This is a genomic window from Pandoraea capi (genome assembly GCF_902459735.1).
GTDB classification, from domain to species: Bacteria; Pseudomonadota; Gammaproteobacteria; order Burkholderiales; family Burkholderiaceae; genus Pandoraea; species Pandoraea capi.
Map to the genome: position 1 here is coordinate 57672 of NZ_CABPRV010000009.1, position 57047 is coordinate 114718.

General features: G+C 63.8%; 52 protein-coding genes and 2 tRNA genes (2 of these 54 cut by a window edge). 29 read left to right on the top strand and 25 right to left on the bottom strand.

Annotation, left to right across the window (positions count from 1 at the left end):
* A protein-coding gene (locus PCA20602_RS17825) for a penicillin acylase family protein (protein ID WP_217432461.1) crosses the window boundary here: on the top strand, positions 1-624 show its 3' end. 1785 nt of this gene lie to the left of the window's left edge; only the last 624 of its 2409 coding nucleotides appear in the window; its start codon lies off the left edge, out of view; the stop codon is at positions 622-624.
* 152 nt (positions 625-776) lie between these two features.
* Here PCA20602_RS17825 and PCA20602_RS17830 read toward each other — a convergent pair whose 3' ends face one another.
* Together PCA20602_RS17830 and PCA20602_RS17835 are read right to left on the bottom strand one after the other, a co-directional pair.
* Positions 777-2273, bottom strand: coding sequence for an MDR family MFS transporter (locus PCA20602_RS17830; protein WP_150722381.1), 1497 nt, complete (start codon positions 2271-2273; stop codon positions 777-779).
* A 423-nt stretch (positions 2274-2696) separates the two neighbouring features.
* Positions 2697-2954, bottom strand: coding sequence for a GlsB/YeaQ/YmgE family stress response membrane protein (locus PCA20602_RS17835; protein WP_150722382.1), 258 nt, complete (start codon positions 2952-2954; stop codon positions 2697-2699).
* 307 nt (positions 2955-3261) lie between these two features.
* Here PCA20602_RS17835 and hemA point away from each other — a divergent pair, with 307 nt between their 5' ends.
* The 5 genes from hemA (at position 3262) to PCA20602_RS17860 (ending at position 7608) form a co-directional block, all read left to right on the top strand.
* Complete coding sequence (gene hemA, locus PCA20602_RS17840) at positions 3262-4548, top strand: glutamyl-tRNA reductase (protein WP_069343472.1); 1287 nt, start codon at positions 3262-3264, stop codon at positions 4546-4548.
* On the top strand, positions 4549-5631 hold the full coding sequence (prfA, locus tag PCA20602_RS17845; protein WP_150722383.1) for a peptide chain release factor 1: 1083 nt from the start codon (positions 4549-4551) through the stop codon (positions 5629-5631).
* Positions 5631-6524: a peptide chain release factor N(5)-glutamine methyltransferase gene (gene prmC / locus PCA20602_RS17850; protein ID WP_150722384.1), complete on the top strand. Its 894-nt coding sequence runs from the start codon at positions 5631-5633 to the stop codon at positions 6522-6524. Before prfA ends, prmC begins: the two co-directional genes overlap by 1 nt.
* Before the next feature lie 122 nt (positions 6525-6646).
* Positions 6647-6961 (top strand): Grx4 family monothiol glutaredoxin, encoded by a 315-nt coding sequence (grxD, locus tag PCA20602_RS17855; RefSeq protein ID WP_150722385.1) that lies wholly within the window; start codon positions 6647-6649, stop codon positions 6959-6961.
* A 35-nt stretch (positions 6962-6996) separates the two neighbouring features.
* Positions 6997-7608, top strand: a complete 612-nt coding sequence (locus PCA20602_RS17860) for a UbiX family flavin prenyltransferase (protein WP_150722386.1) — start codon at positions 6997-6999, stop codon at positions 7606-7608.
* A gap of 172 nt (positions 7609-7780) precedes the next feature.
* On the opposite strand, the gene PCA20602_RS17865 is transcribed toward PCA20602_RS17860, so the two are convergent.
* A complete protein-coding gene (locus PCA20602_RS17865) occupies positions 7781-8296 on the bottom strand; it encodes a VOC family protein (RefSeq protein WP_174981288.1) in 516 nt (171 codons plus the stop codon).
* A 211-nt stretch (positions 8297-8507) separates the two neighbouring features.
* Between PCA20602_RS17865 and PCA20602_RS17870 the strand changes: the two genes are divergently transcribed.
* From PCA20602_RS17870 to PCA20602_RS17900, 7 genes are all read left to right on the top strand, one after another.
* Positions 8508-8810 (top strand): hypothetical protein, encoded by a 303-nt coding sequence (locus PCA20602_RS17870; RefSeq protein ID WP_069344054.1) that lies wholly within the window; start codon positions 8508-8510, stop codon positions 8808-8810.
* Between the two features lie 318 nt (positions 8811-9128).
* Positions 9129-9446, top strand: a complete 318-nt coding sequence (locus PCA20602_RS17875; RefSeq protein WP_150722388.1) for a hypothetical protein — start codon at positions 9129-9131, stop codon at positions 9444-9446.
* Positions 9447-10185: 739 nt separating this feature from the next.
* Positions 10186-10497 carry a hypothetical protein gene (locus PCA20602_RS17880; RefSeq protein WP_150722389.1) on the top strand — a complete coding sequence of 104 codons (312 nt, stop codon included), beginning with the start codon at positions 10186-10188 and terminating at the stop codon, positions 10495-10497.
* A gap of 102 nt (positions 10498-10599) precedes the next feature.
* A complete protein-coding gene (locus PCA20602_RS17885; protein WP_150722390.1) occupies positions 10600-12297 on the top strand; it encodes a methyl-accepting chemotaxis protein in 1698 nt (565 codons plus the stop codon).
* Positions 12298-12333: 36 nt separating this feature from the next.
* On the top strand, positions 12334-13176 hold the full coding sequence (locus PCA20602_RS17890; protein ID WP_069344050.1) for a CheR family methyltransferase: 843 nt from the start codon (positions 12334-12336) through the stop codon (positions 13174-13176).
* Positions 13160-13687, top strand: a complete 528-nt coding sequence (locus tag PCA20602_RS17895; RefSeq protein WP_069344049.1) for a chemotaxis protein CheD — start codon at positions 13160-13162, stop codon at positions 13685-13687. Before PCA20602_RS17890 ends, PCA20602_RS17895 begins: the two co-directional genes overlap by 17 nt.
* Complete coding sequence (locus PCA20602_RS17900; RefSeq protein WP_150722391.1) at positions 13684-15510, top strand: chemotaxis protein CheW; 1827 nt, start codon at positions 13684-13686, stop codon at positions 15508-15510. The genes PCA20602_RS17895 and PCA20602_RS17900 overlap by 4 nt, the downstream gene beginning before the upstream one ends.
* 105 nt (positions 15511-15615) lie before the next feature.
* Here the strand turns inward: PCA20602_RS17900 and PCA20602_RS17905 are convergent, their stop codons facing one another.
* The 4 genes from PCA20602_RS17905 to PCA20602_RS17920 form a co-directional block, all read right to left on the bottom strand.
* Positions 15616-16797 carry a DUF3734 domain-containing protein gene (locus PCA20602_RS17905; RefSeq protein ID WP_150722392.1) on the bottom strand — a complete coding sequence of 394 codons (1182 nt, stop codon included), beginning with the start codon at positions 16795-16797 and terminating at the stop codon, positions 15616-15618.
* Positions 16798-16975: 178 nt separating this feature from the next.
* Positions 16976-17773, bottom strand: a complete 798-nt coding sequence (locus tag PCA20602_RS17910; protein ID WP_150722393.1) for a 3-hydroxybutyrate dehydrogenase — start codon at positions 17771-17773, stop codon at positions 16976-16978.
* Between the two features lie 166 nt (positions 17774-17939).
* Complete coding sequence (gene ettA, locus PCA20602_RS17915) at positions 17940-19607, bottom strand: energy-dependent translational throttle protein EttA (protein ID WP_069344045.1); 1668 nt, start codon at positions 19605-19607, stop codon at positions 17940-17942.
* Between the two features lie 66 nt (positions 19608-19673).
* Positions 19674-20048, bottom strand: coding sequence for a 2Fe-2S iron-sulfur cluster-binding protein (locus PCA20602_RS17920; RefSeq protein WP_343032107.1), 375 nt, complete (start codon positions 20046-20048; stop codon positions 19674-19676).
* A gap of 183 nt (positions 20049-20231) precedes the next feature.
* Between PCA20602_RS17920 and PCA20602_RS17925 the strand changes: the two genes are divergently transcribed.
* The 4 genes from PCA20602_RS17925 (at position 20232) to PCA20602_RS17940 (ending at position 22738) form a co-directional block, all read left to right on the top strand.
* The gene (locus tag PCA20602_RS17925) at positions 20232-20549 is read left to right on the top strand and encodes a nucleotide pyrophosphohydrolase (protein WP_246182231.1); all 318 of its coding nucleotides are present in this window, start codon (positions 20232-20234) and stop codon (positions 20547-20549) included.
* Positions 20550-20843: 294 nt separating this feature from the next.
* Complete coding sequence (locus PCA20602_RS17930) at positions 20844-21965, top strand: metallophosphoesterase (RefSeq protein WP_150722509.1); 1122 nt, start codon at positions 20844-20846, stop codon at positions 21963-21965.
* Positions 21966-21969: 4 nt separating this feature from the next.
* Positions 21970-22266, top strand: coding sequence for an acylphosphatase (locus PCA20602_RS17935; protein ID WP_150722395.1), 297 nt, complete (start codon positions 21970-21972; stop codon positions 22264-22266).
* 25 nt (positions 22267-22291) lie between these two features.
* On the top strand, positions 22292-22738 hold the full coding sequence (locus PCA20602_RS17940; RefSeq protein ID WP_150722396.1) for a GNAT family N-acetyltransferase: 447 nt from the start codon (positions 22292-22294) through the stop codon (positions 22736-22738).
* 28 nt (positions 22739-22766) lie between these two features.
* Here PCA20602_RS17940 and infA read toward each other — a convergent pair whose 3' ends face one another.
* Positions 22767-22988 (bottom strand): translation initiation factor IF-1, encoded by a 222-nt coding sequence (gene infA / locus PCA20602_RS17945; protein ID WP_039393473.1) that lies wholly within the window; start codon positions 22986-22988, stop codon positions 22767-22769.
* Between the two features lie 584 nt (positions 22989-23572).
* Between infA and PCA20602_RS17950 the strand changes: the two genes are divergently transcribed.
* Entirely contained in the window at positions 23573-24049 is a 477-nt protein-coding gene (locus PCA20602_RS17950; RefSeq protein ID WP_069344042.1) for a CBS domain-containing protein, read from the top strand.
* Between the two features lie 173 nt (positions 24050-24222).
* Here the strand turns inward: PCA20602_RS17950 and PCA20602_RS17955 are convergent, their stop codons facing one another.
* The gene (locus tag PCA20602_RS17955) at positions 24223-25701 is read right to left on the bottom strand and encodes an MFS transporter (RefSeq protein ID WP_150722397.1); all 1479 of its coding nucleotides are present in this window, start codon (positions 25699-25701) and stop codon (positions 24223-24225) included.
* Between the two features lie 485 nt (positions 25702-26186).
* Between PCA20602_RS17955 and PCA20602_RS17960 the strand changes: the two genes are divergently transcribed.
* Both PCA20602_RS17960 and PCA20602_RS17965 read left to right on the top strand, forming a co-directional pair.
* Positions 26187-26687 carry a glycine zipper 2TM domain-containing protein gene (locus PCA20602_RS17960; protein WP_069344041.1) on the top strand — a complete coding sequence of 167 codons (501 nt, stop codon included), beginning with the start codon at positions 26187-26189 and terminating at the stop codon, positions 26685-26687.
* Positions 26688-27022: 335 nt separating this feature from the next.
* Positions 27023-28438: an undecaprenyl-phosphate glucose phosphotransferase gene (locus PCA20602_RS17965; protein WP_246182220.1), complete on the top strand. Its 1416-nt coding sequence runs from the start codon at positions 27023-27025 to the stop codon at positions 28436-28438.
* A gap of 95 nt (positions 28439-28533) precedes the next feature.
* Here PCA20602_RS17965 and PCA20602_RS17970 read toward each other — a convergent pair whose 3' ends face one another.
* Complete coding sequence (locus PCA20602_RS17970) at positions 28534-29349, bottom strand: WecB/TagA/CpsF family glycosyltransferase (RefSeq protein ID WP_150722398.1); 816 nt, start codon at positions 29347-29349, stop codon at positions 28534-28536.
* Between the two features lie 183 nt (positions 29350-29532).
* Here PCA20602_RS17970 and PCA20602_RS17975 point away from each other — a divergent pair, with 183 nt between their 5' ends.
* Positions 29533-31260, top strand: coding sequence for an FAD-dependent oxidoreductase (locus PCA20602_RS17975; RefSeq protein WP_150722399.1), 1728 nt, complete (start codon positions 29533-29535; stop codon positions 31258-31260).
* A gap of 13 nt (positions 31261-31273) precedes the next feature.
* Positions 31274-32203, top strand: coding sequence for an NAD-dependent epimerase/dehydratase family protein (locus PCA20602_RS17980; protein ID WP_150722400.1), 930 nt, complete (start codon positions 31274-31276; stop codon positions 32201-32203).
* Positions 32204-32309: 106 nt separating this feature from the next.
* Here the strand turns inward: PCA20602_RS17980 and PCA20602_RS17985 are convergent, their stop codons facing one another.
* The 4 genes from PCA20602_RS17985 to PCA20602_RS18000 form a co-directional block, all read right to left on the bottom strand.
* Positions 32310-33671: a lipopolysaccharide biosynthesis protein gene (locus PCA20602_RS17985; RefSeq protein WP_246182221.1), complete on the bottom strand. Its 1362-nt coding sequence runs from the start codon at positions 33669-33671 to the stop codon at positions 32310-32312.
* A 1-nt stretch (position 33672) separates the two neighbouring features.
* Complete coding sequence (locus PCA20602_RS17990) at positions 33673-35277, bottom strand: glycoside hydrolase family 44 protein (RefSeq protein ID WP_246182222.1); 1605 nt, start codon at positions 35275-35277, stop codon at positions 33673-33675.
* 73 nt (positions 35278-35350) lie between these two features.
* Complete coding sequence (locus PCA20602_RS17995) at positions 35351-36667, bottom strand: hypothetical protein (protein ID WP_150722401.1); 1317 nt, start codon at positions 36665-36667, stop codon at positions 35351-35353.
* Positions 36668-36834: 167 nt separating this feature from the next.
* Positions 36835-37563, bottom strand: coding sequence for a polysaccharide biosynthesis/export family protein (locus tag PCA20602_RS18000; RefSeq protein ID WP_150722402.1), 729 nt, complete (start codon positions 37561-37563; stop codon positions 36835-36837).
* A 256-nt stretch (positions 37564-37819) separates the two neighbouring features.
* On the opposite strand from PCA20602_RS18000, the gene PCA20602_RS18005 reads away from it, so the two are divergent.
* Genes PCA20602_RS18005 through PCA20602_RS18015 form a run of 3 tightly spaced genes read left to right on the top strand, consistent with a single transcriptional unit; the run spans position 37820 to position 42151 of the window.
* Positions 37820-39967: a GumC family protein gene (locus tag PCA20602_RS18005; RefSeq protein ID WP_174981291.1), complete on the top strand. Its 2148-nt coding sequence runs from the start codon at positions 37820-37822 to the stop codon at positions 39965-39967.
* Positions 39968-39985: 18 nt separating this feature from the next.
* Complete coding sequence (locus tag PCA20602_RS18010; RefSeq protein WP_150722404.1) at positions 39986-40975, top strand: DUF6492 family protein; 990 nt, start codon at positions 39986-39988, stop codon at positions 40973-40975.
* A gap of 36 nt (positions 40976-41011) precedes the next feature.
* Entirely contained in the window at positions 41012-42151 is a 1140-nt protein-coding gene (locus PCA20602_RS18015; RefSeq protein ID WP_150722405.1) for an acyltransferase family protein, read from the top strand.
* Between the two features lie 75 nt (positions 42152-42226).
* Here PCA20602_RS18015 and PCA20602_RS18020 read toward each other — a convergent pair whose 3' ends face one another.
* The 3 genes from PCA20602_RS18020 to PCA20602_RS18030 all read right to left on the bottom strand — a co-directional run bounded on the left by PCA20602_RS18020 (position 42227) and on the right by PCA20602_RS18030 (position 42778).
* On the bottom strand, positions 42227-42451 hold the full coding sequence (locus PCA20602_RS18020; protein WP_039393487.1) for a hypothetical protein: 225 nt from the start codon (positions 42449-42451) through the stop codon (positions 42227-42229).
* Positions 42452-42609: 158 nt separating this feature from the next.
* Positions 42610-42685: transfer RNA gene (locus tag PCA20602_RS18025), tRNA-Glu, on the bottom strand.
* A gap of 17 nt (positions 42686-42702) precedes the next feature.
* Positions 42703-42778: transfer RNA gene (locus PCA20602_RS18030), tRNA-Ala, on the bottom strand.
* 161 nt (positions 42779-42939) lie between these two features.
* Between PCA20602_RS18030 and PCA20602_RS18035 the strand changes: the two genes are divergently transcribed.
* Complete coding sequence (locus tag PCA20602_RS18035; RefSeq protein WP_150722406.1) at positions 42940-43404, top strand: CreA family protein; 465 nt, start codon at positions 42940-42942, stop codon at positions 43402-43404.
* 36 nt (positions 43405-43440) lie between these two features.
* On the opposite strand, the gene PCA20602_RS18040 is transcribed toward PCA20602_RS18035, so the two are convergent.
* Complete coding sequence (locus PCA20602_RS18040) at positions 43441-45399, bottom strand: sigma-54-dependent Fis family transcriptional regulator (RefSeq protein ID WP_150722407.1); 1959 nt, start codon at positions 45397-45399, stop codon at positions 43441-43443.
* A gap of 335 nt (positions 45400-45734) precedes the next feature.
* Here PCA20602_RS18040 and exaC point away from each other — a divergent pair, with 335 nt between their 5' ends.
* Both exaC and yiaY read left to right on the top strand, forming a co-directional pair.
* Entirely contained in the window at positions 45735-47255 is a 1521-nt protein-coding gene (gene exaC / locus PCA20602_RS18045; RefSeq protein ID WP_150722408.1) for an acetaldehyde dehydrogenase ExaC, read from the top strand.
* Between the two features lie 187 nt (positions 47256-47442).
* Positions 47443-48591: an L-threonine dehydrogenase gene (yiaY, locus tag PCA20602_RS18050; RefSeq protein ID WP_150722409.1), complete on the top strand. Its 1149-nt coding sequence runs from the start codon at positions 47443-47445 to the stop codon at positions 48589-48591.
* A 70-nt stretch (positions 48592-48661) separates the two neighbouring features.
* On the opposite strand, the gene PCA20602_RS18055 is transcribed toward yiaY, so the two are convergent.
* The 5 genes from PCA20602_RS18055 to PCA20602_RS18075 all read right to left on the bottom strand — a co-directional run bounded on the left by PCA20602_RS18055 (position 48662) and on the right by PCA20602_RS18075 (position 54146).
* The gene (locus PCA20602_RS18055) at positions 48662-50020 is read right to left on the bottom strand and encodes an MFS transporter (protein WP_150722410.1); all 1359 of its coding nucleotides are present in this window, start codon (positions 50018-50020) and stop codon (positions 48662-48664) included.
* Positions 50021-50155: 135 nt separating this feature from the next.
* On the bottom strand, positions 50156-50833 hold the full coding sequence (locus tag PCA20602_RS18060) for an aspartate/glutamate racemase family protein (RefSeq protein WP_150722411.1): 678 nt from the start codon (positions 50831-50833) through the stop codon (positions 50156-50158).
* Positions 50834-50885: 52 nt separating this feature from the next.
* Positions 50886-52349 carry an MFS transporter gene (locus PCA20602_RS18065; protein WP_150722412.1) on the bottom strand — a complete coding sequence of 488 codons (1464 nt, stop codon included), beginning with the start codon at positions 52347-52349 and terminating at the stop codon, positions 50886-50888.
* A 307-nt stretch (positions 52350-52656) separates the two neighbouring features.
* Complete coding sequence (locus PCA20602_RS18070; protein ID WP_150722413.1) at positions 52657-53520, bottom strand: MurR/RpiR family transcriptional regulator; 864 nt, start codon at positions 53518-53520, stop codon at positions 52657-52659.
* A gap of 14 nt (positions 53521-53534) precedes the next feature.
* Entirely contained in the window at positions 53535-54146 is a 612-nt protein-coding gene (locus PCA20602_RS18075) for a TetR/AcrR family transcriptional regulator (RefSeq protein ID WP_150722414.1), read from the bottom strand.
* 234 nt (positions 54147-54380) lie between these two features.
* On the opposite strand from PCA20602_RS18075, the gene PCA20602_RS18080 reads away from it, so the two are divergent.
* The gene (locus PCA20602_RS18080; RefSeq protein WP_150722415.1) at positions 54381-55292 is read left to right on the top strand and encodes a ketopantoate reductase family protein; all 912 of its coding nucleotides are present in this window, start codon (positions 54381-54383) and stop codon (positions 55290-55292) included.
* Between the two features lie 72 nt (positions 55293-55364).
* On the opposite strand, the gene PCA20602_RS18085 is transcribed toward PCA20602_RS18080, so the two are convergent.
* Entirely contained in the window at positions 55365-56459 is a 1095-nt protein-coding gene (locus tag PCA20602_RS18085) for a M14 family metallopeptidase (RefSeq protein ID WP_150722416.1), read from the bottom strand.
* Between the two features lie 6 nt (positions 56460-56465).
* A protein-coding gene (locus tag PCA20602_RS18090) for a M20 aminoacylase family protein (protein WP_150722417.1) crosses the window boundary here: on the bottom strand, positions 56466-57047 show its end. It continues 609 nt past the right edge of the window; 582 of the gene's 1191 nt are visible here — the last part of the coding sequence; its start codon lies beyond the right edge, outside the window — the gene reads right to left on this strand; the stop codon is at positions 56466-56468.

The following is a 57047-nucleotide window of genomic DNA, read 5'->3' on the forward strand; positions in this document are numbered from 1 at the left end:
GCCGCGCTCGAGGAAGTCTGGTTCAGCCGCCATCTTGGGCGCGCCTACAAGAATGCCGTGCTGCCCAAATCGGCGGCAGACACCTTCGGTGCCCCGGACCCGGCCCCTATGCTCGATGCGCTGGAACAGCCTGCGGCACGCTTCGGCGAGAATGCCAACGCAAAACGCGATGCCGTCCTGCTATCGAGTCTGGGCGAAGCGTGGGGCGAGATGGTCAAGTTACAGGGGGCCGACCCCGGCGCATGGCAGTGGGGCAAGCTCCAGACCAACCTGAACGCTCATCCGCTCGCCGATGCCGTCGACGCCGAGATGCGCGCCAAGCTCAATGTCGGTCCGCTCCCGAAAGGCGGCAGCCCGTTCACGCCGAACCAGTCGACCTATCGCGTGAGCGATTTCCGTCAGACGAATGGCCCGTCGTTCCGCATCGTGGTCGACGTCGGCAACTGGGACAACACCCGCGCGATGAACCTCCCGGGCGAATCGGGCAATCCCGACAGTCCGCACTATCGCGATCTGGCGCAGAAATGGCTCGACGGCGAATACTTCACGCTGCCCTACTCCCGGGCTGCGGTGGAGGCGGCCACGGAGTCTCGGCTGCATCTGGTACCGGCGGCGTCGCGTTGAGTGTGGCGGCGGTGCGCGTGTGACGCGCGCATCGCTTGCAGCCCCCCGAAACGAAAACAGCCGGTTGGAATACCCAACCGGCTGCTTCGAAGGCAACGTTGCCCGTCGGCGGCATGAAAGCGCGCGCCGCGGATACTTCACCGCCGCATCGGTCAATGCCCGCCGGGCACGAACTCCGCTTTATCGCGCTTGATCGTGCGCGAGTCCACGGCGTTGGTCGGCACCAGCAGAAGCAGCAGCACGACACCGATGGAGATTGCCAGGATCGACAGGAACGTGAGGTGCAGCGAATGTTGCAGCACCGCGCGAATCGCCTGATCGGCAATCGTCGACACGCCGCGATCTTCGAGCACGTGACGCAGTTGATCGGACGTAACCGGCGCGAGACCGCTCGAATGCGTGAGGCCGAAGTTGAGTACCGCGCCGAAGAGCGTCGCCCCGAGCGTGCTGCCGAGGTTACGCGAGAAAATGTTCGATGCCGTAGCGCTGCCGCGTTGCGACGGATCGACGATTTCCTGAATCAGCACGAGCGCACTCACGCTGCCGGTGCCCATCGAGAAGCCCATCAGCAAGGAGCCAAAGCCCGCGAGCAGCGGCGAGCTGCTCGGCCCAAGCAAGGCGAAGACGATACCGCCCACGGGCATGATCAAACTCCCGCCCACGAGAATGCGGCGCAGACCAAAACGCGTGAACGTCTTGGCGGCGAGCGTCGCGCCAATCGGCCAGCCGACCATGATCATGGTGAGCGCCATACCGGCGACGACCGGCGTCTGACGCAGCACACCCTGCGCATACATCGGCAGGAACGTCGTCAGGCCCATGAGCACCATGCCCGAGAGCAGCGTCGCCGCATTGGCAGCCGCAATGGGACGGCGGCTCCACAGCGCAAACGAGATCATCGGATCCTTGGCACGACGCTCCTGCCAGACGAACAGCACGCACGCGAATGCGCAGGCGAGCACACCACCCCAGACATGGGTATCGGTAAGCGAGTTCGCGTCGGTCAGCGCGATCATCAGCCCGGCCACCGCGATGGTGAAGTACACCGCGCCCATCACGTCGATGCTCGGACGCTGACGCGGCGCTTCTTCATGCAAGTAGGCGATGAAACCCGCAGCGGCCAGCAGGCCGATCGGAATATTGATCCAGAAGATCCACGACCACGACAGATCGCGAATGATGAGACCGCCCAGCATCGGGCCGAGCACGGCCGAAATGGCCCACACGCTCGCCAGATAGCCCTGCACCTTGCCACGCTCGCTGATCGGGTAGTGATCGGCAATGATCACCAGACTGACCGGCTGGATACATGCCGCCCCCACGCCCTGCAACAGACGGAAGACGATCATGGCCGGCATCGACCACGCAAGCCCGCCGCCGATCGAGGCAATCAGGAAGACGGCAATACCGACGAGGATGACCGGCTTGCGGCCATAGATGTCGGCAAGCTTGCCGAACACCACGGTCATCGCCGTCTGGGCGAGCAGAAACGCGGAAAAGACCCAGCTGTAGAGATTCAGGCCGCCCAGTTGGGCGACGATTTGCGGCATGGCCGTCGAGATGATCGTCGCTTCGATGGCCACCATAGACGTTGCCGCCATGACGGAAGCCACGATCAATGGCCGCATGGAATTGCGTGTCGCAGACATGTGTTTTTTGAAGTGGGGGTGCTTAACAACTTAAGAGAGGGGCGCTGCGACCTGTCGGGTGCAACAGCCACACCAGATGGCGGAAGACGGGGATCGAACGTGGCGGCGGCGCCGCACGCGTCGTCAAGACGACTAGGGCCTGGCGATGGCGTCAAGCATAGCCGAATGCGGCCAAACGCGTATGACGCTCACCGTCGGCCATCACGGTCTTCAACGAAGCCTTGCCGGGCGTGACTTTCGCCGAACAAAACCCTGCGGCCCTCCAGGTTTTGGAAGGTTTTGAGGCGATGAAATCGCGGGCAATCCACCGCATCGCGTCGGCGTTGCACCGGCGCGACGTTCAATGTCCCGAAATCCGATACGGTCTTGCGGCCGATCGTCGCAGCCTCACGGGCGGCGGTGCCGATGCGCCGCCGACGCGTCCTAAGCCGTACCGCGATTGCGTTTGATGACCCCGTAGATCGCCAGCAGCACGATCGCGCCGATGATCGAGGCGACCCAGCCGGCCGACTCGCCTTCGGTGTAGAGGTGGAGGAACTGACCGACATATCTGGCGAGCAGCGCGCCGGCAATGCCGAGGATGATGGTCATGATGATGCCCATGCTGTCCCGCCCAGGATGCAGGGCGCGCGCGACGAGACCGACGATCAGACCGACGACGATGGTGCCGATGATGCCCATGACGTACCTCCAAGGACGGGAACCCGAACGCAGTATAGCCCCGATTTCCGGCAGTCCACACCCACTCCCCAGCCCTTGTCGCGCCGGGCCTGTGCCGCCGCCATCTCCCTGAGATGCCAGGGAGAATGTGCGTCCGCCGCGCCGGGCACTGCGTCTCGCTATCCCCGGTATAAGGGATGACTATTTGTCAAAAGCGGACGGCTGCGCGATGATGGGGCAAGCTGTCCCAACGCACGGGTACGCGGCGCCGATGAAACCGGCATCGCGTCGACGCGCTATAATCAGGGGCTATCAGATCCCCCACATCATGCAACTGCTCGCTCTCGGCCTGAACCACCACACGGCGCCCGTCTCGCTGCGCGAACGGGTGGCGTTTCCGTTCGAGCGCATCGAGCCGGCGCTGGCGGGCCTGAAGAGTCTGTGGACCGGCAACGGCAAGTTGAGCGCCCCCGAGGCCGCCATTCTGTCGACGTGCAATCGCACCGAAATCTACTGCGTGACCGACGATGCCGCCGCCCGTGAGCGCGCAGTGCACTGGCTCTCGCAGTTCCACAACATTCCGGCCAGCGATCTCGCCCCCCATCTGTATGCCCTGCCGCAGTCCGACGCCGTGCGTCACGCCTTCCGCGTGGCGAGCGGTCTGGACTCGATGGTGCTCGGCGAAACGCAGATCCTCGGACAGTTGAAGGATGCCGTGCGCACCGCCGCCGAGGCCGGCGCCCTGGGCACCTATCTGAATCAGCTTTTCCAGCGCACGTTCGCGGTCGCCAAGGAAGTGCGCGGCCAGACCGAGATCGGTGCGCATTCGGTATCGATGGCCGCCGCGGCGGTACGTCTGGCACAACGCATTTTCGAAAGCATCAGCACGCAAAAGGTGCTGTTCATCGGCGCAGGCGAGATGATCGACCTGTGCGCCACGCACTTCGCTGCACAGAATCCGAAAGCCCTCTACATCGCCAACCGGACGGCCGAGCGCGGCGAGAAGCTTGCCGAGCGTCTGGGCGGCACGGCGATCCGCCTGTCGGAGTTGCCGCAACGTCTGCATGAGTTCGACATCGTCGTGTCGTGCACGGCGAGTACGCTGCCGCTGATCGGTCTGGGCGCCGTCGAGCGCGCCATCAAGGCGCGCAAGCACAAGCCGATGTTCATGGTCGATCTGGCCGTGCCGCGCGATATCGAACCGGAAGTCGGTCGTCTGGCCGACGTCTTCCTGTACACCGTCGACGATCTCGGTGCTGTCGTGCGCGAGGGCAATGCCCTGCGTCAGGCAGCCGTCGCACAGGCCGAGGCGATCATCGAGACGCGCGTGCAGCACTTCATGCAATGGCTCGACGCCCGCAGCGTTGTGCCGGTCATTCGCGATATCCACGGCACCGCCGAGGCCATGCGCGTGGCCGAACTCGAGCGTGCGCAGCGCATGCTCGCGCGTGGCGACGACCCTGCCGCCGTGCTCGAAGCCCTGTCCCAGTCCCTCACCAAGAAATTCCTGCACGGCCCGACCCACGCGCTGAATACGGCGCGCGGCGATTCGCGCGAGCAAATCATTCACCTCATTCCCGAACTGTTCCGCACCTCGGGATCCGCCGACAAATAGATGAAAGCGAGCATGCAAGCCAAGCTCGACCAATTGACGCAACGTCTGGTCGAGCTTGATGGCCTATTGAGCCAGGGCGACGTTACCCGCGACCTGGACAACTACCGCAAGCTCACGCGCGAACACGCCGAGCTGGCGCCGGTCGTCGCGCAATATCAACAGTATCGTCAGGCGCAGAACGATGTCACGGCAGCGCAGGAAATGGCGGCCGATCCGGAAATGCGCGAGTTCGCCGAAGACGAGGCCATGAATGCCCGCGCCCGCATGGACGACATGGAAGGCACGTTGCAGCGCATGCTGCTGCCGCGCGACCCGAACGACGATCGCAACATCTATCTGGAAATCCGTGCCGGCACCGGCGGCGACGAATCGGCGCTGTTCGCGGGCGATCTGCTGCGCATGTACACGCGCTACGCGGAGCGCCAACGCTGGCAGGTGGAGATCATGTCGGCCAGCGAGTCGGATCTGGGCGGTTACAAGGAAGTGATCGTCCGGCTGATCGGTCAGGGCGCGTATTCGCGGCTGAAGTTCGAATCGGGAGGGCATCGCGTGCAGCGCGTGCCCGCCACGGAAACGCAGGGGCGTATTCATACGTCCGCCTGTACCGTGGCCGTGATGCCCGAAGCCGACGATGTCGCCGACGTCGAAATCAACCCGGCAGACATCCGCATCGACACGTTCCGTGCGTCGGGGGCGGGCGGCCAGCACGTCAACAAGACGGACTCGGCCGTGCGCATCACGCACTTGCCCACGGGCATCGTCGTGGAATGTCAGGACGACCGCTCGCAGCATCGCAACAAGGACAAGGCGCTCAAGGTGCTCGCGGCGCGTATCAAGGACGCCCAGCTCCGTGCCCAGCAAGCCAAGGAAGCGGCCACGCGCAAGAGCCTGATCGGCTCGGGCGACCGCTCCGAGCGCATTCGCACGTACAACTTCCCGCAGGGGCGGATGACGGATCACCGCATCAACCTCACGCTCTACAAGCTCGAATACATCATGGACGGGGATCTCGACGAGATGATCAACGCGCTGGTGACCGAGCATCAGGCGGAATTGCTGGCGTCGCTGGGCGAGGCGGCCTGATGGCGTCGGGCGCGGCTGAAGCGACCGACGCAAACGTTGGCGAGAACGGTCAGACAGGCATTGCCACGGTCGCGTCGCTGCTGCGTGAGCCGGGGCTTCCGCCGGCGGAGTCGCGCATTCTGCTCTCCCACGTGCTCGGCTGGACCCGCACCCAACTGATCACCCGCGACCGCGAGCCGCTCGCCCCCGAGACGGTCGCCGTCTACCGGGCGCTGCACATGCGTCGCGTGGCAGGCGAACCCATCGCCTACCTCACCGGCACACGGGAATTCTTCGGGCTGACGCTGACGGTGAGTCCGTCAGTGCTCATCCCCCGGCCGGAAACGGAACTGCTCGTGGAACTGGCGCTCTCGCGCATCGAATCGCGCCGCGCACCGCGCGTGCTCGATCTGGGGACCGGCAGCGGCGCCATCGCGTTGGCCATTGCGCATCGCCGTCCGGATGCGCAGGTCACTGCCGTCGACCGCTCGGGCGATGCCCTCGATGTCGCCCGGGAGAACGCCCGGCAGCTCGGGCTGGAGACGCGCGTCGAGTTTCTCGAAAGCGACTGGTACGCGGCGCTGCCTGCGGATGGCGACGGGTATGCACCGTTCGACATCATCGTCTCCAATCCGCCTTATATCGTGTCGGGCGACGAACATCTCTCACAGGGCGACCTGCGCTTCGAACCGGTCGACGCCCTCACCGATCATGCCGATGGTCTGGCCGCGCTGCGCGTCATCGTCGCCGGGGCGCCGTCACGGCTGCTGCCCGATAGCTGGCTGCTGTGCGAGCACGGCTACCACCAGGCGGCGGACGTCCGCGCGCTTTGCTCGGCGGCAGGCTTCGCGGACGTGATGTCCGAGCGCGATCTCGCCGGGATCGAGCGCACCACGGGCGGCCGGCGGGTCTGAGCGTCTGAGCATCGGGCAGACGGTGTCCGAAAGGGCGGCCGAGCGGCGTCCGACGGACCCGCCCGAAAACCGCTAAAATGCCGGATACGCCGACTTTCCGGCATCCCCACGGGCTTCCGATCATGACTACCCAGCAACGTATCCAGCAAATCGTCTCCGAACATCCCGTCGTCCTTTTCATGAAGGGCAACGCGCAATTCCCGATGTGCGGCTTCTCGGGCCGTGCCGTGCAGATCCTGAAGGCATGCGAAGTGGGCGACCTGTTCACGGTCGACGTGCTGCAAGACGACGAAATTCGTCAGGGTATTAAGGAATTCGCCAACTGGCCGACCATTCCGCAGCTCTACATCAACGGCGAATTCATCGGCGGCTCGGACATCATGATGGAGATGTACCAGAGCGGCGAACTCAAGCAGGTTCTCGCCGAACTCGCCTGATTTCACGTTTCGCCGATTTCGCCGATCCGCGGTCGATGACGGTTTCGACGGGAGCCTCCCGAACGCCTGCACGTCTGGTCGTCGCCATTACGGGCGCGACCGGTGCAGTGTATGGCGTGCGCCTGCTCGAACGCCTGCGCGCAATGGGCGGCGTGGAAACGCATCTGATGGTGTCGAGCGCGGGCTGGCTGACGCTGCGCCACGAACTCGGCATGGAACGCTCGGACGTTCAGGCGCTGGCCGATCAGTACCACAGCGTGCGTGAGATCGGCGCGAACATCGCCAGCGGCTCGTTCGCCACGGCGGGCATGATCGTCGCGCCCTGCTCGATGAAGACGCTCGCGAGCGTCGCTCACGGGCTCTCGGACAACCTGATCGCGCGCGCCGCCGACGTCACCCTGAAGGAGCGCCGCCGCCTCGTGCTGATGGTGCGGGAAACGCCCTTCAACCTCGCGCATCTGCGCAATATGACCGCCGTGACCGAGATGGGCGGCATCGTCTATCCGCCACTGCCCGCGTTCTACAACCGCCCCGCATCGCTCGACGCGATGGTCGACGATACGGTCGCGCGCGTGATCGATCTTTTCGGCATTGCCCCGCCGGTGGCGTCAAGCTGGGACGGGCTCGGCAAAGACGCCGAAGTCTGACACGCCTCGGCACTGCGCAGCACATCCCGGTCAACGGCCGCGCGCACGCGATCTCACTGACGCCCGGCTTCACGGCCCCTCGTTTCGGCTTCGGCTTCGGCTTCGGCTTCGGCATTACGGCATTACGGCATTACGGCATTACGGCATTACGGCATTAGGCCGCTACCTCACCTCACGCCATCCAGCCAGCGTTGCAGTGTGTCGAGCGCCCCTGAGCCTGTCCGGCGGCCGATTCCGGTGTCTGAACGCACAACTCCAGCATGATCTCGTTCGGGTCCAGCAAGTAAAGATGCTCACCATCGCCGTGACGCTCGGCCGCAAACGGCACCTCATACGCCGTCAGACGCGATTTCCAGCGATCGAGTGACTCGAGGTCTCGCACGCGTAGCGCCACGTGGTGGATCTGTGTTGCAGGCGTGTCGGGATGAGGCTCGGGCGCGAGGCCGTCGCAATTGAAGAACGCGAGGGCTTCGCCCGGCGCGATCTGGTAACTCACCAGCAAATAGGGTTTGCCCCACAGATGGCTCATGCCGGTTTGCGCACCCGCCAGCGTGAACCCCATGACCTCGACGTAGAATCGATGCGTGAGCGTCGCGTCGTAACTCGGATACGCGACGTGATCGATCGCCACAGGAGTGACAGCAGGCACGCGTGCCGTGGATTCGACGGCAAGGCTGAGGTCTGGCACGGCCTGATTCATCACGATCCCCCGGCGTGCAAAGTGGCGACGGCAATCGGGAAACTGCGTTTCTAGTGTAGTCCTGCAACCCGCGTGGCATCAACCGAGTGTCAGCCGGAGCCGCATGGACTATAGTGAAAACGCCACACTTTGCTCGCCGGACGGCATGTTCGCGTGCATCCCCCCAGTGGTGTGACAGGTTTGCGACCGGAGTTTTGTCATGGAGACCGCTTTTTCCTCGCTTCCGCCCGTCGTCGTCTACGCCGTCGTGACGCTCGTTTTCGTCATGCTGGTGCTTGTGGTGCCTGCCGGCGCCCGCTGGCGCAACGTCGCCTGGCCGGCGGCCGTGCCCCCGCTTTCGCCGCATCGTCCCGGCGACCTGCTCGGCACACCGCGCACGCCCTACTGGCGCTCGCCGGACGACACGCAGGATCTGCGTCGCCCCTCCTACTTCGCAACCTCTGCGCGACGCGGTCGTCGCCCGGCCAGCTTTCTCGCCCCGCGCGATCACCAGCGCCGCTGAGTGCAGACTGCCGACTGACCCGCCCGGGCGTCACCCAACGCCCGGCACTCGCCCCTCGCCCATCCTCCCACGACGCTCGACATTTTCCTCGGCCAGCATCACGCCCGGCGACCACAATCGCAGGCCACCTTACGCCTTGTTACATCTGTAGTGCCGCGGTAGCACCGTGCGCCGTCGGCCGTCCGTAGAATTCGATTCAAGGCGCGCGCCTGCGTGTCGATGCCACGAGGCACGGGAACGGCAGGCAAGCACGACATCGAGCGATATCTGCCCGTTCGTGCAGGGAGCGCGAGATCGAAAAAGAGAGAAGGAGAACAGATGCAACATCGTTTGTGGATTGCGACGGCAGCCGTTGCCGGCCTCGCAGCAGCTTTCACGTCGGGCAGTGCCTTTGCCCGCACCGACGTCTCGGTCAACATCGGCATTCCCGGTCCGGCCTTCGTCGCGCCGGGTCCGGTCTACGCGCCGCCCCCGGTCTATGCGGCCCCAGCGCCGATGGTCGTCGCACCGCCGCCGCCCGTCGTCTATGGTCCGCCCCCGCGTTACTGGCGCGGCCCGCCGCCGCGTCACTGGCATCACGACCGTGGTTGGGATCGCCGTGGCTGGGATCATCGCGACGGACATCACCACCGGTAAGCGCGTTCGCCACGAAGGCGAAAAAAGCCCCGCAAGGTCGCTCGACCTGCGGGGCTTTTTTACTCGCCAGGATTTCAAGCCACATCGCACATCAGCGGCTTCATAGCGCTTCCAGCCTTTCAAGACATCGTCAGTCGTTGCCACCGGTGTCGCCGACGCTCATGCAATGCGCGCATGAAGCTTCGCAAATTTATCGAAGCTTCATGCGTCATCGCGCACTGACGAATTCACCAGTTTTTGAATTAGCTTTGATCGCATTAATACCCTGAATTGTCTTGCATTCTCATCCGGAAAAATGAAAGCCATTTCACCGAAAGAGAACGCGTCGGACATCAATAGCGATAGCAGCAACGATGTCCGTAATAGCCCCCGTAATAAGGCCGCTCCGGAACGACGACACATCCGGCAAGGGTAATGGCAAGCAACGCAGCAACGACTAACTTCATGATCTGACTCCACAGGGACGAACGCGAATCCGTTCGCTTTCTTTATATCGTCGCGGCTGTAGGAAGCCCATCACGTGTCTGTAAGCCGTGTAAGCGAAGGTTGCCAAACGGGGAATGTGTCGCACTTTGTTACGTAACGCGGTGGGCGTGTGTTCGTAACATCGCCCGATAGCGGCATTCCACGCATCTGCGAAAACCCAATAAATACGGGGCTTTCTCAAGTTTCGTGTCGCTGGCACAGCGCTTGCATAGTCATAAGCGTCGCCCTTTCAATTGCCCCGAAGAGTGCGGCTTTGACTCAAACCCTCCTCCCGTTGCAGACACGGGAGGAGGCTTTTTTTCAAATCTCTCCGATCCTTGCCGGAACCTGTTTCCGACAAGCGATCGCGCCAATTTCCTGCACCGTGAATGTGCAGGCGCATTCGTATTCCTATTTCATCTGTGCGTTTGAAATGTATCGACGCTATAACGGCGTCGACTTCCTATGCGATTCATTTATCTTTAAAGCCTTATTGGATGCGGTTTTCGAAGCGATTCCCCTTGGCATCGGCATAAACCAGATGCGGGTAGGCACCGATCTCAAGTTGCCTATTTCGCTGTCGTAATCGCGTCTATAGAGGACTGCGTTCTCAATTGGGGGGGCACGCAGATCCCTTTCGTGACGGCCGCACGACACGCGCCGGGGCAAGCGTCTCAGGGGAATAGTCATGGAAATCGCCACGCCTGAATTCCAGATGGAACAACAGGAACTACAGGCCGTCACCGCCGCACTCAACCGCGTGCAGGCCGTCATCGAGTTCGACTTGCAGGGTCGCATTCTTCACGCCAACGAGAATTTCCTGCAAACGGTCGGTTACCGGCTCGACGAAATTCAAGGCCAGCATCACCGGATGTTTTGCGAGCCGGACTACGCGGCGTCCAGCGCGTATCGCGATTTCTGGGCCAAGCTCGGCCGTGGCGAGTTCGATGCGGGCGAGTACAAGCGCCTCGGCAAAGGCGGGCGCGAAGTGTGGATCCGCGCCTCGTACAACCCGGTGTTCGACGCGAACGGTGTCGCTTACAAGGTCATCAAGTTCGCCACCGACGTCACGGCGGATCGCACGCGTCAGGCCGAGTTCGAGGGCAAGGTGCGCGCGATGGACATCGCACAGGCCGTCATCGAATTCAACCTCGACGGCACCGTGATCACGGCCAACGACAACTTTCTGAAAACGCTCGGCTACTCGCTCGACGAGATTCGCGGCAAGCACCACCGCGTGTTCTGCGAGTCGGATTACGCGGCGTCCAATGCCTACCGCGAGTTCTGGGCCAAGCTCAATCGCGGCGAATTCGACGCCGGCCGCTACAAGCGTCTTGGCAATGGCGGACGCGAAATCTGGATTCAGGCGACCTACAACCCGATCCTCGACGCGAACGGCCGGCCATACAAAGTCGTGAAGTTCGCCACGGACATCACGCAGCAAGTCGAGCTGGAAGCCAGCGTGAAGCGACGCGCCGAGGAAGATCAGCGCAAAGTGGCGTTGCTGCTCGACACCGTCAACCGTGCGGCCGCCGGTGATCTCACGGGTGAGATCGCGGTAGCGGGCACCGACCCCATCGATCAACTGGCCGACGGCATTCGCCACATGATGGACGACCTGCGTGGCGTGATCGGCAAGGTCGTCAATTCGGCAGGCGAATTCTCGGGCGCGTCGCGCGACATCGCCGACCGGGCCAATACCGTGGCGACGGGCGCTCAGGCGCTGGGCGCGACGGTGGAGGAAATGAACGCGTCCATCGAAGAACTCACGGCGTCGATCAACTCGATTGCGGACAACACCAAGGGCGCCGACCAACTCGCCAAGTCGACCCAGCAGGAAGCGGAAACCGGCTCGCGCGCCATCGCCCGCTCGATCGAAGCGATGGAGCTGATCAACAAGTCGTCGGAAGACATCGGCGAGATCGTGAAGGTGATCGGCGAGATCGCCGGGCAAACCAACCTGCTCGCGTTCAACGCAGCCATCGAAGCGGCGCGCGCCGGTGAGCACGGTCTCGGCTTCTCGGTCGTGGCCGACGAAGTCCGTAAGCTCGCCGAACGCTCGTCGCAGGCGACCAAGGAAATTTCCAAGCTCATCAACGAATCGACCAAGCGTGTCGCGCAGGGCAGCGATGTGTCGCGTCAGGCCGGAGAAGCGTTCGAGAAGATCGTGAACGGTGTATCGCGCACCACGCAGGCGATTTCCGAGATTTCGTGCGCCGCCGAGGAACAACTCGTGGCGGCACGCGAAGTGAGCCTTGCCATCCAGCACGTCGCGGAAGAGACGGAGAAGTCGGCAGGTGCCTGCGAGACGATCGCGCAGGCAACGACCGGGTTGAATCAGGAGGCCGAGGCACTCGATCGCACCGTGTCTAGATTCAAGGTGTAAGCACGCGCTTCCCAACGTCCGCCTGGAGAGCCCGATATGGAAATCGAAGCTGAAGCCGACGCCGTGACCCAGCAAGCGCTCCTGCGCGCAGTTCACCGGCACACCGGCATCTCGATGAACGAGAAGAAGTGGACGATGTTGCAGGGCCGTTTGCGCCCACGCCTGCGCACGCTGTCGCTCAGCCACTATCGCGACTACCTGGCCCTGCTCGAGAGCACGCCTGACGAGGTGCGCAATTTCGTGAATCTCGTCACGACGAACGAGACCACGTTCTTCCGCACGCCGCGCGTGTGGGACTACTTCGCCCAGCATTTCCTGCCGCGCTGGCAGGCGGCGAACCCCGGCCGCACCTTCCGGATGTGGTCGGCGGCAGCGTCCTCGGGGGAAGAGTCCTACTCGGCCGCGATGATCTGCGAGGAATTCCGCACGCGCCACGCGGGCTTCCAGTATCAGATCCACGCGACGGACATTTCGAGTCAGGTGCTGGCCGTGGCGATGGCCGGCAACTATGGCGGGCGCAGCATCGACGGTCTCAAGCAGCAGCGCCCCGCCATGCTCGCGAAGTACTTCCGTCCGAGCGCCGGCGGCTTCACCGTGGCCCCTGAGCTGCGCGCGCACATCACGTTTGCGGAACACAACCTCTACCAGCGGCTGGCGCGTCGCGAGACGTTCGACCTCGTCATGCTGCGTAACGTGCTGATCTATTTCGAGGCAGGCGATCAGGAACGCGTGCTGGAAAACGTACGAGGCACGCTTGCCCCCGAAGGCGTGCTGATCGTCGGCGAATCGGAGTCGCTCTCGCGGCTCTCGACCGGCTATCAGTTCGAGCAACCGCTCATTTATCGCAATCAGGGGGCATCGAATGGGGCAGTCGCATGACATTCAGGTGTTGATGGGCGAGGTGCGCATCGGGCGCGGCGAAGACGTGCTGCGCGCGACGCTCGGCTCATGTGTCGGTATCGGGCTGATGTGGCGCTCGCGCGGCCTCTACGGACTTGCGCATTGCCTGTTGCCCGAAGCGCCGAACCCCACGCTCGCTATCGGCGCGAAGTACGTGACGCAGGCGGTGCCGTCGTTGCTCGCGCTGATGAAAGCCGACGGGGCGCGTCGCAGCGAAATCGAGGCCGTGATCGCGGGCGGCGGCAACATGATGCCGCACCAGCCACCGGCCAAACATGGCTTGATCGGCGTCGCCAATGCCAAGATGGCACAAGCGCTGATCGCCGAGACAGGCATACCGATCGTGCACGTCGAAGTGGGCGGCGAAGTCGGCCGGCAACTGACGATCGACTGCGCGCATCACGCGTTCGTGGTGCGCACCATCGGTTCCAACGGGGGCGCTGCGGTACCGCGTCGCCCCGCGCTCAGACTCGTGGGACGCGAATCATGAATGCACGGACACCGGGCTTTCCATTTTTGCATCACGACGCCATCGCCGGCACGACGGTCCTGCCGCCGACGATATCGCCCTATCAGGGGTATCAGGGTTTGAAGGGCTACGGGGCGGGCTATGGGTCACTGCCCGGCGTGACGATGCGTGTCGGGCAAACGGCAGATGCCCCGGATGTGTCGGATGTTGCGGATGTGCCGCCATACGACGCACACCCGGCAGACGAAGTGCCCACGGCAGCGCTGACGCCACCGCTCACCATACCCGCGTCACCCAAACCCGCGCCGGCGCGCGCCGACGATGTCGAAGTCTTCGGCTCGTTTCATCTGGGCGACGTGGAGTTCGCGCTGCCGATTGCGGCGTTGCAGGAGGTGGTGAACTACCCGGCGCGCATCACGCCGGTGCCGCTCTCACCGGCGTTTCTGCTGGGCCTGTTCAATCTGCGCGGCACGCTCATCCCGATCGTCGATCTGAAACCGTTACTTGCCATTGCCGGGGACGGGATGGGCAAGGCGACGCCCGTCACAGAGAAGATCGCCATCGTCGATGTCGAGGGCGTGCGCGTGGGATTGCTATTCGACAGCACGAGCGAGATTCTGCGCGTGCGGGCATCGCAACGCACGGGCTTCGAATACGATGCGTCGCACACGGCGCCGCAGGTGGTCTCCGGCGCGATCAAGCTCGACGGTGGCGATCGGATCTTGCAGATCCTGGCCCCGGCTGCGCTCGTGCGCATCGAGAACATGCCGCAGTTGCTCGCGCGTCAGGCGCTCACCGCGCCGCAGCGCCGCCAGCAGCGTCAGCGGTTGCAATGCGTGTCGTTCACCGTCGAACAGTCGCATCTTGCGTTGCCGATGGGGGCGATTCGCGAAATCATCCGCATTCCCGACTTGCAGAATTCGGCGCTGGCGAGTGTGTTTTGCGTGGGCATGCTGAATCTGCGCGGCACTGTCGTGCCGGTCATCGACTTCGCGCACTTTCTGGGGTTGCAGGCGAGTCGCCCGGAGGCCGAGATTGCGGGCACGGCGTCCGATCCGCGCCGCATCCTGATCGTCAAACAGGAGGACGTGCATTTCGGCTTGCTGGTGGACGCGGTGGACAGCATCGTCACGTATTTCGCTGACGAATTGCTGGCGATGCCTTCGTTCAGCGCGTCGCATGCACAACTGTTCTCGGGCTGCATCGCGCGAGAGCAGGCGGACGACATCGTGTTGCTCAACGCGGATGAACTCTTCACGCATTCGCAGGTGCTCGAACTCACGCGCGGGCATCGAGAACTGTATCGCGAGACGGATCCGGCGCAACGCGCGAAGGCGGGCGACGGTGCGTGGCGGGGAGCGAAGTCGTCGCGCGGCACGCGGCACGCTTATGTGTCGTTCCGTCTGCAACACATGCTGGCGGTGCGTCTCGATCAGTTGCGCGAGATCATCCACGATTCGGCGGAGGTGATGCCTGCGCCGGGGGCACCGCCGTTCGTGCGCGGCATGCTCAATCTGCGGCGCGAGCTGGTGACGATCGTCGATCTGCGGGCGCTTTACGGCATGCCGGCACAGGACGATGCGCAAACGCGCAAGATTCTCGTCATCGAGCACGGCAAGGACAAGTTCGGGCTGCTGGTCGACGCCATCGAGAACATCGTGACACTGGACGAGGCGGACAAGTTGCCGGTGCCTGCCCTGCTGCTCGGACGCGCCACGCACGAGATGCGCAACGACATGCGCGAGGCAGTGGAGTTGCCGACGGCGGACGGCGCCGCGCGCACGGCCATGCTGCTCGACCTGCAACCGCTCAAGATGCGTCTGGAAGCCGCGCTGGCGCAGTGAGCGAGGACCGAATCAAGGAAGGACCGGTGAATCGCGAGCGCCGGTAGCAGGGCCCTGCGGCGTGTCGGGGGGCACGCCGCAGGGGTAGTATGGAAGACACCAGCGTCAGATCACTTCCTGACGATGGATGTCGTGCGTGACGAAGCCGCGCGCGTCGCTGGGCATCGCCAGCCAGTCGGGATTCGCGAGCGTGCGGCGCATGTCGTCCAGACCGCTCGCCCAATGGTCGAGCATCGTCGCCAGACCGAACTGGTAATCCTTGTAGTGCCCCTCGTATTCCTTGTTGCGGTAGATCATTTGGATGACGTTGTACCGCTTGCTGCACGCAATCTCCTCCGCCGCGTGACACCACGGATCGCGCGCACGCACGTCCGCCGGCACCCGGTCCAGCACTTCGCGCAACACACGACGATAGTGCTGCGCGCGCTGAAGGTTGTCCGTCACCAGACGCGTGCGGCTCGAAAACTGAATGTCTTTCTGACGTCCCGCAACGTCGTTCAGATTGTCCGGCAGCGGACCGCGTGCGCTCCACAAGTCGACCTGAAAGGCGAGCGTGTCGCGTCGCGGCGACGTGCCCAGCACCTCCGAGAGCGGCGTGTTCGACACGAGGCCGCCATCCCAGAAATACTGCCCGTCGATTTCCACCGCAGGAAACCCCGGCGGCAGCGCGCCCGACGCCATGAAGTGCTCCGCGCGCAACCGCTCACGCGTGTTGTCGAAGTACACGAAGTTGCCCGTATGCACGTTCACCGCACCGACCGACACGCGAATCTCGCGCGAGTTGATCCGGTCGAAGTCGGCAAACCGCTCCAGCGTGCCGCGCAATGCCGAGGTGTCGTAATAGCTCGCATGCGCCGGGTCGCCCATGGCGGTGGGCAACGGCTGCGGCCAGCGCGGCGTGAAGAATCCTTTCTGCCCCTCGACGAGCGCGCGCCATGCTTGCCAGGCGCTGTAGGCGATGCGTCCCGACTCGGGACCGTTGAGGATCGCTGCCTCGAACGGCGCAGGCAACGGCGGCAAGACACCCGGCTCGCAGATCGTGCGCCAGAAGGCTTCGAGCTGCGCCACCCGACGCTCCGGCGCATTGCCCGCGATGATCGCCGTATTGAGCGCGCCGATGGAAATGCCCGCAATCCAGTTCGGCGCAATGCCCGCCTCGTACAACCCGGCATAAACGCCCGCCTGATAAGCCCCGAGCGCACCGCCGCCCTGCAAGACGAGCGCCACCGTCTCGTACGGCGGCAGATCGATGGCGCGTTTGGGGACTTTCGGGGGGTTGGCCGTCATGACCGTTCTCCTGAAGCGTGCTACGTGAACTGGAAGTGCTGAAACCGTCCCCGTCGGCGATACCTGCGGTCATACGGCAATACGACATACGCACCATATGACCGCGCCGGGGACGATGGATCAGTGAATCGACGGATCGGTGGTCCGACGAATCGCCGTATACCGGATGTCGTTCGACTTACTGCATGAACCACCCGTGGCTCACCACGAACGACTGCCCCGTGAACGCAGCCGTCGGGAACGTGGCGAGGAAGAGTGCGGTCTGCGCCACATCGTCGACCGTGGTGAACACCCCGTCGACCGTGCCGCCGAGCATGACCTTCTTGATGACCTCGTCTTCCGAAATTCCCAGCTCCTTCGCCTGCTCGGGAATCTGTTTGTCGACGAGCGGCGTGCGCACGAAGCCCGGGCAGATGACATGCGAGCGCACATTGTGCTTCGCGCCTTCCTTGGCCAGCACGCGAGCCAGTCCGAGCAGCGCATGCTTGGCGGCGACATAGGCCGACTTCAGCGGCGACGCCTCATGCGAGTGCACCGACCCCATGTAGATGACGATGCCGCCACGGTCGTCCTTGTACATGTGCTTGAGCGCCGCCTTGGTCGTGAGGAATGCGCCGTCCACGTGAATCGCCTGCATCTTCTTCCAGTCGGAGAACGCATAGTTCTCGATCGGATTGACGATCTGAATGCCCGCGTTCGAAATCAGGATGTCGATCGAGCCGAACGTCTGCGCCACGCGGTCAATGCCGCTGTTCACCGCTTCTTCGTTGGTGACGTCCATCGCCACGCCAATCGCTTTGCCACCGGCCGCCTTGATCTCCTCAGCCACGGCATCGGCGCCCTGCTGATTCAGATCGGCGATGGCAATGGCCGCGCCGGCGCGTGCCAGCGTCAACGCGATCTCCTTGCCGATGCCGCTGGCAGCGCCCGTCACCACGGCGACTTTCCCATTCAACTGATTCACTGACTGGCTCATTTGCACACTCCTGATTCGTCAAAATGGCGGGTCGTGCGGCACGCAGGCGCACACGCGCGACTCGTCGAACACTGGCTGATAGCGACCGGACACACCCCATGCATGACGCAGGCGAATCCTGCCGCTGCACAAACAGAAAAGGCGCCTTGCGGCGCCTTTTCCTGCATTACCGCGCGATCGGCTTGTAGCGGATTCGCTTCGGTTTTGCTGCCTCCTCGCCGAGGCGCTTCTTCTTGTCCGCCTCGTACTCCTGATAGTTGCCCGGGAAGAACTCGACGTGCGAGTCGCCTTCGAAGGCCAGAATATGCGTAGCGATACGATCGAGGAACCAGCGATCGTGCGAGATGACCATCACACAACCGGCGAACTCGAGCAGCGCGTCCTCGAGTGCACGCAGGGTTTCGACGTCCAGATCGTTCGAGGGTTCATCGAGCAGCAACACGTTGCCGCCGGAGATCAGCGTCTTGGCCATATGCAGACGACCGCGCTCACCACCGGAGAGCGAACCGACCTGCTTCTGCTGGTCCGAGCCCTTGAAGTTGAAGCGACCGATGTAGGCGCGCGACGGCGTTTCGTACTTGCCCACCGTCAACACGTCGGCACCGCCCGAAATCTCTTCGAACACCGTCTTGGTGCCGTCGAGAGCATCGCGGCTCTGGTCGACGTAGGCCATCTTGACCGTCGGACCGACCTTGATTTCGCCGCTGTCCGGCTGCTCGCGTCCCGTGAGCATCTTGAAGAAAGTCGACTTACCGGCGCCGTTCGGGCCGATGATGCCGACGATAGCGCCCGGCGGCACCTGGAAGCTCAGATCGTCGATCAGCAGACGATCGCCGAACGCCTTCGACACGTTCTTGAATTCGACGACTTCGTTACCCAGACGCTCACCCACCGGGATGAAGATTTCCTGGGTTTCGTTGCGCTTCTGGTATTCCTGGCTGTTCAGCTCGTCGAAACGGGCGAGACGCGCCTTCGACTTCGCCTGACGGCCCTTCGGGTTCTGACGCACCCACTCCAGTTCCTTCTTGAGTGCCTTCTGACGCGCCGATTCGCTCGACTCTTCCTGCTTCAGGCGCTGTTCCTTCTGGTCGAGCCACGAGCTGTAGTTGCCCTTCCAGGGAATGCCGTGACCGCGGTCGAGTTCGAGAATCCACTCGGCGGCGTTATCGAGGAAGTAGCGATCGTGGGTGACGGCGACGACCGTGCCCGGGAAACGCGTGAGGAACTGTTCGAGCCAGTCGACGGATTCCGCGTCCAGGTGGTTGGTCGGCTCATCGAGCAGGAGCATGTCCGGCTTCGAGAGCAGCAGACGCGCGAGCGCCACACGACGCTTTTCGCCGCCGGAGAGCACGCCGATCTTGGTGTCCCATGCCGGCAGACGCAGTGCATCGGCAGCGACTTCCAGCGTCTGCTCGATGTTGTTGCCGTCGCTCGCGGCCAGAATGGCTTCGTACTTGGCCTGCTCGGCTGCCAGCGCGTCGAAGTCGGCGTCCGGCTCGGCGTAAGCGGCATAGATTTCGTCGAGCTTCGTGCGGGCTTCCATGATCTCGCCCATGCCGCCTTCGACGGCCTCGCGCACGGTCTGCTCGGCGTCGAGCTGCGGCTCCTGCGGCAGATAACCGATGTTCAGGTTCGACATCGGGATCGCTTCACCTTCGATCTCCTTGTCGACGCCCGCCATGATCTTGAGCAGCGTCGATTTCCCCGAACCGTTCAGGCCCAGCACGCCGATCTTGGCGCCGGGGAAGAACGACAGGGAGATGTCCTTGAGGATGTGACGCTTGGGCGGCACGATCTTGCCCACGCGGTTCATGCTGAATACGTACTGTGCCATTCGGCTTTCCTGATCCTGAAACGGTTATGACGGCTCACGGGCGAGCGCCAGATAGCGGCAAGTTTATCAAAGCGCAGCACGCACAGCATCGGGCGCGTGGATGACGAGGTCGTGGCTGGCGTATGCGCAGCACGGCAGCAACCAACCGTCCACCTTCTCGTCACTCGACAGGCCCGGCCACTCGATCCGGTACCTCACCGGCGCACTCGCGCCACCGGGCTGCGTCTGACACAGGCAAGCGCGGCACGTGCCGTTACGACACAGGCTCGGCAGCTTGATGCCTGCGGCGAGCGCGGCGAGCAGGATCGGCATGTCTGCCGGGGCGTCGAACTGCCAGCCGGACGGCATGAGCGTGACGCGCCAGGGCCGGGCGTCGCCGGCATCGGCAGGCGCCCCGGCGGGCGGCACGGCTTGGGGATTGGCGGAAAAAGAAGGATCCAAAGGATGAACGAGGCTGCGATGATCGAAACGCTACACGGCGCGACGCGCGCCAACGCGCTACCATACCCCACTTCCGGAGTCCCGAATCCCATGTCCACAGCGCCCAAGGATCCCAGCCCGTCCGCCGAGGCCCACGAAGCCGACGAAGCGTCGCACACAGCCGCCAGCCCCGTTGCCCGTCTTATCGATACCACCGGGCTCGAAGCCGAGTTGCACGCCTTCGCGGACGCGCGCGACTGGCATCGCCACCACACGCCCAAGAACCTCGCGATGGCGCTGTCGGTCGAAGTCGCGGAGCTGGTCGAGATCTTCCAGTGGCATACGGATGCGCAAGCCAAGGCCGTGATGCAGACGGACGAGGCGCGGCACGTCGAGCAGGAGCTCGCCGACATCGCCATGTACCTCGTGCGTCTGTCCACGGTCCTCGGCGTCGACCTCAATCGCGCCGTGGCCGACAAGCTCGTAATGAACGCTCAGAAGTATCCGGCGCCAAAGGCATAAGGACGTACGGACGTTAGCCGAAGACAGCCGACGTCATCCGCCGTCGCGCACCGCCGACCGGGGACCCGCGCAGACGGTCACGCCCATTCGGCGAATTCCGCGAATGGCGTGCCGCCCCTCTTGCAATCGGGCGTGGCGCCCGCATAACGGCGAGAGTCCGCCCCCGAATTCTGATCCGACAACGCTATGTCCCAATCTTCCGAAGCTTCGCAGGCCGCACAGACACCGCCCGGTGCGGGTCACGCGCACGGCAAGCCGTCGAAGCGCACACTGCCCGCGCGCCCGCGCTGGCTGATGCTCGCCATCATCGCGCTGCTGCACGCCTACATCGGCTGGCGACTGCTCACGCCGCTGCCCGTCGCCATCGGCTGGAAGGTGCTCGGCGGGCTATGGCTCGTCGCGTCGACCGTGCTGATTCCGTTGGGCCTCATGAGCCGCTCCATCCAGAAAGAGCCGCTCGCCACCCTGCTCACGTGGACGGGCATGACGGCCATCGGCGTTTTTTCGTCGCTCTTCGTGCTCACGTTGCTGCGCGACGTCGTGCTCGGCGTGGCAATGGCGCTTTCCATGCTCGACGCACAGCTCGTCACCCGTTCCGCTGTGATCGTGCTGATCCTGACGGCCGCCTCGACCCTGCTGGGTTTCTATAACGCCCGACGACTGGCGCGCGTGGTCGAGATCGACATTCCGATTGCCGATCTGCCGCCCGAACTGGGCGGGTTCACCATCGTGCAGTTGAGCGACATTCACGTGAGTTCGACGATCCGGCGGCGTTACATCGAAGCCATCGTCGAAGCGTCGAACGCCCTCAAGCCCGATCTCGTCGCGATCACGGGCGATCTGGTCGATGGCGGTGTGCCCGCGTTGCGCGACCACATCGCGCCGCTCGGCCAGCTCGCTTCGCGTCATGGCACGTACGTCTGCACGGGCAACCACGAGTACTACTCGGGGGCGCTCGCCTGGGTCGCGGAATTGCGCCGCATCGGCCTGACCGTCCTCGAAAACGAGCACGTGGTGCTCGAACACGAAGGCGCCTCGCTGACGGTTGCCGGGGTGACGGACTTCACCGCCCATCACTTCGACGAAGCCAAGCGCAGCGATCCCGTGGCAGCCGTGGCCGGCGCACCGGAAGGCGTGCCGCGCGTGCTCCTCGCGCATCAGCCGCGCAGCGCACCGGCCGCACAGGCGGCGGGCTTCGACCTGCAATTGTCCGGACACACGCATGGCGGACAATTCTGGCCGTGGATGTACTTCGTCCCGCTGCAACAGCCGTTTGTGCACGGTCTGCACCGGCTGGAGCAACTGGCCATCTATGTGAGCCGGGGCACCGGGTACTGGGGACCGCCGAAACGCTTCGGCGCGCCGTCGGAAATCACGCGTATCCGGCTCGTGCCGGGCACGCCGGGCAAGGCATGACGCTATGAAGTCTCTCTCGACCAGCGCATCGCTGGAAACCGTGTCCGTGCGTCTGCGCGGCAAGATTCAAGGCGTGGGCTACCGTCAGGCGGCCGTGCGCGAGGGGCACCTCATCGGTGTTCGCGGCTGGGTGCAGGCACTGCCGGAGGGCGACATCCTCGCCATGGTGCAAGGCACGCCCGATCAGGTCGACAAGATGCTGGAATGGATGCGTCACGGCCCGCCGGGTGCGCGCGTGACGGATTTCGAAAGCGAAGTGGCATACACCGGCCGTCGCTTCGACCGGTTCGAACAACTCTGACGCGAACGCCCAGGCGGCTGACTCCATGACATCGACCAAGCTCAGCACACGCCTCGCCACGCTCGACGACGCACCACGCATCGTCGCACTGCTCGCCCAGTTGGGTTACGAAACGCCGCTCGACATCGTTCGCCGCAATATCGCGCTGTCGACGGCAGATGGCGATGACGCCGCATTCGTCGCGCTCGACGAATGCGAAAACATTGTGGGATGTATGGGATTGCACGCGCTCACCATGTTCCATCGGGCGGGGCGGCTGGGACGCATTACTGCGCTGGTGGTCGAGGAGAACGTGCGGGGGTCGGGCGTCGGGCACGCGCTGATGGCGGCCGCTCACGCATGGTTCAACCAGCGGGGATGTGAGAAGTTCGAAGTGACGAGCAGCGACCATCGGGTCGCCGCACATCGCTTCTATGCGCGCCACGGCTATGCCCGGGACGGGCAGCGGCTCGCGCGCAAGTGCCAGATCTGATGACGTTCAGGCGAACGCCAGCGCTGACTTAATTCTTGTGACGGTAGTTGATGCGGCCCTTGCTCAGGTCGTAGGGCGACATTTCCAGCGTCACGCGGTCACCCGCGAGAATGCGAATGCGGTTCTTCTGCATGCGGCCGCTCGCATATGCCACCACTTCCACGCCGTTCTCGAGCGTGACGCGAAAGCGATTGTCCGGCAGCACATCCGAGACGTGTCCGCTGAATTCGATCAGTTCTTCCTTGGCCAATATCGTGTCCTCTTGAGGGTGCCGCTCGCGATGGGCGCAGCACCAGTGTTACTGTAAGTTCGTTCGCCAATACCGTCCCCGCACCCGGAATCTGACGGGGGTGCACATCGAACGCCAAAAGGAGCCTACCCGGTGGACCGGCCATGAAGGCGTGCGGTGCACCGAAAAGCGGCGATGGTTCGAAGGAGCAAGGCACATTGCGGCAGTGCCGCAACGACGAGCAGTGCGTGTCGGGAGGGCGAAGACCGGTTCGGTCTGCGTCATCGGCACAGCGAGTGATCCGGCTCGCAGGACAGGGTGTCAGCGGCGCCGATAAAGCATTTCGCGATCGTCAGGCGATGATCGGCGAATTTTCGCCGATCCCACTAGGATACGCCTTTCTGTGTCGCCCGTGTAGAAAAAATGGCTCACACCCACCCATTTGCACGCTTTTGTCGTCTATTTGTTGCGCAATGCATCAATGAGCCGTAGCGAGGCCTGCGCCGACGCCCAGACACGCGTTTGACTCGGGGTGAACGCCGATGTGACGCGCAACGCGCACTCATCTATGCTGTAAGTACCCGTAGCCCGCAGGAGGAATGACCATGAAAACAGTCGCTCAGATCCTGAAGTCCAAATCGGTCGACACGGTGTACAAAGTGCGCCCGTCCGATTCGGTACTCGATGCCCTGACCCTGATGGCCGAAGCGCGCATCGGCGCGGTGCTCGTCAGCGAAGACGACCGCGCCATCGTCGGCATCTTCACCGAGCGCGATTACGCGCGAAAGGTCGCGCTGATGGGCCGCACGTCCGTCAACACGCCGATTCGCGACGTGATGACCTCCGCCGTACGCTACGTCCACCCCGAGCAGACCCTGGAAGAGTGCATGTCGCTGATGACCGAGCACCGCATTCGTCACTTGCCGGTCATGAAGGACGACCAGCTCGTCGGTCTGCTGTCCATCGGCGATCTGGTCAAGGCGATCATCTCGGATCAACAGTTCACCATCGACCAACTCGAGACGTACATCATGGGAGGCGCGGCCGCCCTCGTGGGAAGCACGCCCTCGCGGCCCAGTTGATCGACTGCCCCTTGCGCAAACCTGCCACTGCGTCGCCCGGAGAGCGTTCGTCTCACCCGTCTGCGCAAAGAAAAACGCCACGACAGCGTTCGTGCGGTCGTGGCGTTCGTGGCGTTCGTGGCGTTCGTGGCGTTCGAATGGACGATTAAATCGTCCGCCGATCACGGCATCGGTCAGAAATCTTCCGCGTCGACGTCGTAGTTCGACGGCTCCCATCGGATCGCCAGCAGCGCGAGCAGACCGATGGCGGGCGCAGCAGCGATCACCCAGAACACCTTCGTCGACAATGCAGCGGCCAGCACCGGAAACAGAAACAGCGAGACCGTCGAGCTGGCGCGCATGAGCGTCTGGTTGAAGCCGACGCCCACGCCGCGCAGCGACGTCGGGTAGCTCAGCGACGCGAACGTCATCGAGTGCGCGCCCGGGCCGAAGCCCTGCCCCAGCAGGAACAACGCGAGGAAGCCGAGCGCCCATGCCACCTGCACCGCGCCGTCCGGTTTGCCCACGAGCGCCAGACCGACGAGCGCCGTCAGTTGGAACGCGTAGCCCACGACCGTCAACTTCCAGGCCCCGACCTTCGGCACGAGACGCACCCCCAGCAGGCCGCCGGTAAAGGCGAACAGCAGATTGAGGGCGAGCGACATCAGAATCGTGGTGAGCATCGACTGCGCGAGGAAGCTGGCGATGATCACCGGCAAGCCGAACGCCACCGCGTTGTAGGCGAACGACGAGGCCACGGCGATGATGGTCGCGAGCGTGGTACGACGCAGATACACGCCCTTGAGCAGCTTGCCGTAGTTGCTCCACGCCGCCGGACGCCTGGCCACCACGCGCTCGGCGTCCTTGGCCACGACGGCATCGATCCCGTAGGAACGCTTGAGAATCTTCGCGGCGGCGTCGAGGTCGCCCTGATTGGCGGCCCACACGGGCGACTCGCTCATATAACGGCTGCGAACGGCGATGATCGCCAGCGCGGGGATCGCGCCGAAGCCGAGGATGATGCGCCAGAGCAGCGCACTATGCGACGCCGGCAGCAGCGAATAGCACAGCAACACGAGCAAATAGGACCCGCATATCGCCGCGTACCAGGTCGGGCACCACATCGCGACCCGCGCCGCTTTGTTGCCACGTCCCTTGAGTTTCGAGAACTCGGCGAGGAAGGCCATCGCCACAGGCAGGTCGATCCCGACGCCCAGCCCCATCACGAAGCGCGCACCGGCGAGCACGTATTCGTTCGGCGCCAGTGCGCAAGCGATGGCCGCGATGACGAAGCACAGCATGTCGGCCATGAACACGCGGTAACGGCCGATGCGATCGGTGAAATAGCCGCCGAGGAACGCGCCGACGATGGCGCCGAACGTGATGGCCGACGCCACCATGCCCGTGCCTGCCGGCGTCAGTTGAAACTCTCGGGTGACGTCCTTGAGGCCGAACGCGAGCGCACCGAGGTCGTAAGCATCGAGGAACACGCCGCCCAGGGCGATGGCCACGATCCAGCGGGCGTTCGATACGCGCGCGCCGCCTTCGTTGACGAGTTGCGCCACATCGGCGGCGGAACGAATGACGGCGGGGCCACCGGCGCGCGCGGCGGGCGTTGCCGCGGCACTCGTCTGGGCCGGTACCGCGGAAGACAGGGAAACGTCGACTGACATGGGACTAAGCTGGGAAACGGGAGAATGCAGGAAAAAAGCGAACGCCAAAGGTCGCGATGTTACCGCTTGGTACCGCCGTCACCCAAGAGCTTTCTGGTTATATGCTTAGACGAAACCCGCGCCGCACGCCAATTTTTTGGGATCTAGCACCAATATCTCTCGCATCACTCCCAAATTTGTAGCGAATCCCACTCACTGATTAAGCAATCGCAGAGTATGACCCCATGTCTCACCGGACGGGAATATGATCGAGTCATCCCTCAAATCCGATGTGTGGTCCGGCAAAGCCACGCGCGGAGGGGATCAGCAGACGTGCACAGTCTTTAACAGACGCTTACCTTTTCTTACAGCAGGAAGTTCTGCGGAACCCTACATTCCGCATCGTGGTCGCAATAGATGTGCCACGTGGTGCGCAAGCGAAGCCGGATGGCGACCCGCGCACACCACCAAGAATCAACACCTCACGCTCACGAGGAAGATCCAAAATGAAGATCAAAGCGCTTACGGGAATCAGCGCGGCATTGGCCGCTGTCATGTTGGCCGGCTGCGTGGCGCCCGGCCCGCAATACGGATACCAACAGCAGGGTTACCAGCAGGGATATCAACAGCCCGGCTATCAACAAGGCTATCAACCACCGCAACAGCAGGGTGCGCTGTACGGCACGGTCCAGTCGATCGAGCAACTGAACGGCCCGAATAACAGCCCGAACATTCTGGGTACGGTGCTCGGCGCAGCCGCTGGCGGCCTGCTCGGCAACACGATGGGCGGCGGACGCGGGCGCACGGCCACCACCATCGCCGGTGCGGCCATCGGCGGTATTGCGGGCAATCGCATCGAGAACAGCATGGGCGAGCCGAACGTGCTTTACCGCATCACGGTGCGTCTGGACGACGGTCGTGTCGCCACGGTCACGCAAGCGCCGCCGCTGCGCGTGCAGCAAGGCCAGCGTGCAGCGGTCTCGAACGATACGGTGTACCCGTACTGAGCGAGTCAGCGAAGGCAGGATCAGCCAGGGCGAACAGGACCTCGATCCCGCTCGTCGGCAAAATCAAACGCCCGCCGGGATTTCCCGGCGGGCGTTTTCTATTGCTGCCGATACAACACGCGCGACGAATTATGTCCGGGGGGACGCCCGGGGGACGGCGGCAAACCATAATCGACGGCCAATGCACGGTCATACGCAAAGCGAATTTGACCTGCTAAGATACGCGCGAAAATCGGCGTAACAATCAGCGCAAGCATCGTGCGACCATCGGAGGGCCCCCGCCGTTCCGGAACTTTGCCGAGTCCGTCAGTAACCGCTACCCTTCGAATCTCGTCATGTCGACTCAGACGACTTACCACCATCGGCTCTTCATGGCGATGGTCGGCGGCTTCAGCGCAGTGCTCAACGCGGGCGCCTTCTTTACCGTTCTGCGGCTCAACGGTCACAATCCCTACACCCCATACGGCCTGACGCTCGTGTGCGCACTGGCGGCGACGGCGTTCATCGTCTTTGCACGTTTTCATCTGCTCGCCAGCGCCCGGAACCTCGGCTGGATGCTCGGACGCGGGGCCATGCGCTGGTGTCGTCTGCTTGTCACCGCCATCGTCCTGCTGTTCCTGACGTACGAAAGCACGGAAGACGTGCGCATGATGGTTGGCGAGTGGGTGCTGCTGGCGCTGCCGCTGCAAATGATCGGACTCGCGGTGCTGCGCGGCATGGCCCACAGCATCAACAATGCGCCCGGCAATCAACGTCGCGCGGCATTCTTCGGGCTCGGGCCCGAGGCACGCAAGCTCAATCTGCGTCTGCAACGCTCGCCTATTCTCGGCATTCAAGTCGCGGGCTACTACAACGACGCGCCCATCGCACCTGAAGACGGCGAGGTGCTGCCCCCGTATCTCGGCCGCTACGACGCCGCTGCGGCGCACATTCAGGCGAACGAATACGAAATCGTCTTCATCGCCATCGGCCAGCAAGACAACAAGGAACTCACCGGCGAGATCGTGCAACGTCTGTACGATTCGACGGCTTCGATCTATCTGCTGCCCGAGTTCCGCTTCCCCGGCGATCTGCCGATGACGAGCACCGACCTCGCCGGCGTGCCGTTGCTCGCACTGCACGACATCACGGTGCAGGGGCTGCTGCGCATGATCAAACGCAGTATCGATGTCGTCGGTGCCGCGGCGATTCTCGTGTTGCTGAGCCCCGTGATGATCGCGGTCGCCGTTGCGGTGCGTCTCGACTCCCCGGGGCCGGTCCTGTTCCGTCAGCGCCGCTATGGCGAGCGCGGCGAGCCGATCGTCATCCACAAGTTTCGTTCGATGCGCGTGATTCAACCGGAAGACGCGGCCGCCGCGGCCACGGGCGGCTTGCGTCAGGCGCACGCGGGCGACAGCCGCATCACGCCGATCGGCAAGCACCTGCGTCGCACGTCGCTCGACGAACTGCCGCAATTGTTCGATGTGCTGGCGGGTTCGATGAGTCTCGTCGGTCCGCGCCCGCACGCCGAAGAACACAACGAGATGTACCGTCGCATGATTCCCGGTTACATGCTGCGTCACAGCGTAAAGCCGGGGATTACGGGATGGGCGCAGATCAACGGTCTGCGCGGAGAGACCGACACGCCGGACAAGATGCAGCGACGCGTGGAATACGACCGTTACTACATTACGCACTGGTCGTTGTGGCTCGACATCAAGATTCTGCTCAAGACGATTCCCGTCATGGTGACGGGACGCAACGCCGTCTGAACTGACGGCGCGGCGCGTCTCTCAATGCATCAGATTCGCTGACACGACAACTGCGGCGGCAATTGCCAACGATTGCCAGCACCGCGCAACGACGCTCATTCGCGGCCAAGCGCGCGCCACTGCCGCCAGCAGATGCCGATAAATCGCCGGTCTTCGACGAGGTAACGACGCCACATGCGACCCGGGTCCTGCAAGATGCGGTACATCCACTCGCACCCCGTGCGCTGCATCCACTTGGGTGCACGCTTTTGCATGCCTGCGGCGAACTCGATGGCCGCGCCCACGCAGAGCATCAAGCCGCCGGGCATGGTCGGCGCATACGCCATGGCCCAGCGTTCCTGCTTGGGCATGCCCAGACATACGAAGATGAGATCCGGCGCCGCGTCGCGAACGCGTTGCGCGATGTCCTGCCCCTCGGGACCGGTCGGATCGAACGTCATCGACGGAATCATCAGCGTGAAATCGAGCCCCGGGAAACGCTGCGACAGCCCGGCCGTCAATTGCGCTTCCTGCCCGGGGCGGCCACCCACGAAGACTGCACGACGCCCGGACGCGCGCGCCCGGTCGCACAACGCGGGCAACAGGTCAGCGCCGGTCACGCGCCCCGGCAACGGTCTGCCGAAAAGCCGACTCGCCCAGATGATGGGCATGCCGTCAGCGAAGAGGAAATCGGCCTTGCGGTACTCCTGCTTGAATTCGGGCAGTACGTCGAGCCGCACGATGTGGTCGACGTTGGGCGTCACCACGATGCGCGAGCGTCCGTCGCGAAGCGCAGCGGCATGCGTGAGCACGTCCACCGCCTGCTCGAACGGCACGGCGGCGATGTTCAGGCCAAACAGCGCGACATTGGGCTCGAAGATTTCGCGAGCGTTAGCGTGTGGCGCAGTTTTCAATTCAGTGTCACGGCTCATGACCTATCGTGTTCCCCTTATCCGGCGAATCCAGCGTTTCCCGCATGCGCCCATCGTCCAGCAGTACCGGCGACGTTCAATGGCAGGCACGATAGTAGCAGCGCGTCTGCGCTGCGTCAGTGACACTTTTGATGAGATGTCGCGTATTTCACGACGACACCCCGAAGAAAAATATCGCGACCAATGATCCTCGACGCTCACGACATTCCTTCCGGCTCGCAACTGCAAGCGGATCTGTGCATTGCGGGTGCGGGTGCGGCCGGCATCACGCTGGCGCTGGCACTCGAAGCCAGCGGGCTCGACGTGGTGCTGCTCGAAAGTGGCGCCGACACGCCCGAGCCTGCCGTGCAGCAGCTCTACACCGGCACCGTGGAAGACGCGCGCCTGCATCCCCCTGCCGACAGCTACCGCGTGCGCCGCTTCGGCGGATCGACCACGCTCTGGGGCGGGCGCTGCATGCCGCTTGACGCCATCGACTTCGAAGCCCGCGATTACGTGCCGCACAGCGGCTGGCCCATCGGGCTCGACGATTTGATGCCGTGGTACGGGCAGGCCAATGCCTTGTGCGAAGCGGGTGAATTCGCTTACACCGCCGACCAGGCGTTCCCGCGTGCGTCGAACCCGTCGCGCCCGATGATCGGCGGCTTCGACAGCGATGTATTCTCGACGAACACGCTGGAGAGATTTAGTTGTCCGACGGATTTCGGCAGCCGTTATCGCGCCCGTCTCGCCAAAGGCCGGGTCCGGGTCATTCAGCATGCGAACCTCTGCCATCTGCCGATGCAGGACGGCCAGACACGACTCGTCGGCCCCGCGCAGGTCAAGACGCTCGACGGCAAGCCGTTCACCGTCGCCGCACGCGCTTACGTGCTCGCGACCGGCGGCCTCGAAGTGCCGCGCCTGCTGCTCAACAGCCCCGGCGCGAGCGGTCGTGGGCTGGGCAATGCACATGACGTCGTTGGCCGCTACTACATGAGCCATCTGGCGGGGACCATCGGCACGATGGATCTGTCGGGTGCGACGTCCGTCTGGCATGGCTACGACGTCTCGGACGAAGGGATCTACTGTCGTCGACGACTGGCGTTGCGTGCGCCGGCACAGCACGCGTTGCATGCCGGCAACTTCATCGCGCGCCTGCATCACCCTCGCATTCCCGACGCCGGTCACGGCAACGGCATTCTCTCAGCGCTGTATCTCGCGCGTCCGATCGTGCCGTACGAATACGCCAAACGCCTGTATGGCGACGCGCCCGGCGGCATCGGCAACTGGCTCGCGCACGCCCGCAACGTGATCACGGACGTGCCCAACACCGTGCGCTTCCTCACGCACTGGGCGATGCATCGCACGCTCGCCACACGCAAGTTTCCATCGGTCATCGTGCGCCCGGCCAACCTGCGCTTCAGTCTGGACTTTCACGCCGAGCAGGTGCCCTACGAAAACAGTCGCGTAACGTTGGGCGATGAGCGCGATGCACTCGGCATGCGACGCATCCACATCGACTGGCGCTACACGTCGCAGGACGTCGCCACCGTGACGCGCGCGCTGGCCGCGCTGGCGCAGGAAATCGAGCGCACCGGCGTCGGCCGCTTCTCGTACGACCCTGCCGAAGTGGAAGCCGAAATGACACGCTACGGCGCCTATGGCGGCCATCATATCGGCACGGCGCGCATGGGTGACGATCCGCACACCAGCGTGGTCAACGCGGATGGACGCCTGCATGAGGCCGACAACGTGTTCGTTGCAGGCGCTGCGGTCTTTCCGACGTCCGGCCAGGCGAACCCCACATTGAGCCTCGTCGCGCTGGCGCTGCGCCTCGCCGACCATTTGCAGGGGCGAGCGAACGTGAGTGCACTGCCATCGCCCGCGACATCGGCCACATCCGCCCTCCAGACTTCTTCGACTCCTACGTGATCCCGTCCGCCTTATGAAAGCTCGCATTCTTGTCACCGGCGCGACCGGCTTCATCGGCCGCCATGTCGTCAACGCCCTTGCCGCCAGCGCATGGGCCGAACCCGTCGCGGCTTCGCGTCGTGCCGACGCCGGCATGCGCGCCGTCGATGCGCTCTCCGCCACCTCGCTAGGCGCCGCACTGGCCGACGTCGACGCGCTGGTGAACTGCGTCGCGGGCTCGCCCGAGACCATCGTCGCCAATGCCCGCGCACTGCGCGAGGCGCTCGACGCCGTCGGCAAGCCCATGCCCGTCGTCTACTTCAGCTCGATGGCCGTGTACGGCACGGCCGAAGGCCACATCGACGAATCCGCCGCACTCGAAGGCGCAAGCCCTTACGGCATGGCGAAGGTGGAAGCCGAGACATTGCTCGCCGGACTGCGGACGGTCTCGCTGCTGCGCCCCGGATGCGTCTACGGCGGTGGCAGCCCGCAATGGTCGGAGCGCATTGCCGAACTGCTGCGCGCAGGGCGTCTCGGCGATCTCGGCGCAGCGGGTGACGCGCACAGCAACCTCGTGCATGTGGACGATGTCGTGAAGGTCGTCATGAGTGCCTTGCGCCGCCCCGAAGCGGGCGGGCAGGCCTACAACCTCGCCATGACCGACGCCCCGCGCTGGAACGATTACTTCGTGGCGTATGCCATGGCGCTGGGGGCAACGCCTGTGAAGCGCATCGGTGGACGACGTCTGAAGATCGAGACGAAACTCGTGGCGCCCGCGCTCAAGATTGCCGAGATTCTGGGACGCAAGGTCGGTGTGAAGGGATTGCCGCCGCCGTTGCCGCCGTCGCTCGCGCGTCTGTGGCAGCAAGATATCTGTCTCGATGCGCGCCGCGCCGAACAGACCTTCGGTGTGACATGGACACCGTGGCGCGAAGCCGTCAAAGCGGAGGCCGCACGCGCCTGATCGATGGCGACGGGCGGGGCGCGATGCCGACCCGCCTGCCCCCCCACGGTGATGCCGCTGACGGTACGCCTCAGCGTCTCAGCGCATCAATCAACGCATCCGCGACTTAACGCCGCGTCAGCCGCCCTGCCGTCCAGTGCCACAGTGTGGCGAACGGCGACACGCCGAGCAAGCGACGGGCTGCCCACGCGGCGGCCGCACCGTTCACGGCAATCGCCAGCGACGCCGCCACCGACGCGCCCACACTGCCGCCCATCGGCGTGAGCACCGCGAGCCCCAGCAGCAGCACCAACACCGACACCACATTGATGCGCATGAGTGCGCGCGTGTGCGCCGTCATGCCGAGCAGTTCCGGCATCGCCGTAAAACAGGCCGCCGCAATCTGCCCGAGCGCCAGCACACGCAAGGCGCTCGCGCCGTCGTCGAATCCGTGACCAAACAAGCTCAGCAGGAAGTGCGGCACGAGCAGCATGCCCAGCGTGACCGGCAATGCCAGACACAGCACCAGCCCGATGGCCTGCGCCGCACTGCGCTCCAGCCCCGGCAGATCCTGACGCGCATAAAGGCTGGCGAATCGCGGCGCGGCCATGCCCGTCACACCGCTGATCAGAATGTTGACGACGAGCGCCAGACGCCATGCCAGCGCGAACAGGCCTGTCTCGCGCGACGATGCGACGATGCCCAGCACAATCGCCGGCGCCGACGTAATCAGCAGCTTGGTGAGTTCGAGCGTGAACAGCGAGAGGCCGGGCTTGAGCAAGCCGGGGATCGCCCCGTGCGGCTCGCCGGCCGACACCTCGCGCAGGAATCGACGCAGCAACACCGCCCCCACGATCGCCGCGACGGTAAAGCTCGCCGCCGTGAGGACCAGCGTGTTGGCCACCGTCAGTTTGCCCGTCGCCACCAGCGGAATCGCCGCCACACAGAAAATCGCGGGCCACAACCACGAGTAGATCATCTGGCTGAAGCCCACGCGCTGCAATCCGGCGAGCGCCCCGGCAATGGCCGCACCCATGTTTTGCGGGACGAACGACAGCGCACCGAGCATGAGCGGCACCACCAGTTCGGGCTTCTTGAGGATGTCGTTGGCAAAGAGCGCCGCCCCGCCCGCGAGCAGAATCGACACTGCGGCCGACGCCAGAAAGACATGCCCCAGCGCCCGGCGAATCGTCGGCCGGACGGCTGCGACGTCACCGGCGGCGACATCCATCGCCAACTGACGCGTCAGCGCCTGATCGATGCCGAGGCGTCCGAACCCGGCGAGCGCCACCATGGTGCTGAAGACGATGTAGAAATTCCCGGTCTCGACGACGCCCAGCGCCGCCGCGATCAGCAGGTGAAAACCGTAGCGACTCGGCAGATCCAGCAGCCGAACACCGAGACTGATCACGCTGCCGCGAATCATCGAAGCGCCGGACTTGCCCGAGGCGGGTGACGATGACGGCGATGGCGGCGGCATCCGATTCATCTCAATTCACCGCCTTTCGCAGCACGAAGAGCATGATGCTCTGCGGCGGCATATCGGCGTGCAATTCGCCGCCGGAAACCTCGGCATCCGGCGCGCGCGCGAGCTTGTTGTCCACCAGTTGCCAGACCTCGCTCGTGCCCGCCGCCGCAAAGTTGGCGACCGAGACCGTGGCCTGCGCCGCGCGATCGAGTTGCTTGTTGACGACGACGACGGTCATCGCGCCATCCTTCGCGCGCAGCGCCGCGAAGGCCGACACGGTATCCGGATCGGGCACCGTGGCCGACACGCTCGTCGAGCCGAATTCGCCGCCTTTATCGTCGTAATTGCGATACAGCTTGATCGCCTTGTAGACCGGCATCGACGGATCGAGCGTGCCCCAGCGCGTGGCCATGTCCAGCCGCTCGCGGCCGAAGATGCCGAGAATGTCGGCCTGCGCCGTCGCGCCGTTCATACGCGTGTCCGCGCCCCAGTTGTATTCGGTGAGCGCGATGGGCGTGCCGGGGTAGTAATACGTGTCGACCCACTGACGCATCATCGGAATCAACGCGACCACGCTGTTGATCCACGTCGGATCCTTGTAATTCGGATCCCACAGATTGCGTGTGGAGCGGTTGCGCATCAGCGCAATGGCCGTCGAGTTGCCGTCCGCCGGTTCTTCGTACTCTTTGCTCTGCGGATAAAAGTGCAGGCTGAAGATGTCGACCGGACGACCGGCCTTCTTCCACTGCGTGAGCAGCCAGGGAATGTACGGCATGCCGCCGGTTTCTTTCAGCCGGTCGGGCGCCTGCGCGTAACCATGCGTGACCGAATACTGCTGATCGAAGCCGCTGTACAGATAGCCGTTCCAGCCCCACTCTTCAGGCGCGAGCACCTTGGCATGCGGATCAGCCGCCTTCACCGCACGCGAATAGGCGATCACCTTGGCGGCGATCTCGCTGGCGTGCGCCCCCGTCGGGTGCGAGTTGTTGTGAATCAACTGCCACAGACTTGGCTCGTTATCCATCGCGTAGTACTTCACGCCGCCCGCGTTGGCCGGACCGAACTGCTGCACCAGCGCGCTCACACGCGCCTGCTGGCTCGCGGGATCGTCGGGCACGGTGGCGTCGTCCGGATCGTTCACCACGGGCGTGCCGTCGCGCAGAATGCCGTTGCCGGCGTCGGTCATGCCGTCCACGTCGTGGTTCTGCTGCGGACCGTACTTCATGATGGAATAGCTCGCGAGCCGGTCGCGCGAGCGCGAGAGCGTAGCCACGCGGCCGAGCATGGAGATAGTGATGATCGGCTGCGCGCCGGCAGCCTGCGTCAATGCGACGAAACGGTCGCCGAACTGGTCGTTGATGTCCGTCGGATTCACCGGAAGACTCTCGTAATACCAGTCGCGACCGGCGTTACGCGCGTCGAGCCGCCAGTTGTAGGCCGATGCGCTGTTGCCGCCCGAGCGGTTCAGCGGCGCACGCAGATCCTGCAACATCGCCGTCGTGCCGAAATTGACGCCGTAGATCAACGGATTGATCGGATGGCGGTTCGCCGCCGCATCCACCGCGATCGAGACCGGCAACGGGCCGCCGGGCGTGGCTTTGGTACAGGCGGCAGACGATAGCAACACCGCCGCACCGGCGAATTGGATCAGGCGGGCAAATCCGATTCGCCCAATTCGCTCAATTCGCCTGGTAGGCGCACTACGGCGCGGCAACACGCGCATGAAGACTCCGGGGGACAGCACGATGATCGAATCCGCCTTCGCGCCAGATGTAGACGAAGATCGCCATAATGACCGCCGTTTCGCCTGGCGCAAGCGTTGGCGGATAGAAGAACGAGACCAGCAGCACGAAGACCAGATAGTCGTACAGCGCGCCGAGGAAATCGTCTTCGACTTCCGCGCGCAGGCGCCGGTAGAAAAACAGGCCGCGCAACTGAAAACACAGAATGACGAGCGCGCCGACCAGGCCGTACTCGAACACGATCCCCAGCCACGTGATGTCAGCGAGGAAGAAGAAGTGGTGGAAATACGTGGTCAGCGTGTCGCCGCTCGCGGGACTGATCGTGCCCACGCCGAACAACCAGCGCAGTGAGTCGTTGCCGAGAAAGCGCGTTGCGAGCTCCGCCGAAATACGGCGCGTGTAGAAGCCGGTTTGCGCATTCGCGCTGAAGATCGTGGCGAGATACCCCATCGAGAACACACCGACCAGCACGATCGGCGCCACGAGCATCAGACCGATGCGCGCACGCGGACGCGCCCAGACGAACGTGTTGATGACCAGCACGCCCATGATGCCGATCGCCAGCGCGCGCGACTTCACGATCAGCAACGCGACCGCCAGCCCGATCAGCACGCTGACCAGATAGCCGACGTTACGCTCGAAGAACGCACGGCGATAGCAGAAGAACAGCAGGATGAACGGGAAGTACATCGACATGCGGATACGGTGTCCGCGACTGTCGCTGGTGAAGAACGGCGCCTGCCCGAAGACGTAGGTTTCCTTGTACCAGTCGGCGGGCACCAGCAGCCACATGAGAATCAATGCGCCGACGATGACCGCGCCGAGAATCACGAAACTGCGCCCCAGCTCATGCAACGTGGGCTTGAGCATCAGGAGCAGCGCCAGAAAAGAAAAGAAATACAGAATCGGCAGCAATTTCACCTGCGCTGTCACACTGGTGAAAAAACTCTCGTTGAAGTAGATGACCGCAGCGAAGCTCGGCACAAGCACCAGCCATGCAAAGCTCAGGAGCACCTGGCGCGTCAGCGGGAAGCGCGGCTGGCTGCCCAGGCGCAGCACCAGCGGCAGCGTCAGCACCGGGAACGCCTTCGAGAGCGCCCACAGCGGGTAGAGCGCGGAAATGTAGTGAAACGTCTGGCCGAAGAGCGGCAGAAGCACCACGAGGCACCCGACCACGAAGGTGCGCGGCAGGCCGCCCGCGAACACGGCCGGCAGGTCGTCCGGGACTGGCGTCCCGTGCGTCGCTTCGGGCGTGTTACCGGGGCGGGTATCCATGTCGAGAGGTGGCTGCGCGGCTGTCACGAAGCGGTTGAATTCGGTGGTTAGACTGGCACGATTTGCCCCGGCAACGGCGAATTCGCCGCATTAGACCGGAATGGGCCGGGATCGGCCGGAATCACGCCGGGTGTCGCGAATCGCTCGCGACGCACGGCACCGGACGATCAGAAGCTGCGAGCGCCGTTGATGTCGTAGTTGACGTTCTTGTTGAACGGCAGCCCCTTGTTGATGTACTGGTCGACCCACAGGTCCACTTCGGCGATCGCCGACTTCGGCACGAAAATCGTGTCGTTCGACTGCAGAACGATGTCCTGCGCCGGATCGCCCTGCTGCGTGAGCGCCTTGACGTCGATCGTGCGCAACATCGGACGGCCGTCCGGGCTGCGGCGAATCAGCACGATTTCGCCGGTCCGTGCGGTATCGAGCAGGCCCTGGGCGGTGATGATCGCCTGCATCACGCTCATGCCGGGCGTGAGCGCGAGTTCGCCGGGCTTGCCGACTTCACCGCCGACGAACACGTGTGCGGCGGTCTGCGTCACGGCAACCATGGCCATCGCGTTCGCGGTCATGTGGTTGGCCGCGAGCGCGCGGTTGACCGTATCGCCGAACTGCGCAAGCGTCTGGCCGGCTGCCGGAAGATTGCCGGCAAACGGCATGGCGACGGTGCCATCGGGCGCGATGCGGCCCTTGTAGTTGAGTTCGATGTTAAAGGGCAGCACGACGGAAATGTCGTCGCCAGCCAACAGTCGATAGGGTGACGGGGAGGTCGAATCGACCCAGGTCGCGAAGCGGTCGGATTGCTGGTATTTGGTGTCGACCCAGGTATGGGTGCAGGCCGTCAGCGTCGTCAGCGCCATCAGCGCCAATACGCAGGCCGGGCGAAGCATGTTCATGGGACAGATGGCACGAGGCCGGGGTGGTTGCACGGTCTGGACCGTACTCTAGTGCACTTCTGCCGTCTCGCCAAGCGCGATAAATCGGCGTCGGATTTCGGATAATGCTGGATTTGGGGGGACTTTCCGGGGACTTTTTTGCGTAAGATATGCGCCTTGAAACCATCAACCGTGGCCGGGCAACCTTTCTGCTTCTTGCATCCCTATGGCAATTTCGACTCGAGCAAGGCCTGACCGTCACGCCGCGGTCGTCGACGTGACGATCCGGGATTATCTCAACACCCTTTTTTATTACCGCAAGATCGCCACGACGGTGTTTCTCGCCATCGTGGCGCTCGGCGTACTCGTGGCCCTCTTCGTGCCGATTCCGTATCGCGCTCAGGCCACGCTGCTCGTCCTCAATGCGGGCTACTACGACCAGACGAACAATCCGAACGGCGGCGTGTCGCTGCAACCCCCGCCGGGTCAGCTCAACGGCGTGGAAGCACAGATTCTGTCGAGCCCCGAGCTGCATCGCGACGTCATTCTGTCGAAACTCGGCCCCGGCGCGACGGCGAGCGACATCGACCGCGAACTGCAGAATTTCGAGAAGCGCCTGCACATCGAGCAGAACGACCTCGCGAACACCATCACGCTGACGTACTCGGACACCGATCCGAAAGCGGCAGCCGATGCGCTCGCGCGTCTGCTCGACAAGTACTTCCGCCAGCGCGCCTCGATCTTCACCTCGGGGCGCGTCAATCTGCTGGTCAGCCAGCGTGACGATGTCGGCAAGCAACTCGACAAGGCCGACGCGGATCTGCTCGCGTTCCAGAAGAAACACGGCATCGTGAAGATCGACGACCAGACCTCGCGCGCCGTGCTGCTCGAATCGCAGCTCGTGCAGCGCAAGCTGGAGACCGACGCCAAGCTCGCGCAGGACCGCAGCGAACTGAAGTCGCTGCAAACGTCCACGAAGGAAGTGCGCTCGACGATTCCGATCTACACGGACGACTCCGAGACCAGCCGCGCGATCAACATCCTGCAAGGCTCGCTGAGCGAGCTCGAGAACAAGCGTGCGGACTACGCGTCGCGTTACATGGCGACCTCCCCGTTCGTCGTGCAGCTCGACAAGCAGATCGCCGACATGCGCGCGAACATCGCGAAGCAGCGTCAGGAGATGATGACCGCGACACGCCTCGGTCATAACAACTACTACGACGTGGTGCAGGAGCGTCTGGCGGTGCTCAACGCGAGCATTGCCGGAGGTCTCGCGCAACAGGCTGCGCTCGATGCGCAGATCAAGGAAACGCGCGACAAGCTGCAAGGCATGAGCGACGTGTCGAGCCAGTTGAGCCAGCTGCAGGCGCGTCGCGACATTCTCGCGGACAGCTTCAAGGACCGCTCGCGTCAGGTCGAACTCGCGCGGGTGCAGCAGGGTCAGGTCAGCCAGATCAACGGCACCAACGTGCGCGTGATTCAGGCGCCGTTCCCGCCGTCGCAACGCAGCGTGTCGGCCAGTCTGCTGATCGCCGCCTCGATCGCCGCCGGTTTGCTGCTCTCCGCACTGACAGTGCTGATCCTGTCGAGCCTGCGTGAGACCTTCCTGAGCCCCGAACAAGTCGAGCGTGCCCTGCTGTTGCCGGTGGTGAATGCGCCGGTCCTGCTGGGTGGTGAACGGCGTGGTGCGGCAGCGGGTGTGGCAGGTGCCGCTGGGGGGATGGCGGCTGGCGTCGCGAACGCGGAACCCGCCTACTCACGTCCCGCTCACCTGGCTTACGGCCGCATGATCGCTGCGATCAACAGCAGCACCAGCGCGCATGCCAAGGTCGTCATGGCCTTGTCGACGGGCAAGAACGATGGCCTCTCGTCCGTCATTCAGGGTCTGACAAGCGAACTGGAACACCGCTCGGGCAAGCCGATCCTGATTCTGGACATCGCCTCGACGCCGGACGCGCCGATGTATGGCAAGCCGAACGCACAAGGGCTGCTGGCATGGCCGTCGAATGGCGGCAGCGGCACGGCAAGCACCGATGCCACGGCACCGGTCGCCGCCGACGAATCCAACGGCATGCTTGCGGACATCGTCTTCACGCGCGTCGAGGGTCACAACATCGTCGTGGCGCAGCCGCGCAGCGGGTCGATTCCGTCGTCGTGGCAGCAAGTCACGCGCCTGTTCGACGCGCTGCGCGACTCGCACGACTACATCGTCGTGCATGCTCCGCCGTCGAGCCAGTCGTTCACCGGCATCGAGAACGCGTCGCTGGCCGACGCCACGGTGCTCGTGGTGCGCGCCGAAGCCACGCGCAAGCCGGTCATCGCCGGCCTCAAGGCGCAGGTGGAAGACGCAGGCGGACGACTCATCGGTGTGGCGCTCACGCATCGTCGCGGATATATTCCGAGCTTCATCTACCGGTTCTTCTAGCCGTCGGTTCAGACCATCATGCAACAAATCAGCGCGATCCTGCCGATCAAGACCCGAGGAAGGCATTACGCCGACAACATCGGCCGTTGTGACATCCTCTTCTCGTCGCTGCGCCACTTCACGACGCCGGACCTGTTCCATCGCTTCGTGATCATCGTGCCGCACGACGAAGTCGAGGAAGTGCGCGGCTACGCCAAGGCGTGGTCCGACTTCCCCATCGAGGTGATCGACGAATCGCTGTACATGGGCGCGTTCAACGAGTTCTCGCAGCGGCACCAGATTCGCAACTGGCATCGGCAGCAGATCATCAAGATCAACGCGCCGGAATGGATCGAGACCGAGTACTTCCTGATCTTCGATCCGGATTGCTTCGCCACGCACGCGTTCGACTACGACTCGCTGATCTCCGACGGACGGGCGATCACGCACCTCAAGGGGCGCAGTGTCGAGCCGTATTACTGGGAGGCGTCGGCCAAGCTGCTCGACGTCGATCCGCATCTGGACCGTGAAGGGGTCTGGTGGACGCCCGCGACGCTCTCGCGCTCGCTGTGCCTGTCGTTGCAGGAGCGGCTCGAAGCCGTGAACGGCACCGACTGGAAGCGCGTGCTGCTCGCGAACTACGCCATCGACTGGACGGAATACACGCTGTACTGGCTCAACGCCGAGCGCGCCGGACTGCTCGACAAGTACCACACGCAAGCGGTGCCGCCGCAGCGCACGCTGCACGCCGACGAAAGCGTGTGGTTTGCCGACAAGATGCAGGAGTGGGACGCCGCGCATTACTTCGCGCCGGAGAGCGACGGGCTGTTCGCCGTGGTTCAGAGCAACACGAAGATCCCGCTCGATCAGGTCGTGGCGAAGCTGTCCCCGTACTTCCCGATCAAGATTCAGCCGTATGAGCGGCACGTGGATCCGGCACTCAAGGGCGCTGAGTTATACTCGGCGGTCGTACGCAAGGGACTCAAGATGCTCAAGAAGGTGTTGGGCAACGGCGCGGGCATCAAATAACGCCAACCGTCCCAAAGATCAACAGGACCCGATTCGATGAGCAGTACGGGCAGCGCCAAAGGCCGGATGGTCGGCATCGAGATGCTGCGATTTTTCAGCGCGTTCGCGGTGCTTATCTGGCATTACCAGCATTTCTTCTTTCAGCCGCAGACGGCATCCATCGAGGTGGTTCGCAGCGCCCAGCCGCTCTACGGGCTGCTGCATCCGTTCTACGATTTCGGATGGCTCGGGGTCAATGTCTTCTGGACGATCTCCGGCTTCATCTTCTTCAATCGCTATCTGACGAAGATCGCGGCAGGCAAGGTCTCCGGCGGTCTGTTCTTCCTGAATCGCTTCTCGCGGCTCTATCCGCTGCACATCGTGACGCTCGTCGCCGTGGCGCTATTGCAGGCGTATTACGTGCAGCACAATGCGGCGTTCTTCATCTATCCGTACAACACGCCGTACGACTTTTTCGTCAACGTCATCTTCGCGTCCGGATGGCTCACGCCTTACACCGACTCGTTCAACGGGCCGGTATGGAGTGTGTCGACGGAAATCGTGATTTACGTCGCGTTCTTCCTGCTGGCGCGGTTTTTCCGCATCGGACTGGCGTGGACGCTCGCGATCATGTGCCTTTCGGCCGCCGCAGGTGGTCTGCTGATCCATCAGCACGTCAAGGGCAGCGAAGCGAACATCGTGTTCTGCGCCTTCTATTTCTTCATGGGCGGCGCAGTGCATCTGCTCTACGAGCGGTTGCGCGACGTGATCGAAGCGCACCGTCGGGCGACGGTGTTGCTGTGCTGTGCGGCGTATGTGGGGTTGATTGTCGTGTGCGCTCTCTTCGGCGGCACGAAGTATCTGGCGGCCACGGTGATCGCGCCGGTCTCGATCGTGCTACTCCATGCCATCGAGCCGTGGATACCGGAGCGGTTGGCGTCGCCCATCGCCAATCTCGGCAATACGACCTATTCCAGCTATCTGATTCACTTCCCGCTGCAACTCACGACCGTGATCGTGCTGCAACGGCTGGGGATGTCCAGCGCGACGGTGGCGATGAACCCGTGGTTCCTGGCGGCGTATCTGATCGTCGTATTCGCGCTCGCCCGAGTCGTTTTCCGGGTGTGGGAAGCACCGGCACAGACGTTCCTTCGGCGACGTCTGGCCTGGATCGGCGCTCCCGCGAAAGCGCGCTGACGACGGCCGGGCGGTCGATACGGCGTCGGGTGAACAAGGCGCGCGGCAGGCTGACGCCGTGCACGCCCGCAGGGCTCAATGATGATGATGGTGGTGATGCGACCAGAGCGGATCCATCGAATCGACGAACGACGCGACAGCATCCTTGTCGCCCGTGGCGTGACGCATCAACTGGCCGCACTTGCACCAGCCCTGATAGGGCGTGATATGCGAGCAGGCGGTCGTCTTCTGCAAATACAGCGTGACGGGTTTCGCGCACTTGGTGCACTTGAACTTGAGGGTCAGGGCAGGTTTGCTCATCGGAGATCCATAGCAAAAAGCCGGATGTCGTGAAGACACCCGGCTTTTTTGACTTTGTACTGCGTTTGTACCGCGCGCATATCGTGTCGACGAATCGCGTTAGCGAATCTGACGCCGGTCGGCTTCGATGTGTCGATTGTCACACCGCTACCGTTGGATGGCGTCCCCTAGGGGATTCGAACCCCTGTACTCACCGTGAAAGGGTGATGTCCTAGGCCTCTAGACGAAGGGGACAAAAATCGTCATTCGTTTGGTGGAGGTAAGCGGGATCGAACCGCTGACCTCTTGCATGCCATGCAAGCGCTCTCCCAGCTGAGCTATACCCCCGCGCGAAGAGGCGTGACTATAGCGCATTTCCTGACAGTCCGCAACTTTGTCGGCCAATAGCCGTCACGCGAGGCGAGTAGAATCCGCAACGCGGCATGGCCGGCGATCGTCGCCGCTTATGCACGTTTGTGTACGTTCATGCCATTTGACGGGACCCTCTCATGAAAACAGCAGTCGCGCTGGCGCTGATGCTCACGGCAGGCTGGGCGCATGCCGAGAAAATCGGCGACGTCAGCACCGCATTCAAGTTTCTCGGACCGGATCACAAGATCGTCGTTGACGCCTATGACGATCCGAAGGTGCACGGCGTGACGTGTTACGTCTCACGCGCGAAGACCGGCGGCCTCAAGGGCATGGTCGGTCTGGCCGAAGACAAGGCGGAGGCATCGATCGCCTGCCGCCCCGTCGGCCCGATTTCGTTCTCAGGACCACTGCCCAAAGAGGAAGAAGTCTTCTCCGAAGGCTTGTCGCCGCTGTTCAAGAAGCTGCGCATCGTGCGCATGGTCGACAAGACACGCAATACGCTCGTCTACCTCACCTACTCCGACAAGCTTATCGACGGCTCGCCGCAGAACAGCGTGACGGCTGTCCCTGTGGATCGTGCCACAGCGATCCCGATGAAGTGAGCCGACGGTGCCCGAGCGGGCACTGCGCGGCCGTCGTCAGCCACGCAGCAGCCCGAAACGCCTGAGCTTGCGGTACAGCGTGTTACGGCTCACCCCGAGCCGTCGCGCTGCGGCACTCACCTGCCCCTGGCACGCGTCGAGCGCAGCACGCAGCGCCTGACGCTCCGCCGCCTCCAACGGCGCTTCCCACGGTTCGTCCGGGGACGCATCGGCCGACATCCGGGCGTCACCCAACGCCTGCGCTTCACGCAACTCGTCCGGCAGATCATCGAGCGTGACGATGCCGCTCTCACTGAGCGCCACCAAGGTCCGGATCACGCTGCGCATCTGACGCACGTTCCCCGGCCAGCCATAGCCACACAGGCACGCCTGCGCGTCCTGCGTCAGTTCAATCGCGCCATGCTGACCGTGCGCCCCGGCCTGCGCCAGCAGACGTTGGATCAGATCGATCTTGTCTTCGCGCTCACGCAGCGGCGGCACCGTCACTTCGAGGCCGCTCAGCCGATAGAACAGATCCTCGCGGAATTGCCGCTCGGCAATACGCTCGGCCAGATCGCGGTGCGTCGCGCTGAGCACGCGGATGTCGAGCGGCACCGGCTCGCCGCCACCGAGCGGCGACACCATGCGTTCCTCCAGCACGCGCAGCAGACGTGTCTGCATCGCGAACGGCATGTCGCCGATCTCGTCGAGGAACAGCGTGCCGCCGTTCGCTTGCCACAGCTTGCCGTTCATCCCCTCCTTGCGCGCTCCCGTGAAGCTGCCGCCCACGTAACCAAACAACTCGCTCTCGATCAGCGACTCCGGAATCGCCGCGCAATTCAACGCGACGAACGGTCCCGCCGAGCGGGCACTGCCCTCGTGGACAGCGCGCGCGAACACTTCCTTGCCGCTGCCCGTCTCGCCACGAATCAGCACCGGCACGTCGTGCGCGAACACGCGGCACGCGCGAGAAAAAGCGCGTGACAACGCGGGATCGGCGAACGGTGCGATCGTCTCTCGTGCAGAGGGCTTCGATACAACATGCGACGTTGCTGATGTCTCCGGCAAGCCACGATTGGCACGCGCGGGCGCACGCAACATCGCCAGCAGCGCTTCCCCTGCACTCGTGCGAATCGGCCAGCAGGCACTCGGCGACGGATGCGCCTGCGCGACCAGCGCGTCGAGTGTCTGCGCAAACCATCGGTCGATCCGTGTGCCGACGATCTCCTCTCGCGTCGCCCCCAGACAGTTCAACGCACTCTGATTCGCAGCGAGCACGCGGCCCGCATCGTCGAACGCGAGCAGGGCTTGCGCGAATCCGCCGAGATGATCGGCCTGCTCCTGCAATTGCAGCAGCCATTCGTCGCGATAGTGCTGGAAGAAATACTCGCTCTCCACGACCTTGGCCGAGAGATTGACGAGGGCGAGCGTATGGAACTGGCTCTGCCGCGTGACGTCTGCCGTCGTGGACGACACATCGATTACCGCGAGCAGATCGCCCTGCGGCGCGAACACCGGGCTCGCCGTGCAAGTAAGCGGCGTGTGCAGCGCGCGGAAGTGATCCTGCTGGCAGATGATGACGGGCGCGCGCTCGACGGCACACGTCCCGATACCGTTCGTACCCTCGCACGACTCGCTCCAGTCCGCCCCGGGCCACAGGCCAGCGCGGTGAAAGGCGTCGCGCGTGCCGTCGTGCAGACGGGAATCCACGATCACGCCGTCCGGGGCCGTCAGCAGCACCGCCTGACGCGGATTCATCAACTGACGCTGCAACCGTTCCAGCACGGGCATGGAGACGTGACGCAGGCGCTCCATCGCGCTACGTCGCTCGCGCAGTTGCGACGATTCGAGCACGCGCGGCGCCATGCGTGCGCCCGGATCGAGCGCGTGCGTGTCGAGACAGCGTCGCCACGAGCTGGCGATGTTCGGATCGGTCGCAGCGCCGCCCGCCGGCGGCTGGCCCTGCGCGACACTCAGCACACGACGCGCGTGTGCGGACTCGGTAGTTGGTGGCATTGGTCGTCTCCCCCGTGCCGGGTGATCTGATGATCTTGTCGTCGTTCCCGAAGCATCTCCCATGCCGGGGGCGTTTGCAATGCGCGATGTCAATCGGAAGACGCCAGCCGATTGAGGGCCTCGGGCAGGCTGTCACGCTCGCGATACAGAGGGTGTCACGGGACGGGACAAACGTGTCACGGATTCGGCACACGTTGCACCGCAACACGCGCCGGAAAAGCGGGCGGACCGGCGTCAACGCGAGATCCGGCCCGGGTGGCCCGCGACTTGCTTGGTGACTCTCGCGCGGCTGGCGAACGACCGGCTGCCGACACAACGATATCCGGAGACACAACATGCGATACACGCCTCCCGGCACGCCCGGTGCCCTGCTGACCCTGCAACCGCGTTACGAGAACTTCATCGGCGGAAAATTCGTGCCCCCGGTGGAGGGTCGTTACTTCGTCAACACCTCGCCCGTGACCGGCGCAGTCATCGGCGAATTCCCGCGCTCCAATGGCGCCGATATCGAACTGGCGCTCGATGCGGCACACGCCGCGGCCGCCAAATGGGGGAAGACGTCCGTTCAGGCGCGCTCGCGCATTCTGTTGCAGATTGCCGATCGTCTCGAATCGCAACTGGAGCGCTTCGCCGTGGCGGAGACGTGGGATAACGGCAAACCGGTGCGCGAAACGCTCGCGGCCGACCTGCCGCTCGCCGTCGACCACTTCCGCTATTTCGCCGGGTGCATCCGCGCACAGGAAGGCACCGCCGCCGAGATCGACGAGCATACGGCCGCGTATCACTTCCATGAGCCGCTGGGTGTCGTCGGTCAGATCATTCCGTGGAATTTCCCGCTACTGATGGCCGCGTGGAAGCTCGCCCCGGCGCTGGCAGCTGGCAACTGCGTGGTGCTCAAGCCCGCCGAGCAAACGCCGCTCACGATCACGCTGTTCGCCGAACTGGTCGGCGATCTGCTGCCGCCCGGCGTGCTCAACATCGTGCAGGGTTTCGGCAAGGAAGCCGGCGAGGCGCTGGCGACGAGCAAGCGCATCGCCAAGATCGCGTTCACCGGATCGACACCGGTCGGGAACCACATCCTCACGCGTGCCGCCGCCAACCTGATTCCGAGTACGGTCGAGCTGGGCGGCAAGTCGCCGAACATCTTCTTCGACGACATCATGCGCGGCGAGCCCGAGTTCGTGGAAAAGGCCGCAGAAGGTCTCGTGCTGGGCTTCCTCAATCAGGGCGAGGTGTGCACCTGCCCGTCGCGTGCGCTCGTGCAAGAATCGATCTACGAGCCGTTCATGGAAGTGGTGATGAAGCGTGTCGAGCGCATCAAGCGCGGCGATCCGCTCGACACCGACACAGCCGTCGGCGCACAGGCCTCGCAGCAGCAATTCGACAAGATCCTCACGTACCTCGACATCGCGCGCAAGGAAGGCGCACAGGTGCTCACGGGCGGAGGGATCGAGATGCTGGACGGACCGCTCGCCAGCGGCTTCTACATCCAGCCGACGCTGCTCAAGGGCGATAACCGCATGCGCGTGTTCCAGGAAGAAATCTTCGGCCCGGTCGTCGGTGTAACGACATTCAAGGACGAAGCCGAAGCGCTCGCCATCGCGAACGACACCGAGTTCGGACTCGGCGCAGGCGTGTGGACACGCGACATCAACCGTGCCTACCGTATGGGCCGCGGCATTCAGGCCGGACGCGTCTGGACCAACTGCTATCACCTCTATCCGGCGCACGCAGCGTTCGGTGGTTACAAGAAGTCGGGCATCGGCCGTGAAACACACAAGATGATGCTCGATCACTATCAGCAGACGAAGAATCTGCTCGTGAGTTACGACGTCAATCCGCTCGGCTTCTTCTGAGTCGAACGTCCCGAGTAGTGCCTCTAGTTCCGCCTGACCTTGCAGCAGATCAAAGACGCATCGCGTGACGAGTGCGATGCTGTCTTTGATGCCTGCAAAAGATGATTCCGGACACCGCGCATCCCCCTGCTGTGCGCCGTTGCGCGCACGCGGTGTGCCCCTCACAGAACAAACAAGGAGCATGACGATGAGCACGACATTCTTCATTCCCGCCGTCAACATGATGGGCGTCGGCAGCCTCGACGAAGCGATGGCCGCCCTGCGCCAATACCATTTCCGTCGCGCCCTGATCGTGACCGACGCCGGCCTCGCCAAAGCGGGCGTGGCCGAGAAGGTTGCGAAGCTGCTCACGCAGCAGGACATTCAATCGGTGTTGTTCGACGGCGCGAAGCCGAACCCGACCGTCGCCAACGTTGAAGCCGGTCTGGCGATCCTCAAACAGAACCAGTGCGACTTCGTGATCTCGCTCGGTGGCGGCTCGCCGCACGACTGCGCGAAGGGCATCGCGCTGTGCGCGGCCAACGGCGGCCATATCTCGGATTACGAGGGTGTCGACCGCTCGAAGAAGCCGCAACTGCCGCTCGTCGCCATCAACACGACAGCGGGCACGGCGAGCGAAATGACACGGTTTTGCATCATCACGGACGAAAAGCGGCATGTGAAGATGGCCATCGTCGACCGTAACGTCACGCCGTTGCTGTCGGTCAACGATCCCGCACTGATGGCGGCAATGCCGAAGGGCCTCACGGCAGCGACCGGCATGGACGCCCTGACCCACGCGACCGAAGCCTACGTGTCGACGGCAGCCACCCCGATTACCGATGCGTGCGCGCTCAAGGCCGTTACGCTGATCTCGCAGAACCTGCGGCGCGCGGTGTCGCACGGCGACGACATGACGGCACGCGAGAACATGGCGTACGCGCAGTTCCTGGCGGGCATGGCGTTCAACAATGCGTCGTTGGGCTATGTGCATGCGATGGCGCACCAGTTGGGCGGGTTCTACGATTTGCCGCACGGCGTGTGTAATGCCATATTGCTGCCGCACGTGGAAGCGTTCAACGCGAGCACCAGCGCCGGGCGTCTGAAGGATATCGCGCAGGCGATGGGCGAGAAGGTCGAGGGCTTGAGCGACGAAGACGGCGCGAAGGTCGCGATTGCCGCGATCCACCGCCTGTCGAAGGACATCGGCATTCCGTCGGGACTCGCAGAACTGGGCGCGAAGGAGGCCGACGTGCCCACGCTGGCGGCCAACGCCATGCAAGACGCCTGTGGCTTCACGAACCCGCGTCGTGCGGAACAGGCGGAAATCGAAGCCATCTTCTTGCAGGCGTTTTGATGGGTAGCGACTGAGCAGTTGAAACGAACATGGGCTACGTGACGTCACGTAGCCCTTTTTACGTTACCGTTCAGGCCATCGCCTGAGCGCCCGGAACCGGCTCGCGCCGACGCATCCGCCACCAGATCAACACGGCGACGAACGCTTCGAGCGCCGCCACGATCCAGAGGCCGCCGTTGAAGCTTCCCGTCGCGTCCTTGACGATGCCCAGCAGATACGGCGAACCGAACCCGGCCAGATTCGCTACCGAGTTGATGAACGCCACGCCCATCGCCGCAGCACCGCCCGCGAGATAGGCGTTCGGCAACTGCCAGAACACCGGGATCGCCCCCATCGTGCCCGACACCGCAACCGCGAGGCACAGGAAGGCCGCCACACCGTTGCTCCCCGCGAACCACCCGACACCCGCCAGTCCGCACGCCCCCACGAACACCGGGATCGCACAATGCATGCGCGCTTCGCGTCGCTTGTCTGCGCTGTAGCCGATGGCGATCTGGAAGATCGCGCCGAACACGTACATCACCCCCACGAGCAACCCGATGTGCAACGGATTCGTCGGTCCCAGCGCACGCACGATGGTCGGCGCGAAGAACGACAGCGTCGCATTAGCCGCCACGATCCCGAAGTAGATGCCCGTGAGCAGCCACAGCTTCGGGCTGCGCACGGCCAGCATGAAGCTGTGCTCACGTTTGCCCGCGCTCTTACGGTCCTTTTCCAGATCGGCCTGAAGCAGACGCTTTTCCTGCTCCGACAACCAGCTTGCCTGCTCGGGCTTGTCGACGAGGAACCACACCGCCAGAATCCCGGCGAGTACCGTTGGCACCCCTTCGAGCAGGAACAGCCATTGCCACCCTGCCCAACCGTTCACGCCATGCATGCCGTTCAGAATCGCGCCGGCCAGCGGTGCGCCCACGACCGACGAGACCGCCGACGCCGAGATGAACCACGCAAACGCTTTCGCGCGACGGTGCGCCGGAAACCAGAACGTCAGATAAAGGAGTACGCCCGGCTGGAAGCCCGCTTCGAACGCGCCCAGCAGGAACCGCATCACATAGAAGTAGGCCGGTGAGTGCGTGAACATCATGAGCACGCAAATCGTGCCCCAGCCCAGCGTAATGCGTGCGAGCGTACGCCGCGCACCAATGCGCAACAGCAGCCAGTTGCTCGGAATCTCCAGAAAGAAGTAGCCGAGAAAGAAGATGCCCGCGCCAATGCCGTACACGGTCTCGCTGAAGCCGAGATCCTGCTGCATCTGCAACTTCGCGAAGCCGACGTTGACGCGATCGATCCACGCCAGCATCCACAGCACGAAGATGAACGGGATGATCCGCCACATGATCTTCTTGTAGATCGGATCGAGCATGTCCTGCGATGGATTCGCAAACGTGTGGCTTGCGTCGCCAGCGCGCGAAGGTAACGGTGGGTTCATTTCGACTCCTCCCCGGAGCAGCATGGTCCGACGCGCATTCTTTCGGCCGCGCGCGGTGTGATACGTCGACGTCGTGATGTGATCGGCTAACGGTTCGATCGAGGTCTCATGACGATAGAACGCTGCGTTGCGGCGTCAGGCCGCTTCGCCCAGATGCATCGCCTGAAGCAACGCACGACAGGCGGCGGGTACCGGCCCGATCACCGGGGTCGAGAAGCGCTCACCTAACGCCTGCGCCGCCTCGCCCAGCGGTCCGCCGCCGATCACCACGGCCTGCGCGCCGTCTTCATGCAGGCAGGCCTCGACAGCGCCGGCGAGACCGCGCTCCAACTGCGACGGCTGATCGCCCAATGCGAGGGGATCGCCGGTCGTGAATCGCGAGCCGGTGAAGTTCGCACCCAGTCCGAGCTTCCTGACGTTCGATGCAATCGACTCGGCCAGTTGCGGTGTCGTCGTGGCGATGCCGAAGCGTCGTCCGCCGGTCGCAGCCTCACGCACAGACGCCGCGCCGATGCCTACGACCGGAACTTCCAGTTGTGCCCGCAGCGCATCGATGCCAGGATCACCGAAGGCCCCCACGATCACCCCATCCGCCTGCGCGGCGAGTGCCACGATGTCCGGGTCGTTCACGGCGTCTGCCGCCACGGCCAGATCCCGCTCGTCGACGATCATCGGCGCGCCGCGCGCGACCGTCGCACCGATGACCGCCGGTGGCGACGTCATCGCACTCGCGAGATACGCACGTGCGATGTCGACCATCATTTGCGTCGTCGCCGTCGACGTATTGGGGTTGATGAGCAGGATATGTGTCATGAAATTCTCGGCGAGTCGTGAGCAGCGAACGCTGCGGAAATATCAGGAGGCGTCAGGAAGTCGCGGATGCCGACACGTCTGTCGACGAACGACCGCTAGTAGTCGGCGTATCGGTGTCGCCCGGTGCTTCCGGGCCATCGATCGGCTTGCCGAACGTCTCCGGTGCGAAGGTCAGCGCGATGGCGAACACGGCATACATCCCGGCCATCATCCCGAACATGCCGCCAATGCCGTACTGATCGAAGACGCGTCCGGCGACCAGCGGCATCGCGGCGCCTGCCAGCGTGCCCAGCGCCAGAATGAATGCCGTGCCGAAGGCGCGCACACGTGTTGGGTAAAGCTCCGGGGCGTAAATCCAGATGGACGTGTTGAGCAACAACACGCAGAACTGGAACGCTGCACCGAACACCAGGATCAGCGGTTGCGACTTCGACAGAAAGCCGAAGCACAGGCCGATCACGCACGCGGCGATGGCACCGAGCGTCAGTACGCGCTTGCGGGGAAAACGGAAGCCGAAGTAAGACGCGGTGATCGCACCGAGCAAGCTGCCCGACTGCATCACGATGGTGAACACGAAGCTCTTGCTCAGCGTGTACCCCTGCGCCATGAGAATCGTCGGCATGAGCGTCAGCACCGAGATCTGTGCACCGTACGTCATGCACACGGCGATACCGACCGCCACCGTGCGCCGCGCCAGCGGTCCCACGAACACCTCTCTCAGACGGACTTTCTCAGCGCGATGCGTCCCCGCCACGGCCTCGCTCAGGTAACGCCTGGCGTCCTTGCCTGCGGACTTGCCGAGCTTGCCGGACGCCAGAATGTTGAGCACACGGTTCGCTTCCTCTACGCGGCCTTTGGAGAGGAGAAAGCGCGGCGTCTCCGGAATGAAGCGGCGATACAGCAGCACGAAGAATGCCGGCAGCACCAGACAACCGAACAGCCAGCGCCAGCTATCCGGCCCCGGGAAGAAGGCGAAGACAGCCAGCCCGAACGCGGGGGCGAGCATATTGCCCAACCCACCCCCTGCGACGTTGATCGCGCCTACGGCCACACCACGGAAGCGCGACGAGCAGAACTCGGCGAGCATCGTGACGGCAATCGAGATCTCGCCGCCGAGACCGAAGCCGACGATGAAGCGTCCGGCAGCGAGCATCGAGTAGTTCGTGGCAAGCGCGCAGATCAGCGCGCCCAGCGTGAAGAGCATCAAGTTGATGCTCAGCATCGTGCGACGCCCGTAGCGGTCGGCGATGTAGCCCGAACCGAGCCGCCCGATGGCCGCCGCACCGAAGGTCAGCGTGTTGAGAAAGCCGATCTGCGTGGCCGAGATGCCCCAGTACTCGCGCAACAACGGCCCCACGAGGCCGACGGCATTTTGCTCGAAGACGTCGAACAACACCCCGAACAGGATCAGCGCGAGGATTTTCTTGTGTGACGGCGTCACCCCGATGTCGTCGAGCGCCCGTTCGAGCTGCTGCAACCTGGGTTCCGACGAGGATACGACCACTTCTGCGCCCATCGTAAAACTCCCTGCGCCGTGACTGGCGCCTTGCGACCGATTTGCCTCGCCCTCGGGTGAATCCTGTTTCGTTAATATTTTTTCAAATTATTTGTTTTTGAAAATTATTTTTCATATCAGGGTTTCACCCGACGCTTTTGCGACCGTCAGGGCGAGCAACGTCCTTGGCCAGACGTGCCAACGGACGAGCAGGAAATCGGGGGAGATGCGAGAAAGGCGGGAGAGGCCTGCGAAGGGAAAAGCAGGCCGGGCGCCCGGGGAGCCGGCGAGCTACACGTCGCCAGATATCCCCTCGCCGGCGGTTGCGTCAGATTTCGTCGAGCGAGTCGTGGAACGCTTCCACGAGGCCTAGATGACGACGGCCCGGATTGCCTGCCTGTGTCATCACCTGCGTGACGATCAGGTGGCACAGGCCGATCACAGCGGTGTGATTATCGAGAACGCCGGGCCCCTGCACGTCGCATTGCAGCGACCACTTCGCGGGCGTCTTTGCGGCAGCGGCACGCTCGGTGCGCTCAGAGATGTAGACGAGATTCGGACACGCCTTCGCGAGTTGCGCAACGACGGTCGGCATCTGACGCACCCGGCGTCGCAGCGCGAAGACGATCACGACATCGTCGGCGGTGATGCCCGCGAGATGCTCGCCCAGCGTCTCACCCGCGCCCGGAATCGCCTGCGCGCTCGGCACGATTTGCAGCAACTGCCAGCGCAGATACATCGCCAGCGGATGACTCGACCGAAACCCGACGATCCACACCTTGCGTGCCGCGAGAATCGCCGCTGCGATCTGTTCGATTTCGGTGGACGAGAGCCGACGGTAGGTCGCCTCGATGTTGGCGAGGCTTTGCAGGCGTTGCGCGCCGACGAGATCGTCGGTTGCCGCTTCGGTGACGGGCGCCGTCGCGGCCATCGCCAGCGGAGAGCCTGCGCGCTGCTCGGCGCGCACGTGTTTGCGCGCGTCGTCGAACGACTCGTAACCCAGACGTCTCACGAAGCGCGTGACGGTCGCGTTGGAGACCTGTGCGAGCGCCGCCAGTTCCGAGGCCGAGTACCCTGCTAGATCGCCCGGCAAATCGAGCGCGAACTCCGCCAGACGTCGCTCTGAGGGCGAGAGCTGATCCAGTTGGTCCCGAATCCGGCCGACGAAGGACTTCTTCACGTGAGATGCCATGAGCGTTTGCGTGGTTAGGGCGAGCTATTGTCACCCGATGACGCGCCGATGCCAATCTGCGCTTTCACTTTCGTGCGCGTGGCGTCGAGCATCGACAGCGAACGCGCGCGGTCGGGCTCGCACCGCGCGAGCGAGATCGCGCCCACAAGCTCGTTCATCATCGAACGCGCCGTGGTGTCCGGATCGGGGACGTTCATGGCGGCGAGCTTTTCCGCCATCGCCTGCGTCAACGTGCGCACCCCCGCACTGAAGACCGCCTGCACGGCGGGCGACATGCGCGGCACATCCGCCGCAAGCGCCGCCATCGGGCAACCGAGCGGACGCTGATCCATGCGCTCCACCGACAGATAGTGATCGATGAACCGACTCAACCCTTGCTGCGGCGTGACGCCTTGCGTGACCTGCTGCCAGCGCGACAGGCTCCCTTCGAACATGTGTGCAACGGCCGCCTCGATCAGCGCGTCCTTCGACGAAAAGTGCGCGTAGAAGGCGCCGTGCGTGAGGCCCGCCTGACTCATCACGGCCGCCACACCGACCTTGTGGGGTCCGTCCAGACGAATCGCCTGCGACGCCTCGTCGAGAATCCGTTCGTAAGACTTCTGCTTGTGATCCGTGCCGTAGCGCATGGCGCCGATCCTCCGTTCGCCCGAATGTGCCGAGTATGCCCCCTGTGAGACCGACGCCCGATGTCGTGACGTCAGGCGTCTCGAACACACTCAGGAAATTCATAGTATGATAACCATCATATCATAAAACGCAGCGGCCCAATCGACCGTTGCGGCCCGGCTGTGTGCTGAGCGAACCGTCAGGAAACGTTGTCGTCGCCCACAGTCTTCAACAACCGTCGAAGGAGCTTCAACGTGAAAATTCTTGTCTTGGGTGCCGGTGCCATCGGGGGCTATTACGGTGCGCGTCTGGCGCAGGCGGGTGCGCAGGTCACCTACCTCGTTCGGGAAAAGCGAGCGGAAGTCCTCGCGCAACGAGGGTTGACGATCAAGAGCGAACTGGGCGACGTGCAGCAGGCGGTCGCCACGGTGACGAGCCGAGACGTGAAGCCCGAATACGATCTGGTGCTGCTCGCGTGCAGGACCTACGACCTCGACAACGCCATCGAGTCGATCGCCCCCGCGATGGGCGACCGCACCGTCATCCTGCCGTTCCTCAACGGCATGTCGGTGTATGAGCGTCTCGATGCGACGTTCGGCAAGCATCGCGTGATGGGCGGCGTGTCGTACATTGCGACCACCCTTTTGCCCTCGGGCGAGATCCTGCATCAAGGGCCGGGGGACAACGTGATCGTCGGCGCGCGTACGGAGACGATGCGCACGCTGGCGCAGGACGTCTACGCTCTCTTCGCGAAGTCGAAGGGCACACGCGCCCTCAGCGAGACCATCGAGCAAGCGCTGTGGAACAAGTGGATCGCCGTATCGTGCGCGGGCATCATGACGTGCCTGATGCGCGGCAACGTCGGTCAGATCATGGCGACCCGCGACGGTGAGGCGCTGATGCGTCGAACCATGTCGGAAGGCCGCGCCATTGCGCAGGCCGAGGGGTATGCGCTGCCGGAAGCGGCCGTCAAGCAGATGGAGGCGTTGCTGCTGGCGCCGAAGTCGCCGTGGGCATCGTCGATGGCGCGCGATATCGCGTCGGGCGCGAAGCGGCTGGAAGCCGATGCCATCGTGGGCGATCTGGTCACTCGTGCGGACAAGCACGGGCTCGATGCCCCGATGACGCGTGCGGCGTACTGCCAGTTGCAGGTTTACATGGGGTAAAGCACGTGGGGTGACGTGAGGTGAGTTGTCGACGACGCTGCCCGATAGCCCGGCAGCGTCGCCTCATCTCCGTCACCCGATACGACTACGGCTCAGCCCCGTCACGGCTTGCAAGATCGCCACGCGGGCCTGACCGAGAATCTGCCCCTGCCACACGGGGTCGTCGAAGCAGAACGCCGAATGCACGGCTTGGCGGATGGCCGAGGCCTGCGCGTCCGGCGCATCGGGATGCCGTCTGAGCCAGGAGTCGGCGCGCAGCATGTGCAGCATGTCGATGAGCGGCACGGTGCCGTATTCGATAGCCATCGCCGTCACTTGCGCATCCGGTCGTGCGGTGCGCAGCGTGTCGAGCAACGGACCACCCACGTTGGATGCCACCGTCGTCCCATCCACCGGACTCGCGAGGTCGGCGCCCCACCACGCGCGCGCGCGGGCAAGCTCATCGGCGTCGAGTCCGCCTACGCAGATCTTCTCGCCATGTCCCGGCGGGCCGAGCCCGGTGTGGAAATCGATCCACCCGATGGCGTCGCAATCTGCCGCGTGCGTCTCGATCAGCGTGCGCATCAGCCGGGTGCTCCAGACCGGCTGGCGTCCGCCGTAGAACAAGCCGTCGGCGAACGCATACTGGCCGATCGTCAGCGCACGTTGATAGGCCACTGCGCCGTGCACTTCGATGTAATCCGCAATCGCGCGCACGTTGTCGTTCGAGGGCGGCCAGGTCGGCGGCACGAGCAAGTCGTGCAACTCGCCATACGCCTCGTTGACGGGCAGCGCCTGCGTGAAGTCGATGCTGTTCCGGTTCAGGTCGACGTTGTCCTCGTTCGTACGCGACAGCCACGAGAAGCCGTAGGGATTGATCGCGTGCACGACGAGAATGGCCACGTTGGCGGCCATCAGACGTCCCTGCAATCCCGCATCGCCGAGCAGGGCGATTTGCGCCGCACTGCCGCAGAAGCCTTCGACACCGTGGGTGCCCGACGTCAGAATGAGCAAGCGCCGCGCGTCGGACGGCCCGAGCCGCACGACATCGGTCGACAGGGACTCGCCTTCGCGCCCGACGAGATCGGGAATCACGTGGCTCGTCACCTCGACGCCCGCCTGACGCGCAGCGGCCGTAAAGCGCTTGCGCGCTTGTCGGTAGCTTTCAGAAAACGGACTCGTGGCCATCTCGTCTCAACCCACCAGGAAAGCTTCTGCCAGACGTACCCAATAGGTCGAGCCGAGCGTCAGCACGTCGTCGTTGAAGTCGTAGCTCGTGTTGTGCAGCATGCACGGGCCGAGACCGTGGCCGTGGGCGCGGTGATCCCCCGTGCCATTGCCGATGTACGCATAGCAACCGGGGCGCTCCAGCAGGAAGAACGAGAAGTCTTCGGCCCCCATCGTCGGATCGATGGGATCGACAACGTGATCGCGTCCCACGATCTCCTTCATCACGTTGAGCGCAAACTGCGTCTCGGCGGCGGTGTTCACCGTCGGCGGGTAATTGCGGATGAACGAGAACTCGACGGTACAGCCATAGGCAGCGGCCGTGGATTCGCAGAACTCACGCATGCGCGTCTCCACGAGATCGAGCACTTCGAGCGAGAAGGTGCGCACGGTGCCTGCCAGCGTGGCGGTGTTCGGAATGACGTTGATCGCCTCGCCCGCCTGCATCTGCGTGATGGAAAGCACGGCGGCGTCGATGGGGCGCTTGTTGCGCGTCATGATGCTTTGCAGCCCCGTGCCGATCTGCATGGCGGTGAGCACCGGATCGAT

Excerpts from the sequence above, each read along its gene's own strand:
- PCA20602_RS17995 (WP_150722401.1), bottom strand. The coding sequence starts at position 36,667 with ATGGATACCCGCCCCGGTAACACGCCCGAAGCGACGCACGGGACGCCA.
- PCA20602_RS18060 (WP_150722411.1), bottom strand. The coding sequence starts at position 50,833 with ATGACACATATCCTGCTCATCAACCCCAATACGTCGACGGCGACGACG.
- PCA20602_RS18075 (WP_150722414.1), bottom strand. The coding sequence starts at position 54,146 with ATGCGCTACGGCACGGATCACAAGCAGAAGTCTTACGAACGGATTCTC.
- PCA20602_RS17910 (WP_150722393.1), bottom strand. The coding sequence starts at position 17,773 with ATGAGCCAGTCAGTGAATCAGTTGAATGGGAAAGTCGCCGTGGTGACG.
- grxD (WP_150722385.1), top strand. The coding sequence starts at position 6,647 with ATGACTACCCAGCAACGTATCCAGCAAATCGTCTCCGAACATCCCGTC.
- PCA20602_RS17975 (WP_150722399.1), top strand. The coding sequence starts at position 29,533 with ATGATCCTCGACGCTCACGACATTCCTTCCGGCTCGCAACTGCAAGCG.
- PCA20602_RS17965 (WP_246182220.1), top strand. The coding sequence starts at position 27,023 with ATGTCGACTCAGACGACTTACCACCATCGGCTCTTCATGGCGATGGTC.
- PCA20602_RS17830 (WP_150722381.1), bottom strand. The coding sequence starts at position 2,273 with ATGTCTGCGACACGCAATTCCATGCGGCCATTGATCGTGGCTTCCGTC.
- PCA20602_RS17890 (WP_069344050.1), top strand. The coding sequence starts at position 12,334 with ATGGAAATCGAAGCTGAAGCCGACGCCGTGACCCAGCAAGCGCTCCTG.
- PCA20602_RS18020 (WP_039393487.1), bottom strand. The coding sequence starts at position 42,451 with ATGAGCAAACCTGCCCTGACCCTCAAGTTCAAGTGCACCAAGTGCGCG.
- yiaY (WP_150722409.1), top strand. The coding sequence starts at position 47,443 with ATGAGCACGACATTCTTCATTCCCGCCGTCAACATGATGGGCGTCGGC.
- PCA20602_RS17895 (WP_069344049.1), top strand. The coding sequence starts at position 13,160 with ATGGGGCAGTCGCATGACATTCAGGTGTTGATGGGCGAGGTGCGCATC.
- PCA20602_RS17870 (WP_069344054.1), top strand. The coding sequence starts at position 8,508 with ATGGAGACCGCTTTTTCCTCGCTTCCGCCCGTCGTCGTCTACGCCGTC.
- PCA20602_RS17905 (WP_150722392.1), bottom strand. The coding sequence starts at position 16,797 with ATGACGGCCAACCCCCCGAAAGTCCCCAAACGCGCCATCGATCTGCCG.
- PCA20602_RS18015 (WP_150722405.1), top strand. The coding sequence starts at position 41,012 with ATGAGCAGTACGGGCAGCGCCAAAGGCCGGATGGTCGGCATCGAGATG.
- PCA20602_RS18085 (WP_150722416.1), bottom strand. The coding sequence starts at position 56,459 with ATGGCCACGAGTCCGTTTTCTGAAAGCTACCGACAAGCGCGCAAGCGC.
- PCA20602_RS17875 (WP_150722388.1), top strand. The coding sequence starts at position 9,129 with ATGCAACATCGTTTGTGGATTGCGACGGCAGCCGTTGCCGGCCTCGCA.
- PCA20602_RS17935 (WP_150722395.1), top strand. The coding sequence starts at position 21,970 with ATGAAGTCTCTCTCGACCAGCGCATCGCTGGAAACCGTGTCCGTGCGT.
- PCA20602_RS17985 (WP_246182221.1), bottom strand. The coding sequence starts at position 33,671 with ATGAATCGGATGCCGCCGCCATCGCCGTCATCGTCACCCGCCTCGGGC.
- PCA20602_RS18070 (WP_150722413.1), bottom strand. The coding sequence starts at position 53,520 with ATGGCATCTCACGTGAAGAAGTCCTTCGTCGGCCGGATTCGGGACCAA.
- prfA (WP_150722383.1), top strand. The coding sequence starts at position 4,549 with ATGAAAGCGAGCATGCAAGCCAAGCTCGACCAATTGACGCAACGTCTG.
- PCA20602_RS17900 (WP_150722391.1), top strand. The coding sequence starts at position 13,684 with ATGAATGCACGGACACCGGGCTTTCCATTTTTGCATCACGACGCCATC.
- PCA20602_RS17835 (WP_150722382.1), bottom strand. The coding sequence starts at position 2,954 with ATGGGCATCATCGGCACCATCGTCGTCGGTCTGATCGTCGGTCTCGTC.
- PCA20602_RS17980 (WP_150722400.1), top strand. The coding sequence starts at position 31,274 with ATGAAAGCTCGCATTCTTGTCACCGGCGCGACCGGCTTCATCGGCCGC.
- PCA20602_RS18040 (WP_150722407.1), bottom strand. The coding sequence starts at position 45,399 with ATGCCACCAACTACCGAGTCCGCACACGCGCGTCGTGTGCTGAGTGTC.
- hemA (WP_069343472.1), top strand. The coding sequence starts at position 3,262 with ATGCAACTGCTCGCTCTCGGCCTGAACCACCACACGGCGCCCGTCTCG.
- ettA (WP_069344045.1), bottom strand. The coding sequence starts at position 19,607 with ATGGCACAGTACGTATTCAGCATGAACCGCGTGGGCAAGATCGTGCCG.
- PCA20602_RS17950 (WP_069344042.1), top strand. The coding sequence starts at position 23,573 with ATGAAAACAGTCGCTCAGATCCTGAAGTCCAAATCGGTCGACACGGTG.
- PCA20602_RS17970 (WP_150722398.1), bottom strand. The coding sequence starts at position 29,349 with ATGAGCCGTGACACTGAATTGAAAACTGCGCCACACGCTAACGCTCGC.
- PCA20602_RS17860 (WP_150722386.1), top strand. The coding sequence starts at position 6,997 with ATGACGGTTTCGACGGGAGCCTCCCGAACGCCTGCACGTCTGGTCGTC.
- PCA20602_RS18055 (WP_150722410.1), bottom strand. The coding sequence starts at position 50,020 with ATGAACCCACCGTTACCTTCGCGCGCTGGCGACGCAAGCCACACGTTT.
- PCA20602_RS17930 (WP_150722509.1), top strand. The coding sequence starts at position 20,844 with ATGCTCGCCATCATCGCGCTGCTGCACGCCTACATCGGCTGGCGACTG.
- PCA20602_RS17955 (WP_150722397.1), bottom strand. The coding sequence starts at position 25,701 with ATGTCAGTCGACGTTTCCCTGTCTTCCGCGGTACCGGCCCAGACGAGT.
- exaC (WP_150722408.1), top strand. The coding sequence starts at position 45,735 with ATGCGATACACGCCTCCCGGCACGCCCGGTGCCCTGCTGACCCTGCAA.
- PCA20602_RS18010 (WP_150722404.1), top strand. The coding sequence starts at position 39,986 with ATGCAACAAATCAGCGCGATCCTGCCGATCAAGACCCGAGGAAGGCAT.
- PCA20602_RS18065 (WP_150722412.1), bottom strand. The coding sequence starts at position 52,349 with ATGGGCGCAGAAGTGGTCGTATCCTCGTCGGAACCCAGGTTGCAGCAG.
- prmC (WP_150722384.1), top strand. The coding sequence starts at position 5,631 with ATGGCGTCGGGCGCGGCTGAAGCGACCGACGCAAACGTTGGCGAGAAC.
- PCA20602_RS17940 (WP_150722396.1), top strand. The coding sequence starts at position 22,292 with ATGACATCGACCAAGCTCAGCACACGCCTCGCCACGCTCGACGACGCA.
- PCA20602_RS17885 (WP_150722390.1), top strand. The coding sequence starts at position 10,600 with ATGGAAATCGCCACGCCTGAATTCCAGATGGAACAACAGGAACTACAG.
- PCA20602_RS18035 (WP_150722406.1), top strand. The coding sequence starts at position 42,940 with ATGAAAACAGCAGTCGCGCTGGCGCTGATGCTCACGGCAGGCTGGGCG.
- PCA20602_RS18000 (WP_150722402.1), bottom strand. The coding sequence starts at position 37,563 with ATGAACATGCTTCGCCCGGCCTGCGTATTGGCGCTGATGGCGCTGACG.
- PCA20602_RS17960 (WP_069344041.1), top strand. The coding sequence starts at position 26,187 with ATGAAGATCAAAGCGCTTACGGGAATCAGCGCGGCATTGGCCGCTGTC.